Consider the following 56,474-nt stretch of genomic DNA (forward strand, 5'->3'; position numbering starts at 1 on the left):
CGCTTTTCAGGCGGACGCTCGTGCCAACTGAGCTACCTGCCCAAGATGGGCCTTGCGGTCCTGACGGGACTTGAACCCGCGACCTCCGCCTTGACAGGGCGGCGAGCACTCCAACTGCTCCACAGGACCTTGCTCTTTGTTGCTACCCGGGCGAACCCGGGTCGTGCCCCCAACGGGATTCGAACCCGTGCTACCGCCTTGAAAGGGCGGCGTCCTGGGCCGCTAGACGATGAGGGCGGCCCCGCCATCATCGCATACTCTGCGACTTCTGCGGTGTTGCTCCCATCCGGCCCCGCCGGAGGCTTTCAGAGCATACGTGACCCCTTCCGCGAAAACCAAATGGGTATCCGTCGTGGTGTGGCGGCGGCGCCGGGGAGGCGCCTAGACGGGTAGCGCGACCAGCGTGAACTGCTGCTTCAGCTCGGGCAGGAGGGTCTTGTAGGCGGCGAGGGTGGCGCTGCGGTCGCCGCCGCCGTCGTGGGAAAGGATGACCGCGCCGGGCTTCGTGTTGTTCCTCACGTTGCTGATGATGTGCTGGGTCATCTGGTTGCCGGACCACTTCTTGGTGTTCCAGTCGGAGGGGTCGACGGTCCAGCCGAGGGAGACCATGCCCAGCTCCGTGGCGATCTGCACCGCGGCGGGGGTGAAGTTGCCGCCGGGGTGGCGGAAGTACTTGATCTGCGCGCCGGGGACGGCCTTGCGGATCTCGTCGTTGGTGCGCTGGAGGTCGGCGCGGATGGTGTCGGCGGACTTCTTGCCGAGCTTCTCGTCGTGCTTCCACGTGTGGTTGCAGAGGGTGTGACCGTCCTTGACGATCTCCTGCAGGTACTGCGGGAACTCCTGGACGGCGACGCCGACGACGCAGAACGTGGCCTTGATGTTGTGCTGGCGCAGCATGGCGAGCAGCTTCGGGGTGTCGGCGGACGGGCCGTCGTCGAAGGTCAGGGCGACCCCGTCGGTGCCGGTCGTGCGCATGATGCCGTCGGAAGGGGCGGTGGCGGACGCGGAGGCGGACGGCCCGGCCGAGGCCGACGTCGACGCCGAGGGGGCGGCGGACGCGGACGCGGACGGTTTGCCCGCGCCCGTGGCGGCCTGCGCGGTCGAGTCGCTGATCGGGTGCGCCTGCGTGCCACCGCCCTCGCCGCCGTCGACGACACCGGAGGACGGCCCGTGCCACGACACCGAGGAGGCGTCGGACGCGGCGCAGCCGGTGAGGGCCAGAGCGGCGGCGCTGATCAGCGCTCCTAGGGCGAGGCGGGTGCGGGTCATCGTCAGCTCCGGGTGTCGGTGGTCAGCATGGTGGCGAACGCACACGCTAATGACAAGACGCACCCGAAGGCCTCCTGCGTTCAGTCCGTGGCACGAACCCGGGAGTACCTCGTCAAGGGAGATTTACACAGACGAACAAAGGTGAAGTCAGTTGACCACCGAGGTGAGCAGCGCCAATGCCTCGGTCAATGTGGACGGTGCCGAGACGCCGGCGGGAAGTGCCGCCACGTCCCATCCGGGGCCGGCGGCGGCGACGATCAGCGGTCGCCAGGCGGCATCGAGGACCGGCGAAAGCTGTGCCGGGTCGCCGGTCGTGCGCAGCTGCGACCAGACCAGCACGGCCGCCGGGCCGGTACGCCGCACGGCGGTGGCGAGGGCCGTCGGCGGGACGCGGGCGCCGAGCATGCGGGTCCCGACGCCGGCCGTGGCGAGCGCGGCGCCGAGCGCCTCGATGGGCAGGCTGTGCTGCTCCTCGTCGGCGCAGGCGAGCAGGATGCGGGACGGGACGGTCGGGTCGGGGCGCGGAATGGCGCCGAAGACGGCCGAGACGCAGCCCGACACCAGGTGCTCGACCTCGACCAGGGCACCGGTCGCGGCGTGCCGGTCGCCGATGGCGGCGAGCACCGGCCGGAGCACCTGGTCCCAGGCGGCGACGACGCCGAGCTCGTGCACGGCCGCCGCGACCCGCTGCCGCACGGCCGGCGCGTCCAGCCGCAGCGCGGCCCGGTACAGGCCGCGCGAGGAGGCGGCCGTATCGGCGACGAAGGAGCCCGACACGGCGGCAGGGGCGGCGGCCGACCGCAGGGCCCAGCGGGCCGCCTCGTGCGGGGCGACGCCCTGGACGATCAGGCGCTGCATCGTTTCGAGACGTTCGATGTCCTGTTCGGTGTACCGGCGGTGGTGGCCGGGCTCATGCAGCGACGGGCCCATCCCGTACCGCTGGTGCCAGGTCCGCAGGGTGGTCACGGCGACGCCGAGCCGCCGGGCCACCGCGCCCGCCGAATACGCCGCCGCGGCCGTCATGCCGTCGAGCCCCGCCAGACGGACACGACCCCGGCCAGCCACGGTGCGTACAGGTCCGGGGAGTGCGACAGCCGCGCCTCGAGATCCTCGACGGCGACCCATTCGAGGGCGGCAACTTCTTCGGGATCAACTGCACCTAAAGCCAACGAATCCGAAATGTCCGACGCGTCGCCGACGAGCACGTGGTCGTACTCGTGCTCCACCCGCCCGGACGACGGGTCGGAGGCCTGGTACACGTACACCCCGACCTCCCGCAGGGGAACGCCGCTCACGCCCAGTTCCTCGACGAGCCGCCGGGCCGCGGCGGACGTGACGGTCTCGCCGGGCGCGGGGTGGCCGCAGCACGCGTTGGCCCACCGCAGCGCGAACCGGGTCTTCACCGCCGCCCGCTGCTGCAGCAGGAGCCGCCTGTCGCCGTCGACGAGCAGGACCGAGAACGCGCGGTGCAGCAGCCCGGGCGCCCGATGCGCCTCGTCCACCGTCATCGAACCGACCGCCCCACCACCGTCGTCGACCAGCTCGACAAGGTGAGACTCACGAGAAGAAGACGACGAAGAATACGACGTGCTCAAGACACCACCCCCGTAATACGCTCCGCCGCCAGGCGGCCGGAGATCAGGACCATCGGCACGCCGACACCCGGCTGCGTCCCGGACCCCACGAAGACCACATTGGACAGTGTGGGGTGGAGGTTGCCCGGCCGGAAGGGCCCGGTCTGCCGCAGGGTGTGCGCCGCCGCGAACGGCGTCCCCGCCGCCATGCCCTGATCGGCCCAGTCCGCCGGGGTGATGAAGCGCGACACCTCGATGCCGTCGCCGAACCCGACGTAGCCGCGCCGCTCCAACGTGTCGATGAGTTCGCTGCGGTACGTGCCGCGCAAGGTCCCCCGCCAGTCCAGCAGCGGCGCGGTGAGGTTGGGCGTCGGTGCGAGCACGTAGTAGGTCTGCCGGCCGTCCGGGGCGAGCGACGGGTCGGTGCGCGTGGGGTTGGTGACAAGAATGGACGGGTCGCTCATCAGCCGGCCCTGGTTGATGACCTCGTCGAAGGTCTCCCGCCACGCCCGGCCGAAGTGGATGTTGTGGTGGGCGATCGCACCGTACGCCTGCCGCGACCCCACGTGCAGCACCACGCACGACGGCGAGTACCGCAGCCTGCCCAGCATCGGGTTGCGCCACCGGGCGGGCGGCAGCAGGTCCCGGTAGGCCACCGGCAGGTCCGGGTTCAGCACGACGGTGTCGGCGGCGAACCGGCGCCCGTCGGCGCACACCACGCCGGTCGCGCGCCCGCCGCCGACGGAGACCGACGCGACAGGACTGCCGTAGTGGATGGTCACGCCGTGCTTGGTGGCGACGTCGGCGAGCGCCCGCGAGACCGCGTGGATGCCGCCCTTCGGGAAGTAGACGCCGGCGACGGAGTCGAGATAGGCGATCACCGCGTAGAGCGCGAGCGCCTGGTGCGGCGCGACCCCGGCGTACATCGCCTGGAAGGAGAAGATCCGCCTGGTCCGTGGGTCCTTGAAGTAGCCGTCGACCTTCGACTGGAGCCGGCCGAAGCCGCCGCGGGCCACCAGCCGCCACAGGTTGGCGGTGACGAGGTCCCGCGGGCGGTCGAGGTTGCGGTCGATGAAGTCGTCGCGCTCCAGCCGCCACAGCTCCCGCGCGTCGTCGACGAAGCGCAGGTAGCCGTCGGCCTCGCGGGAGCCGCAGACCCGGGCGACCTCGCCGGCCATCCGCGCGGTGTCGGCGATGACGTCGAGCGTGGAGCCGTCGGGGAAGTGCGCGCGGTAGGCCGGGTCGAGCCGGGTCATCGGCAGCCAGCCGGCCAGGTCCTCCCCGACGGTGCCGAGCAGGTCCTCCAGCAGCGACGGCATCGTCAGCACGGTGGGACCGGTGTCGAACTCGTAGCCACCGAGGCTGAGTTTTCCCGCCCGGCCACCCGGGTAGTCGTCCCGCTCCAGGACGGTGACCTCGCGGCCCGCGGCGGCCAACCGGATCGCCGCGGCGAGCCCGCCCAGCCCCGCCCCGACGACGACCACCCGATCGGTCGGACCCGTCACCGACCGCATGACCGAAGACCTGTCACCAACCGCATGATCAAAGCCCTTTCACTACCCGCATCACCGAAGCGTAGCGTAGGCTCGACCTTGCGTCGATTAGTGCGTCGATTCAATCGGAGGCCACCATGGAGTCAGCGCCCCTGACCGCCGCCTACGAGCGGTGCCGTGCGCTGCACCGCCACCACGGCCGGACGTACTACCTGGCGACGCGGCTGCTGCCGGCCTGGAAGCGCCGCCACGTGCACGCGCTCTACGGGTTCACGCGCTACGCGGACGAGATCGTCGACCGCACCGAGCGGCTGACCCCGCAGGACCGGGCCCGCGAGCTCGACGCCTGGAGCGACGCGTTCGTGCGGGGGCTGCGCGGCGCGCCGACCGACGACCCGCTCCTGCCCGCGGTGCTGCACACGATCCAGGTGTTCGACATCGACCTGGAGGACTTCCGCAAGTTCCTGGCGAGCATGGCCATGGACCTCACCGTCACCGGCTATGCCACGTACGACGACCTGCTCGACTACATGGAGGGCTCGGCGGCGGTGATCGGCACGATGATGCTGCCGATCCTCGAGTCGAGCGACCGGGCCGCCGCCCGCGAGCCCGCCCGCCAGCTCGGCCTCGCGTTCCAGCTCACCAACTTCATCCGCGACGTCGCCGAGGACCTCGACCGCGGGCGGATCTACCTGCCGGAGGAGGACCTGCACCGGTTCGGGGTCAGCCGCGAGGACCTGCTGGCAGCGGCCCGCGAGCGGCGCAGCAGCCAGAAGATCAAGAGCCTGGTCCGGTACGAGGTGCAGCGCGCCCGGCAGCACTACATCGCGGCCGCGCCGGGGATCCGGATGCTGGCGCCCAGCTCCCAGGCGTGCATGCGGGCGGCGTTCCGGCTGTACGGCGGCATCCTCGACGCCGTCGAGGCGCAGGACCACGACGTCTTCGTCCGCCGCGCCACCGTGCCGAAGGCGCGCCGCATCGCGGTGGCGCTGCGCTGCCTGCTGACCCGCCCGGGCGCCCCGGTGCCGATCCCCGGCACCCCGGCCGGTGCGCTCGACCCGCAGCCGGAGATGCCGCCGGTCGTCGTGCCGCTGTCCCGCGAGCCCGCCACCGAGCTGCACCTGCCGGCCGTCCTCGACCTGCGCGGCACCGCGGCATGACCGCCGTCGTCACGCGGGGGACGAGCGTATGAAGACCGCGGTCGTCCTCTTCACCCGTGACCTGCGGGTGCATGACAACCCGGCGCTCGCCGCCGCCGCCCGCGCCGCGGAGCGGGTCGTGCCGCTCTTCGTGCACGACCCCACGCTGCGGGCCGGCGACAACCGCCGCCGGTTCCTCGACGAGAGTCTCACCGACCTGAAGGCGTCGCTGCGGCAGCGCGGCGCCGACCTCGTCGAGCTGCGCGGAGATCCGGCCGCGGAGTCGGTACGGGTGGCGAAGCGCACCGGCGCGGAAGGCATCGGCGTCGCCGCGGACGTGAGCGGGTACGCCCGCGAGCGGGAGCGCCGCCTGGCGGACGCCTGCGCCGCCGAGCGGATCGCGCTGAAGACCTTCGACGGCGTCACGGTCGTCCCGCCCGGCGCGCTGCGCCCCACCGGCGGCGCGGGCCATTACAAGGTCTTCACGCCGTTCTGGCGGGCGTGGCAGGCCGCCGGCTGGCGCGACGTCGAGGACGCGCCCCGCAAGCTCCGGCTCCCCGACGACCTCCCGGCGTCCTGGTTCCGGGACCGTCCCGCGAAGGCCGGCGGCGGCGAGTCCGCCGGGCGGCGCAGGCTCACCGCGTGGCTGCCGCACCTGGAGGGCTACGAGGACGGCCACGACGCCATGGCGGCCGACCGGACGTCCCGGCTCAGCCCGTTCCTGCACTTCGGCTGCCTGTCGCCGCGGGAGGTGGCGGCCCTGGTCCACGGCCGCGCCGGCGCCGAGCCGTTCCTGCGGCAGCTGTGCTGGCGCGACTTCTACCAGCAGGTGCTGTTCGCGTTCCCCGACCTGCGGCACAAGGCATACCGGGCGTCGGCGGAGGACCGCTGGCGCGACGAGTCCGACGCGCTGCAGGCCTGGCGGGAGGGGCACACCGGCGTCCCGGTCGTCGACGCCGGCATGCGGCAGCTGCTCGCCGAGGGCTGGATGCACAACCGGGCCCGCCTCATCACCGCCTCCTACCTGACCAAGCACCTGGGCGTGGACTGGCGGGCCGGCGGCGACCACTTCTTCGACCTGCTGCTGGACGGCGACGTCGCCAACAACTACGGCAACTGGCAGTGGGTCGCCGGCACGGGCAACGACACCAAGCCGTACCGGCGCTTCAACCCCGTCAGGCAGGCGCACCGCTTCGACCCGGACGGCGACTACGTGCGCCGCTACGTGCCCGAGCTGGCCGACGTCGAGGGCAAGGCCGTCCACGAGCCGTGGAACCTGCCCGAGCCCCCGCGCCGCTACCCGGCGCCGCTGAAACTCTAGGCGGGCTCTAGGCGGTGAGCGCGACGCGGAACGCGGTGGTCAGCGCCTCGTCGAGGTTGTCCAGCAGGTCCTGCGGGTCGGCGTAGACGGCGGCGGCGCCGTGGTCGAGCAGCTCCGCCGCGCACAGCCCGCCGCTGGTCAGGCCGATGCACGGGATCGACACCTGCCCGGCCGCCTGCACGTCCCAGACCGAGTCGCCGACGAACACGACCTCCCCGGGGTCGAGCCCCGCCCGCCGCAGCGCCACCTCCACGATGTCCGGCGCCGGCTTGCTCTCCCCGGCGTCGTCGGCGCTGGTCACCGTGTCGATGACCGCGTCGGCGTCCAGGCACCGCAGCAGCGCGCCCAGCTCCGGCTTCGACGCCGACGTGGCGAGCACGTTGCGCAGCCCGCGGCCGGCGCACGTCTCCAGCAGCTGCCGCGCGCCCGGCAGCCGGCGCAGCGCCGTCCAGTGCGCCGCGTACAGGCTGGCGTGCGCGGCCCGCAGCGCGTCGTCGTCGCCGGGGTCGTGGCCGGGACCCAGCAGGTGGTCCAGGATCTTGTCCGACCCCATCCCGATCGCCCGGTGGACGCGGGCCGACGGGACGTCGTGGCCGAACTGCCGAAACGCCTGCCACCAGGCCGTCGTATGCAGGTAGACACTGTCGATGAGGGTCCCGTCGACATCAAAAAGCACACCGGTCACTGGTTTGGTCATGAAACCGTTGTACCCACCGACGGGGGGTTTCACTGGAGGTATGACCGAGCAACAGGTGCGGATCCTGGAGCCGTTCCCCGGCTTCGACGTCGACGAACTCGGTGACTTCGCCGTCGAGCACTGCAGCGTGACCCTCGCCGATCAGCTGGCGGGCGGTCCGGAGCACGCCCGAGAGACGGAGAGCCCGAAGGGGCTGGCTGGCATGGACGATTAGGGCCGACGGCGTTTGGGCAAGCGTCACTGCATGGTTCGTGATGCCCTCGCAGACGTCGTGCGGTTCGTGCCGTCACTGCTGCTGTTCATCGTCATCCTTCTGCTCGGCTGGGCCGTCGCGGTCGCGCTGCGGGAGGTGGTGCGCAAGCTGCTGGCGAAGGTCGGTTTCGACCGGCTCGCCGACCGCGGCGGTGTCGGCCGGGCGTTGTCGCGTGCGCGCTTCGACGCCGGCGACCTGATCGCCAAGCTCGTCTACTACGCGGTGCTGCTCTTCACGCTGCAGATCGCGTTCGGCGTGTGGGGCCCCAACCCGGTGTCCGACCTGATCGACGACGTGGTGTCGTGGCTGCCGAAGGCGGCCGTCGCCGTCGTGATCGTGGTCGTCGCCGCGGCGCTCGCCGGCGGCCTGCGCGACGTCGTCACCGGCGCGCTGGGCGGCCTGCCGTACGGGCGGCTCCTGGCGAACCTGGGGTACTGCTTCGTGCTCGGGCTGGGCATCATCGCGGCGCTCAACCAGATCGGCATCGCCACGTCGGTGACCATGCCGGTGCTGATCGCGGTGCTCGCCACGGTCGCCGGCATCCTCATCGTCGGGGTCGGCGGCGGCCTGGTCCGGCCGATGCAGCAGCGCTGGGAGGGCTGGCTGAGCCGCGTCGAGCAGGAGGCGCCGGCCGTGTCCGAGCGGGTGAAGGCGCACGCGCAGTCCCGCCGCGAGGAGTCGGAGGCCCGCCGGGCCGCCGAGGAGGCCGCGCGGCTGGCGGAGGCCGAGCGCGAGGCCGAGGCGGCCAGGCAGGCCGAGGCGGTGCGCCAGGCAGAGGAGGCCCGGCAGGCCCGCCTGCTGCAGGCAGCGGCGAACGAGCCGTCCGCGGGGGCGGACGCCCCGACGATGGTGGTCCCGACCGTGCCGCCGACCGTGCCGCCGGCCGTGACCCCGCCGGCCGTGACCCCGCCGCCGGCGAACCCACCGGCCGGCGGGCAGATCCAGGTGCCGTCGCAGCGGCCGGTGGAGAACGCCGACCAGACGGTGGTCATCAATCCGCCGCCCCGCGACGACGCCTGAACGTTTCCAGCGAAACCCGCCCGAAAGGGCGGGTTTCGCCATTTCCGGACCTTTTCTCCGCCAATAGGTGCGATCGACATAGCAATACCTTGCTATGTGTTAATGCCATGCCCTCAGCAACCCTCGACGTTGCCCTACAACCTCTGTTCGGCGCGATTCTCGGGAGTGACGGCCTCTGTTCCGCGCTGCGGAAAACTGGCATGTTGTGACGGCGTATATCGAGCATTCGGGATATGCGGCGCCGGCGTGCGCGTAGGCCGAGGGTGGGCCACGTCGGAGCAGCACCACGGGGGAGTCAGTAACAACCCTTCGGACACAGCCCGTCCTGAGAGGGGGCATGATGAGCCGACGGACATGGGTGCGCGCCGCAATGGCGTCCGCACTCGTTCCGCCACTGCTCGTGATCGTCTCGGCAAGCCCGAGTCAGGCAGCACCGGTGCAGAGCGGCAGCTTGACATCGGTGCCGGGTGCGACGCTGGCCAAGCAGAGCTCGGCCGCGAAGTCACCCACGAGTCGCATGGCAAAGACCGACCAGTCCCTGCTCAACCGCACCGACAGCACCCGGCTGCCGATTGCGGTGAAGCTCGACTACGACTCGACCGCGACATATGCCGGCGGTATTGCCGGATATGAGGCGACGAGCCCGTCAGTCACCGGTAAGGCGCTTTCCGGAAGTACCGCGGAACAGCGTTACGAAAGCCGCATCAAGGCAATCGAGGACAAGTTCCTCGGGCAGCTGCAGAAGCAGGTTCCGGACGCCAAGGTCGGCCAGAAGCTGCGGACCGTCTACGGCGGTATCGCAATGTCGGTGCCGGCGAACAAGATCGGCGCGATCCTCACGCTCGACAACGTGGTGGCGGTCCAGTCCGACGCCGCACGCGCCCCGCAGACCGACTCCAGCACCAGCTTCATCGGTGCCGACCAGGTCTACCCGTCGCTCGGCGGCAAGCCGAACGCCGGCAAGGGCGTCATCTTCGGCTCGCTCGACAGTGGCGTGTGGCCGGAGCACCCATCGTTCGCGGACAACGGCAACCTCGGCGCCCCGCCCGCGAAGGCGGACGGCACGCCGCGTGCCTGCGACTTCGGCGACAACCCGCTCACCCCGGCGGCCGACCCGTTCGTCTGCCAGAACAAGCTCATCGGTGGCAAGGGCTTCCTCGACACCTACAACGCGCTGCAGCCGATGGAGATGTTCGGGTACACCGCCCGCGACTCCGACGGTCACGGCACCCACACCGCGTCGACCGCCGCCGGTAACCCGGTCGCGTCGGCGCAGGTCCTCGGGGTCGAGCGGGGGCCGGTCAACGGCGTCGCGCCCGGCGCCTGGGTCTCGGTGTACAAGGTCTGTGGCGCCACCGGCTGCTACAGCACCGACTCGGCCGCCGCGGTCGCCCAGGCGATCAAGGACGGCGTCAAGGTCATCAACTTCTCGATCTCGGGTGGCGCGAGCCCGTACACCGACATCGTGGAGCTGGCGTTCTTCGACGCCTACAAGGCCGGCGTCTTCGTGGCCGCCTCCGCCGGCAACTCCGGCCCGGGCGCGTCCACGACCGACCACCTGTCGGGCTGGGTCACCACCGTCGCGGCGTCGACCCAGAAGCGTTCCTTCGAGTCGACCCTGACCGTCGCATCCACCGACGGCACCTCGGCGACGTTCAAGGGCGTCTCGATCACCCAGGGGGTCAGCACCCCAACGCAGATCGTGATGGCGTCGGCTCCGCCGTACAGCAACGCGCAATGCACCGCGCCGGCACCGGCCGGTCTCTTCACCAACAAGATCGTCGCGTGTGAGCGCAGCCCCGGCCGCATCATCAAGGGCTTCAACGTGCGGCAGGGTGGTGCCGCCGGCATGATCCTGTACAACGCCACGCCCGCCGACGCGCTGAGCGACAACCACTGGCTCCCGACGGTGCACCTCGCCGACGGCACCAGCTTCCTGTCCTTCATGGCCGCCCACGCCGGCAACAAGGCGTCGTTCACGGCGGGCACGAAGGTCATCGGCACCGGTGACACGATGGCGAGCTTCTCGTCGCGTGGCCCCGGCGGCCAGTTCATCAAGCCCGACATCTCCGCCCCCGGCGTGCAGATCCTGGCCGGCCAGACGCCGGTCCTGGACGACGCGGCCGGTGGCCCGCCCGGCCAGTACTTCATGGCGATCGCGGGCACCTCGATGTCGTCGCCGCACATCGCCGGCTCCGCCATCCTGGAGAAGGCGGCCCACCCGGACTTCACCCCGGGTCAGATCAAGTCCTCGCTGATGACCACGGCGACGACCAACGTGAAGAAGGAGAACGGGACGACTCCGGCCGACCCGTTCGATCTCGGCGCCGGTCGGGTCCAGGTCAACCTCGCGGCCAACCCCGGTCTCACGTTCGACGAGACGGCCGACCGGATGTACGCGCTGGGCAACGACCCGGTCAACGCGGTGCAGATCAACCTTCCGTCGGTGAACGCCCCGGTCATGCCGGGCAAGCTCACCGCGGTCCGCACGGCGAAGAACGTCTCCGGCAAGACGCAGACCTACAGGACCGAGGCGACCTCGCCGGCCGGCTCCTCGATCACTGTGTCCCCGGCGATCTTCACCGTGAAGGCGGGGGAGACCGCGACCATCAACATCACCATCAAGTCCAACGCCCCCAAGGCGCAGTACTTCGGTGAGGTCCGGTTGAAGCCGGTCAGCTCGAGCGTGCCGGCGCTGCACCTGCCGGTGGCGTTCATCCCGCAGCAGGGTGACATCACGGTGACGCAGTCCTGCACGCCGCCGTCGCTGACGCTGCTGCAGAACAGCACCTGCACCGTGAAGGCCACGAACAACACCTTCAACGACACCACGGCGGACTTCACCACCACGTCCACGATCAACCTTCCGATCGTCGGCGCGAACGGTGCCACGGTGGTCAACCCGTTCAAGGCCGAGAAGAAGGGCGCGTCGCTCGCCGGCGCGATCCCGGGCACGCCGTCGATCGCCCCGGGCACCATCGCCGGGTACATCCCGCTCGACCTGTTCGGGGGCACGCTGGTGACCCCGATCGGCGATGAGGACCTGACGACGTTCAACGTGCCGTCGTTCAAGTACAACGGTGTCGAGTACTCCTCGCTCACCGTCGACTCGAACGGCTACCTGTACCCGGGCAGTGACGACAGCCGTGAGAACAACAACTGCTGCGACATCACCCCGATCCCGAACCCCGCGAGGCCGAACAACGTCCTCGCGCCGTTCTGGACCGACCTCGACGGCACGGGCGCGACTGGTCTGCTGATCAACGTGCTCACCGACGGCGTCGGCACCTGGACGGTCGTCGAGTGGCGGGTGAACGACTTCGGCACGCTCAACCAGCGCCGCTTCCAGGTCTGGCTGGGCTCGGGCGGTCCGCAGGACATCGCGATGTCCTACGACTTCGGGACGATGGGTGCGCCGCCCGCCGGGCAGAACCTCGTCGTCGGGGCCGAGAACGCGTACGGCAACGGTGGTCAGGGCCTGCCCGTGAACACCCTGCCGAGCACGGACCTCTACGTGACCAGCACCGACCCGGTGCCGGGCGCGTCGACGTCCTACACCGTCACGGTGAAGGGTCTGCTCCCCGGCACCGGCAGGGTCTCCACCTCGGTGGTCACCCCGGCCGTCCCGGGCACGACCGTCGTCAACACCGACATCGGCGTGACGCTGAAGCTCAACCGCATCGGCACGTAACAGCGCCCTTGCAAGGCACATCCTGGTGACGAAGACGGCCGGTCCCGAGCCACGGGGCCGGCCGTCCGTTGTTGACGAATGTTGCACTTGCTGTGCAGGATCAGGGGTATGCGAACGTTTGCGAACGGCGGCGAGTTGCTGGCTTCAGTCGGCGAGGTCCTCGGCCACAGCGACTGGCGGGAGATCACCCAGGAGCACATCAACCTGTTCGCCGAGGCCACCGGCGACTTCCAGTGGATTCACGTGGACGCGGAGCGGGCCGCGGCCGGACCGTTCGGCACCACCATCGCGCACGGCTTCATGAGCCTGTCGCTGCTGCCGGTCCTGGTCTCCGGCGTGTACCGGGTGGAAGGCTCCCGGATGGGCATCAACTACGGGCTGGACAAGGTGCGGTTCCCGTCGCCGCTGCCGGTGGGGTCCAAGGTGCGCGCCACGGTGCAGCTGCTGTCCGCCGAGGACATCGGCGAAGGCTGGCTGCAACTGAAGAACAAGGTGACCGTCGAGCGCGAGGGCCAGGAGAAGCCGGTCTGCGTCGCCGAGTCGCTGACCCGGCTCCTCCTGTAACGCGACGCCTCACGCAGCCCGGACTCAGCCCGGCAGCGACACCAGGTCGGCCAACGCCGTGCGATGAGCGGAGGCCGACCCGAACGTCGCCGCACTGGCGCGGGCCCGCTTCAGGTACAGGTGCGCCGGGTGCTCCCAGGTGAAGCCGATCCCGCCGTGCAGCTGCACGCACTCCTCGGCGGCCTTGACCGCCACCGGGGAGCAGAACGCCTGGGCGACGGCCGCCGCGACCGGCAGGTCCGGGTCGCCGGTCGCGAGGCAGCCCGCCGCGTAGCGGGCCACCGCGCGGGCCTGCGTGACGCTCACCCACAGGTCCGCGAGCCGGTGCTTGACCGCCTGGTACGAGCCGACCGGCCGGGCGAACTGCCGCCGGGTCTTCACGTATTCGACGGTCGTGGTCAAGCACCAGTCCGCGACGCCGAGCTGCTCGGAGGCGAGCAGCGCCGCCCCGGCCAGCAGCGCCCGGTCCACGGCGGCCGCGGCGTCGGCGGTGACCAGCCGCCCCGGCGCGCCCGCGAACGTGACGTCGGTGAGCGGACGGGTCAGGTCGAAGCTGACCACCGGCACCCGCCGCGCCGCGGCGGCGTCCACCGCGTAGAGCCCAGCGGCGGAAGGCACCAGCAGTACATCGGCCGCCGCGGCGTCGACGACGCTGGTGACGGTGCCGTCCAGCCGGTCACCCCCGGCGGTGACGGTCCACGGCTGCGAGGTCCGCCAGGACAGCGGCACCGCCAGCGTCGCCGTCCGGCTGCCGGCGGCGACCGCGTCGAGCAGCGGGTCGCCGGTGCCGGTCAGTGCGGCCACCGCCAGGACGGAGCTGCCGAGGAACGGCACCGGCGCGACGCTGCGACCGAGCTCCTCCATCACCACCGCGGTCTCCCGCCACGACGCGCCCGCGCCGCCGGCCGCCTCGGGCACCGGCAGCCCGGCCACCCCGAGGTCGACGGCCAGGGACCGCCACAGCTTCAGGTCGACGGGTTCGGCCGACTCGATCCTCGCCAGCACCGCCTCGAACCCGGCCCGGTCGCCCAGCAGCGCGCGCACGCTGGAGCGCAGCTCCTCCTCGACCTCGCTGTACAGCAGATCGGTCATGCCGCCACCTCCGCTTCGCTCCGGCGTCGGCCTGCCCCGAACCTGTCACATGATGAGCGGCCCCAGCCGCTCCGCTGTCCGCTCATTTCGGCAGGTCCTTCCACGCGACGTCCTTGTCGAGCCGGTGCTCCGGCGGCAGTCCCAGGACCCGCTCCGCGACGATGTTGCGCAGGATCTCCGACGTGCCGCCCTCGATCGAGTTGCCTTTCGCGCGGAGGTACCGGTAGCCGGCGGTCCGGCCGGAGAAGTCGACGATGGTCGGCCGCCGCATCGTCCACTCGTCGTGCCGCAGCCCTTCCTCGCCGAGCAGGTCCAGCTCCAGGCCGGAGATCTCCTGGTTGAGCCGGGCGAAGAGCAGCTTCGCCGCCGAACCCTCCGGGCCCGGCTGGCCGGCCGCGAGCTGCTGGCGCAGCCGCATTCCGGTGAGCCTGGCCGCCTCCGCCTCGACCCACAGCCGCAGCAGCGCGTCGTGCAGCGCCGGGGTCCGCAGCTCGGGCCGCTCCCGCCACAGGTCGGCGACGATGCCGATGCCGCCGCCCTCGCGGGGCGCCGCGCCGCCGCCGATCGCGACCCGCTCGTTCATCAGCGTGGTCTGCGCGACCGCCCAGCCCTCGCCGACCGCGCCGAGCCGGTCGGTGTCGGGGATCCGGACGCCGGTCAGGAACACCTCGTTGAACTCGGCCTCGCCGGTGGCCTGGCGCAGCGGCCGCACCTCCACCCCGGGCGCGGTCATGTCGAGCACGAAGTACGTGATGCCCTGGTGCTTCGGCACGGCCGGGTCGGTGCGGGCGATGAGGATCGCCCACCGCGCCTCGTGCGCCATCGACGTCCACACCTTCTGGCCGTCGACGACCCACCCGTCGCCGTCCCCGTCGCTCACCCTGACCGCGCGGGTGCCGAGGCCGGCGAGGTCGGATCCGGCGCCGGGCTCACTGAACAGCTGGCACCACACCTCCTCGCCCGTCCACAGCGGGCGCAGCCAGCGCCGCCGCTGCTCGTCGGTGCCGTGCCGCAGGATCGTCGGGGCCGCCATGCCGAGGCCGATGCCGATGCGCCGCGGGTTGTTGTCGGGGGCGCCCGCCGCGGCGAACACGTCCTCGACGGCCGCCTGCTCCTCCCGCGGCAGGCCGAGCCCGCCGAGACCTTCCGGGAACTGCACCCACGCGAGCCCGGCGTCGAACCGGGCCCGCAGGAAGTCCCGCGGGTCGAGCGCGTTGGGATCGTGCGCGGCGAGGAACTCCCTCGCCAGGTCCGCCGGCTTCAATTCAGCGGTCCTCCCGCCACGTAGATGACCTGCCCCGAGACGAAGCCCGCGCCCTCGCTCGCCAGGAACGAGATGGTGTGCGCGACGTCCGCCGGCACGCCCACCCGGCGGACCGGGATCCGCTCGGCCGCCGCCTGCTGGAACGCCTCGAAGTCGACCTTGACCCGGGCGGCGGTCGCGGCGGTCATGTCGGTCGCGATGAACCCGGGCGCGACGGCGTTGACGGTGACGCCGAACGGGCCCAGCTCGATCGCCAGGGTCTTCGTGAAGCCCTGCAGCCCGGCCTTCGCGGCGGAGTAGTTGGCCTGGCCCCGGTTGCCGAGCGCGGACGACGACGACAGGTTGACGATCCGGCCGAACTTCGCCGCCGTCATGTGCGTCTGCGCGGCCCGGCTCATCAGGAACGCACCCTTCAGGTGCACCCCCATCACCGTGTCCCAGTCGCTGTCGCTCATCTTGAACAGCAGGTTGTCCCGCAGCACCCCGGCGTTGTTGACCAGGACCAGCGGCGGCCCGAGCTCGCCGGCGACCCGGTCGACGGCGGCGGCCACGGCCTGTGCGTCGGCGACGTCCGCCCCGACGGCCAGGGCGCGCCCGCCGGCGGCCTGGATCTGTTCGACAGTGTCCTTGCAGGCGCCCTCGTCCAGGTCGAGCACCGCCACGGCGTGCCCGTCGGCGGCCAGTCGGAGGGCGGTCGCGGCGCCGATGCCGCGGGCCGCGCCGGTCACGATCGCCACGCGGGCCTGTGTGTCAGTCATGCCTCCGATCCTCACCCGTGAGACACGGTCCTGAAAAGGCACTGCAAGTGCAGATTGTTCACACCACCCGCGTCATATGTCCGATTGGCGGAATTTCCCGCAAGTTCCCGGCGGGGAACCGTTCAGGTGCGGCACGGTTGCGCCGATGGTCTCAGCGTCACACGGAAGAGACGGCACCACGGGGGGCACGGATGAACGGCAACACGATCAAGAAGGCAGTCACGCTGGCCGGTTTCGCCGCCCTGGCGGGTCTCGGGACGATGATCGGTTCGACCACCGCTTCCGCCGCTCCCGCCGGCGCCTCCGCTGCGGCCTTCGGTGGCAAGGCCGTCGCCTACGTGCGGGCCGGCGTCATCTACAGCAGCGACGGCTACAGCGAGGTCCGCCTCACCGAGGACGAGGTCAACGCCCGGCCGCGGTTCAACCCCGACGGCACGAAGCTCGCGTACCTGCACAACAACACGGTCTGGGTGATGAACGCCGACGGCAGCGGCAAGCGCCAGGTCAGCGACCGGGTCTCCGGCGGCGCCTCGTGGTCCCCGGACGGCAGGTGGATCGCCTACGCCGCGCTGTCGTGCACCGGCGGCCCCGGAGTCTTCCGCGTCGCGGCCGACGGCCCCGAGGGTCCTGAGGGCTCTGGGTCGCAGCCGCTCTTCCCCGCCTCCTGCCGCGACCAGGCCGTCCCCGAGGTCGCGTACATCACCGAGCAGGCAACCGAGCAGGCCGGCCCGGTGAAGCTGGTGGACCGGCTGCGCACCGACGACGCGGTCGCCTGGTCGCCCGACGGCACGAAGATCGCGTTCCGGGGCGGCGAGTGCGAGTCGATCGCCGACAACTGCCTGAGCGTCGGCACCGTCGAGACCGGCACCGAGCGCGCCATCGACTACTACGGCGGTGGCGGCAGCGGCACCAGCGGCTTCGGCGTCGTCCCCGCCTGGTCGCCCGACGGCCGGAAGGTCACCTGGACCACCTACACCGAGGACGGCACCGCGGTGCGGGTCACCGAGGCCGACGCCGACGGCGGCAACCGGCACCAGATCGGCGCCGCCGACGACCGCGAGATGGTCTACGCGGGCACCCGCACCGGCGTGCTCACCGCGTCGCACCAGGGCCACTCCTGGGTGACCGCGGTCGACCTGGCCACCGGCGCGCGGACCCCGCTGCACCAGGGCTCGCAGCCGACCGTTCAGGCCTGATGGCCAGACACCTGCTCGGCATCGCGCTGGCGCTCACGCTGGCGTCGTGTGGCTCCGGTCCGACACCTGTCGGGCCGGAGCCTTCGCGTTCGGCGACCGGCGGCGCGCTGCTCGCCGTCGAGGACCTGCCCGACGGCTACGTGACCAGCCCGCCGCAGGTGGAGCCCGAGGTCAGCGGGGACAGCACGGTCAGCGTCGCCGGCTGCGGCGCCCTGATCGACCGGTTCCGCGGGGGCGGCACCGGTGTCCGGTTCGAGGGCGGCTCCGCCGGACCGTTCCTCGCCGAGGAGGTCTCCGCGGATCCGGATGCGGTGGATGTACTGCGGGAGCTCGGCACCCGGTGCGCGGCCTTCACGGACACCGATCCCGGCGGCGGGACGACCAGCGTCACGGTGACCGACGCCGGTCTGCCGAGCCTCGGCGACGAGTCCGCGGCGGTCCGGATGGCGGCGTCCGGCGGCGCCGGCGACGACGCCTACACCCTCGGGGGCTACCTGCTCGTCGTCCGCGTCGGCGGCGCGACCTGCACCCTCGTGCACTTCGGCCAGCCGGAGGTGGACCGGGCCGAGACCGAGACGATCGCCAAGGCGGCGGTGCGGAAGCTGCGGCGGCCACAATGAGGCATGCGGCTGGGCACGTTCAACCTCATGCACGGGCGGTCACTCGCCGACGGGCAGGTCGACGCCGGCCGCGTCCACGCGACGATCGCCGCGCTGGACACCGACGTCCTCGGGCTGCAGGAGGTCGACCGGGGCCAGCACCGCAGCGGCCACGCCGACCTCGCCGCGATCGCGGCCGACGCGCTGGGTGCGGGGCACGTCATGTTCGTGCCGGCGGTGGTCGGCACCCCCGGCGAGGGCTTCCGGACGGCGACCGACGGCGACCAGGACGGGACCGACCCGCACTACGGCGTCGCGCTGGTGAGCCGGTATCCGGTGGTCGAGTGGCGGGTGACCCGCCTGCCGGCCGCCCCGCTGCGCTCACCGCTGCTGGCCGGGCCCCAGCTGCTGTTCCTCGACGACGAGCCGCGGGTCCTGATCGCCGCGGTGCTCGAAACCCCCGCGGGGCGTGTGACGGTCGCCACCACCCACCTGTCCTTCGTCCCCGGCTGGAACGTCCGGCAGCTCCAGCTGGTCCGCCGGGCGCTGCGGCCGCTGCCGGCACCGCGCGTGCTCCTCGGCGACCTCAACCTCCCCGGCGGGCTGCCCCGGCTCTTCTCCGGCTGGCACCGGCTCGCGCGCCTGCCGACCTTCCCGGCGCCGGCGCCACGCGTGCAGTTCGACCACGTGCTGGCCGACGGGCGCGGCATCGAGCGCCTCCCGCGGGTCCTTCGGGTGGCGGCCCCGCCGGTGCCGTTCTCCGACCACCGGCCGCTGGTTGTGACACTCCGTGACCGGCCGGGCACGCTGAAGATCGATTAGGGCAGATTTAAGTGCGAGCGGAATGCCTGCTTGCGGCGGTTTGTCCCGGCATGATTGCGAACCGTGTTCGGATAACTACGATTCTTCGGTGCCTTGTAGATTGGGCGTTCGTTTGTTGGGATGCGTACCGTCAGTGATTTCCAACCGAAGGTACAAGGCCGCAGAGGCCGCCGGTCCGGAGGATAAGAGCCGTGAAAGGTCGCCACCGCTCAGCGGGGTCGTCAGGCGCAGCGCTCAAGATGGGCGCCGCCGCCGTCGCCGTGCTCGTAGTCCTCGCCGGCAGCTGGTATGCGTTCCGGAAGTACTCCCAGCCGTCGTGCGGTGCGTCCACCAAGCTCACGGTCAGCGCACCCTCTGACATCGCACCCGCGCTGAAGCAGCAGGTCGCCGACTGGTCCGCGCAGGCCAAGACCGACGACGGCTGCGTCGACGTCGAGGTCATCGAGGCCGCGTCCGCCGACGTGGCCGCCGCGATCGCCGCGACCTCGAAGAAGTCCCTGACCGGCGTCGGCCAGGCCAACGGCAAGACCCGCATCCCCGACGTGTGGGTGCCCGACTCGTCCCTGTGGCTGCAGCGCCTCCGCGCCGTCAACCCCGCCGGCCTCCCCGCCGACGCCAAGTCGATCGCCCGCAGCCCCATCGTCGTCGCCGTCCCCGAGCCGATCGCGACCACCTCCTTCGGCTGGCCCCAGACGAAAATCAAGTACACCGACCTGATCGGAAAGGTCGCCGGCGACCAGAAGGTCAAGCTCGGCATCGTCGAGCCCAGCCGCGACTCGACCGGCCTCGCCGGCCTGATGACCCTCGCCGCCGCCGCGACCGCCTCCGCCGGCGGCAACCAGACCCAGGCCACGCAGACCGCGACCGCCGCCCTCCGCGCGCTCGCCGCCGGCCGGTCCTCACTGCGCGACGACCTCATGCAGAAGTTCCCGCGCGGCTCCGACCCGCAGGCACTCAGCGCCGGCCTGACCGTCGCGCCGCTGTCGGAGCAGGCCGTCATCCAGTACAACGCCCAGCAGCCGCCGGTCCGCCTCGCCGCCATCTACGCCGAGCCCGCGCCGCTCGCACTCGACTACCCGTTCGTCATCCTCAGCAAGGAACGCACCGCCGCCGCCGAACAGCTGCTCAAGGTGCTCGGCGGCGACCAGTTCCGGGACCGGCTCGGCGCGATCGGCCTCCGCGGCTCCGACGGCGTCGCCGGCAAGGGCTTCCAGACCCCGACCGGCGCACCCACCTCCCTGACCGCCGGCCAGGTCCCCGACGCCGCCGCCATCGAAGGCCTGCTCACCAAGTGGCAGGCGATCACCCTCCCGGCCCGCATGCTCGCCGTCATCGACGTGTCCGGCTCCATGCTCACGAAGGTCCCCACCGCCGGCGGCGCCGACCGCATGACGGTGACCCTCGAGGCGGCCCGCCGCGGCATGCAGCTCTTCGACGACTCCTGGGCCCTCGGCGTGTGGACCTTCTCCACCCAGCTCGACGGCGCCAAGGACTACAAGCAGCTCGTCCCCATCGGCCCGCTGGTCAGCCAGCGCAACCAGTGCCTCCAGGCGCTGCAGGGCATCCGCCCCAAGCAGAACGGCGACACCGCCCTCTACGACACCATCCTCGCCGGCTACAAGGCCGTGCAGAGCGGCTGGGACCAGGGCCGGATCAACTCCCTCATCGTCATGACCGACGGCGAGAACGACGACCCCGCCGGCGGCCTCTCCCTCGAGCAGCTGATCGCCGAGCTCAAGGCGACCGCCGACCCGGCCAAGCCCATCCAGGTCATCCTCATCGGCATCGGCGACAAGGTCGGCGAGGGCGCCATGCGCCAGATCACCGACGCCGTCGGCGGCGGCACCTTCGTCGCCCCCGACCCGGCCAAGATCGGCGACATCTTCCTGCAGGCCATCTCGCTGCGCGGCCAGGCCGCCCAACCCAAGTAGCCGTCACCCGCGTCCAGCTCACCGCCCCGCCACGATCCTGCACCGCACGGGATCACGGCGGGGCGGCGGCGCATACTGGGTGTGTGATCGCGGTGACCGGGGCGTCCGGGCAGGTCGGCAGGCGAGTCGCGGCGGGGATCCCCGAGGCGCGGCGACTGACCCGCAAGGACGCCGAATACGGCGACACCGACCGGATGCGGCAGGCGCTCGACGGGGTCGAGACGCTGTTGCTGGTCTCGGCGCGCGAGTCGGACGACCGGGTCGCCGAGCACCGCAGCGCCGTCGACGCGGCCGTCGCCGCCGGCGTCCAGCGGATCGTGTACCTGTCGTTCGCCGGCGCCGCACCCGACTGCACCTTCACGTTCGGCCGGGACCACTGGCACACCGAGCAGCACATCCGGCAGACCGGCCTGCGCTGGACCTTCCTGCGCGACAACCTCTACCAGGAGATGCTGCCGATGCTCGCCGGCCCCGACGACGTCATCCGCGGCCCCGCGGCCGACGGCCGGCTCGCCGCCGTCGCCTACGACGACATCGCCGCGAGCGCCGTCGCGGCACTCACCCAGGACGGGCACGACGGACGGACCTACGAGCTCACCGGGCCCGAGGCGCTGACCATGCACGAGGTCGCGGCCCGGCTCGGCCTCACCTACGTCCCCGAGACCGTCGAAGAGGCCTACGCGTCACGGGCGCACTACGGGGCGCCGGCGTTCGAGGTCGCCGGATGGGTCAGCTCCTACGAGGCGATCGCCGCCGGCGAGCTCGCGACCGTCAGCGACGACGTGCGGCACCTGACCGGACGGGACCCGAAACCGCTCAGTCCCAGGTGAGCAGCTGGTCGACCGGCGCGTAGTCGTCGGTCAGGACCCGCGCTCCGCCGACGAACGCGCGAAGCTCCTCGCCGGTCAGGGAGTCCGGCATCGCCCGTACCGGCGACGTGGAAGCGAACACGACGAAGTTGCTGCCGGTCTCGCCCCGCAACGCGGGCTGCGGCGCCACCAGGGTCACGAACGGGAACACGGCGGCGATGGTCGCGACCTCGGCACGGACGAAGCGGCGGGCCGGACCGTCGATGACGTTGAGCGCGTAGACACCACCCGGACGCAGCACCCGCCGGACGTCGGTGACCAGCTCACGGGTCGTGAGATGCCACGGGACCGCGAGATGGCCGAACGCGTCACCGATGACCAGGTCACGCGACGCGGACGGCTGGCGGCGCAGACCCGCGCGGGCGTCACCGGTCTCGACCCGCAGCAGCGGACCCGTCCGCAGACCGAGCCGCCGCCGGTCGAGCTCGACGAGCGCCGGATCCAGCTCCAGGACGAGATTGTCGCTGCCCGGACGGGTCGCGGCCACGTACCGCGGCAGCGTGAACCCACCACCACCCACATGCAGCACATCCAGCGGACCCGCCGGCAGACCGTCCACATAGGACCCGATCCACCGGGTGTACGCGTACTCCAGATGCTCCGGGTCGCCGAGATCCACATAGGAGTGCTGGGCACCGTTGAGGAACAGAACGCGGCCCTCACCCCCCTCCTCGCCGACCGAGGCACACGTGTAGGCGGTCTCCACATCGCACGGGGAAGGGGTGACGATGCCGAGCGGCACGCCGATCACGACGAACGCCGCGGCCGCCGACAGGTTGCCGGTGCGCCGCCAGTACCCGCCGAAGCCGAAGCCCGCAAGCGCCAGCACACCCGCCAGGACCAGCAGGATCACGCTCGTCGGCACAGTGGCCACCAACACGAACCCCGTCGCGAACGTCGCCGTGATCGCGCCGAGCGTGCCGACGCTGGACAGCCGGCCCACCACCCTGCCCGTGTGCGCGAGATCGGCCAGCTGCAGCTTCACCACCAGCGGGGTCACCGCCGACAGCAGCGCCGCCGGCACGAACAAGGCCATCGCCGCGAGCAGCAGCACACTCGACGGCCCGGCGTCGCGCAGCCACGCACCGGCCACCCGGACGATCGGCAGCGTCGCGGCCGTCGCGGCGGCGCCCAGCAGCAACAACGGCGACAACAGCCGGCGCGGGTCGCCCCGCCGGTCCGCGAGCCAGCCACCGGTCCACGCGCCATACGCGATCGCGGCCAGGGCCACACCGATGATCGCGGTGCTGCTCGACAGCGTCACACCGACGTACGGCCCGACGAGCCGCAGCCCGACGATCTCCAGGACGAGCACGGCACCGCTGGTCAGGAACACCAGACCGGCGGCGATGCGGTTATTGAGGGGTGTCGCGGCATCCACCGCTCTAGCATGGGGCACATGTCCGATTCGACGCGCATACCCGCCAAGCCGACCCTCGATGGCCTCGAGGCGCGCTGGGTAAAGGTATGGGACGCCGAAGGAACCTACCGATTCGACCGGACCGCCACCCGCGACAGCGTGTTCTCGATCGACACGCCACCGCCGACGGTGAGCGGGGCACTGCACATCGGCCACGTCTTCTCCTACACACAGACCGACGCGATCGCCCGCTACCAGCGCATGCGCGGCCGGGACGTGTTCTACCCGATGGGGTGGGACGACAACGGCCTGCCCACCGAGCGGCGGGTGCAGCTCACGTACGGGGTGCAGTGCGACCCCGCCCTGCCGTACGACGAACACCTCGTCATCACGAAGACCCCCGGCGGCCCGCCCCAGAAGATCAGCCGGCGGAACTTCATCGACCTCTGCAAACGCCAGACCGAGGTCGACGAGCAGGCCTACGAACAGCTGTGGCGCAACCTCGGCCTGTCCGTCGACTGGACCCTGCTCTACACGACGATCGGCGACCGGGCCCGGACCGCCGCCCAGCAGGGATTCCTCAACAGCCTCGCCCGCGGCGACGCGTACGCCGTCGACGGCCCGACCCTCTGGGACGTCACGTTCGGCACGGCGGTCGCGCAGGCCGAGCTCGAAGACCGCGAACGCCCCGGCGCCTACCACCGGATCCGCTTCGGCGACTTCACCGTCGACACGACCCGGCCCGAGCTGCTGCCCGCCTGCGTGGCCCTGGTCGCGCACCCCTCCGACGAGCGGTTCCAGCCGCACTTCGGCACGACCGTGCGCACCCCCCTGTTCCACGTCGACGTGCCGCTGCTCGCCCACCCCCTGGCCGACCCCGCGAAGGGCACCGGCCTCGTGATGGTGTGCACCTTCGGCGACCTCACCGACGTGACCTGGTGGCGCGAGCTCGACCTGCCGACCCGCACCGTCATCCAGCGCAACGGCCGGCTCGGCCTGCAACCCCCGCCCGGCGTCGACGAGGACCAGTACGCACTCGTCGCCGGCCTCACCGTCAACCAGGCCCGGGAGAAGATCGTCGCGGCACTGCGCGCCGACGGCATGCTCGAAGGCGAGCCACGGCCGATCACCCACGCGGTGAAGTTCTACGAGAAGGGCGAGAAACCCCTCGAGATCGTCGGCACCCGCCAGTGGTACATCCGCAACGGCGGCCGCTCGCCAGAACTCCGCGCCGCGCTGCTCGCCCGGGGCCGCGAGCTGCAGTGGACCCCGGCCCACATGCGCTCCCGCTACGAACACTGGGTCGAAGGCCTCACCGGCGACTGGGTGATCAGCCGGCAACGCTTCTTCGGCGTGCCGATCCCGCTCTGGTACCGCCTCGACGACGACGCTCACCCCGTCCACGACGACCCCATCGTGCCTTCGGCGCTGCCGATGGACCCGAGCAGCGACACGCCACCCGGCTACGACGAGTCGCAGCGCGGTCGGCCCGGCGGGTTCATCGGCGACCCCGACGTCATGGACACCTGGGCGACGTCCTCGCTGACCCCGCAGATCATCGGCGGCTGGCTCGACGACCCCGACCTCTTCACCCGGGTCTTCCCCATGGACCTGCGCCCCCAGGCCCACGAGATCATCCGGACCTGGCTCTTCTCGACCGTGCTGCGCGCCCACGTGGAGCACGACGTGCTGCCGTGGAAGCGGGCGTCGATCGCCGGCTGGATCGTCGACCCCGACCGCAAGAAGATCGGCAAGTCCAAGGACAACGCCGGCGACTCCCCGGAAGCCATGCTCGAACGGCACGGCGCCGACGCCCTGCGCTACTGGGCGACCAGCGCCCGCCCGGGCGTCGACACAGCCCTCGACGTGAACCAGATGAAGATCGGCCGTCGCCTGGCCACGAAGCTCCTCAACGCGAGCCGCTTCGTGCTCGGCTTCCCCGTGCCCACCAGCGGAGCCGTCACCGAGCCCGTGGACCAGGCCCTGCTGGCCGCCCTGTCCACCGTGGTGACCGAGGCGACGGCGGCCTTCGAGGTGTACGACTATGCGCGCGCCCTCGAACGCACCGAACAGTTCTTCTGGTCCTTCTGCGACGACTACCTGGAGCTGGTCAAGTCCCGCGCCTACGGCGAGCTTCCCGCCGCCGACTCCGCCCGGACCGCTCTGACCACGGCGCTGTCGACCCTGCTGCGGCTGTTCGCCCCGTTCCTGCCCTTCGTGACGGAGGAGATCTGGTCCTGGTGGCAGCCCGGCTCCATCCACCGCGCCGCTTGGCCGACCGGCATTTCCGCCACTGACGGCGGACCGTCCTCCGCCGCTGACGGCGGGCCTTCCTCTGTCGCTGACGGCGGACCGTCCTCCGCTGCTGATGGTGGCGCCTCCTCCGTCGCTGACGGCGGACCTTCCTCTGTCGCTGGTGGCGGCCCCTCCTCTTCTCGTCAAAATCCCTCATCCGCCGACATTTCCGACATTTCCCCTTTGTCGGTCGCGACGGCGGTGCTGGCGGCGGTGCGGAAGGCGAAGTCAGCGGCCCAGCAGTCCATGCGGGCCGAGGTGGCGCTGCTGGCGGTGGCCGGCCCCGCGGCCGTCCTGGAGCAGGTCAAGGCCGACCTGACCGCGGCCGGCAACATCCGGTCGTGGGCCATCACCGACGCTGAGGAACTGTCCGTTACCGTCACGTTGTGATGGAACTCCAGGCCATCGGGGTCCAGCACCCCGCCGTGCGGCAGGTGCAGCACATCCAGAACAACACCGCACCAAACCGCTACAAGCTCTTCGTCGCCGAGGGCCTCTGGGCGCACAACATGCTCCTGGAGGCCGGCGCGCCGATCGACACGTTCTTCTGGTGCCCCGAGGCGATCTACGCCGACGAGGCTCACCGCCGCGCCGAGGAGATCGCCGCACGGGCGGACCGGTCGTTCCGGATCTCGCTCCGGACCCTGGAGAAGATCTCCGAGCGCGACAAGCCCGACGGCCTGCTGTCCCTGGCCGCCCTGCCCCGCTGGGACGCCGACGATCTCCGGTTCGGCAAGACGTCGCTGGTACTGGTCGCCGACGGCCTCGAGATCCCCGGCAACCTCGGCACCCTGATCCGGTCCCTGGACGCCTGCGGGGCCGACTGCCTGGTGCTCACCAACCGCAAGACCCGCCTGACCCACCCGAAGGTCATCCGCGCCAGCCAGGGCGCGATCCTCACCGTGCCGACGATCGAGTTCGAGCAGACCGCCGACGCCGTCGCCTGGCTCCAGCGCCACCGGTTCACGGTCCTCCTCGCCGACACCGACGAGGCGGTCAACTACCGCCAGGCAAACTACTCGGGCCGCACCGCCCTCGTCGTCGGCAGCGAACGCTACGGCATCGGCAAAGAGTGGTACGGCCACGGCTACCAGCGCGTCGCGGTCCCCATGCTCGGCTCGGGCGACTCCCTCAACGTCTCCGTCTCCGCCTCAGTCCTCCTCTACGAGGCACGCGCCCGCAAGTCGTCCTGGTAACCCACGCCGCGGACCGCTGCGTGACGCACGCGCCCCTGGCTTCGAGCACCCGCCGGTAACCCCGCCAGCACCAGCACCAGCACCGGCGACGAAGACGCGATGATCGTGCGCGACGAACGTCCGCCAGTTACACGCGCTACCAACGTCCGCCGAGAACACGCGCTACCAACGCCCGTCGGTAACACGCGCGACGAACGCCCGTCGGTTACACGCGCTACGTACGTCCGCCGAGAACACGCGCTACCAACGCCCGTCGGTAACACGCGCTACGTACGTCCGCCGAGAACACGCGCTACGAGCGACTGCCGGTCATGCGCGTCCGCGGACGGGTGCCGGTAACGCGCGCCTGCGAGTTGGACGGGTCGGTGGGTCCGCTGGTCGATGGCTGGCAGCACCGTGTCGGTGGGCAGCCTGCGCTGAACGTTCGCGGGTCCGGAACGCTTCGGGCTGGTGCCGCACCGCCTACTTGGCAACCTACACCACGCCTGCAAATTGACCTTCAAACCCGTATCCAGGACAGTACGTACGGTAGTTCAGGCTGTTCAGGGTTACAGGGACTTGAGGTGGCGGGCGGCTTCGGGGAGGGGTTCGCCGACGGTGCGGTGCAGGGCGAGCCATAAGCCCGGGATCGCGCCGGCGGGTTCGCCCCGGGCGGCGAAGAGCGCCGTCAGCCAGTCGCTCGCCTCGCGGAGCAGCCGCGGGTCGTCGGTGAGCAGCGCCGCCGACAGGGCGTGCAGGGCGTGGTCGATCGCGTCGTCGAACAGGCCGCCGTCATGCGAGGCCGGGCCCTGCGAGGCCGGGTCCTGAGGTCCGGAGTGGGGGGACTCGAGCCAGCTCCGGCGGGCCGTGGCGCGGAACTCGGCGAAGCGGACGACCATCTCGGCGTGCTCGTCGGCGCCGGCGTGGCGGGCGCGGTCCGTGGCGGCGCTGTGCAGGTCCCCGCGGGCGACGAGGCCGTCGAGCACCGACGCGGCGGCGCGGGCGTCCTTCGCCCAGCCGGAGGCGCCCAGCGCCCGGGCCCGCGTGTCGTCCGGTCCGAAGGCGCCGCCGCCGACGAGGACCGGCAGGCCGGCCTCGCGGGCGGCGTCGATGAGGCGGCGGGCGGCGGGCAGGGAGGCGGCGACGGAGCAGCTGATCGCGACCGCGTCGGCGTCCACGTCGTCGAGGAATCGGGCGAACTGGCGGGCCGGCATCGACGCGCCGAGGAAGGTGGTGCGCCAGCCGGCCGCCTGCAGGCAGTACCCGACCAGGCGGGCCGGCAGGCCGTGCCACTCGCGCTCCGCGCAGGTGAGGATCACGTGGCCGAGCGGGTCGGTGGGGGCGGCGATGCGGGCGCCGACGGCGAGGGCGACGGACTCGCTGATCGCGGTCGCGGCGTGCTCGTGGGCGACGGTCCATGAGCCGGCCGCCCAGCGCAGGCCGACCTGCTCCTGCGCGCGGCCCACGACGTCGAGCAGGACGTCGACCGGGTCGGCGCCGCCGTCGACCAGCGCGAGCGCGTGTGCCACGGCGCCCGCCGCGTCCCGGCGCTCCAGGAACGAGAAGTACGGCCCGAAGGACAGCGCGGTCACGAGGCGGCCGCCCGCAGGGCCAGGACCGCCAGGTCGTCGCGTTGCGTGCCGTCGGAGCCTTCGAGGACGGCGATCTCGATCGCCTCCACCAGCGCGTCGACGCCCACCTGCGCGTACTGCGACAGCAGCTCGGTGAGGCGCCGCGTGCCGTCGCGGACGCTGTGGTGGCGGGCCTCGGTGACGCCGTCGGTGTAGAGGACGAGGGTGTCGCCGGGTGACAGGGTGACCTCCGCCGGCGTGTACTCGACCTCGGGGACCAGGCCGGCCGCGAGGCCGCGCACCGCGACGGGCTCCACCGAGCCGGAGGCGCGCACAGCCAGCGGCGGCGGGTGCCCGGCGGAGGCGACCTTCACGTGCAGGGCGCCGCAGGGCTGGCGGCGGACCCGGCCGTAGACGGCGGTCACGTACCGGCCGGAGGCGGTGCCGTCGAGCATCGTGTTGAGGGCGCGGAGCACCGCGGCGGGGTCGCGGTCGACGGCGGAGGCGCCGCGGACGGTGTGCCGGGCCTGGCCGGTGACCACGGCCGCCTCGACGCCCTTGCCGGAGACGTCGCCGAGGACGAACGACCAGTCGTCGGGGCTGCCCCACGCGTCGTAGAAGTCGCCGCCGATCTCGGCGTCGGCGGAGGCGGCACGGTAGCGGGCGGCGAGCGCGCTGCCCTCCAGCTTCGGCAGCTCCGGTGGCCGGAGGCTGGCCTGCAGGACGGTGGCCACGCCGGCGCGCTCGGCATACCGGCGGGCGGCGTCCAGCGCGAGCGCGATGCGGACCGCCAGCTCCTCGGCGATGGAGATGTCCTCGGCGACGAACCCGAAGCCGGTGCGGCGGGCGAGCGTCAGCGTGCCGAACGTCGTGCCGCGGGCGGTCAGCGGCAGGCCCAGCACGTCGGCCGGGCGCAGCGCCGCGACCTGCTCGCGCATCCGCTCGTCGGGCACGAGGGCGAGCAGGCCGTCGGGCTCCAGCGGGTCCTGCTCCAGCGAGACGTGCAGCAGCTCCGGCCGCCCAGTGACCAGTAGCCTCGACTGCCCGTCGACCCCGTCGGCGTCGGGATGGCGCCGGGCCGCGGAGGAGGTGCCCGTCTTGTTGACGACGAGGCTGGTGTACGACGCCCCGTCCCGACCGATGAGCATGATCTGCGCCCAGTCGGCGAGGTGCGGCACGCACGCGGTCAGCGAGCGCCGGACGGTGTGCGGCAGGTTGAGCGACCCGGAGACGGTGCGGCTGGCGTCGGCGAGGAACTGGGCCCGCCGCTGGGCGACGGCCAGCATGGCAGCGTCGTCCAGCGAGTCCGGGGCACGCCCCACGAAGCCCAGGTCACTGGTCATGGGTTCGAGTCTGCGTCGTACCCCGGACCGGGTCAAACGGTGTGAGCGTTTGAAGTCCGCCCGATGGGTACCACACACTGTTGACCAGCGATCAGTAGCCGATCCGTAGCTCGGTTCGCGAAAGGACACAGCGCAACGTGGTCAACGACGAGACAGTCTGGGAGCTGTCGGTGCGCCGCGAGGGACAGCGGGCACGACTCGACGCGGTGGGTGACCTGGATCTGGACACCGCACCGAAGTTGCTCACAGAGGTGGTCAAGCAGCTGGACGCAGGCGTGACGGAGCTGGTCATCGACCTGACCGAGCTCGCCTTCATCGACTCGAGCGGGCTGGGGACGCTGGTCGGCTGCTGGCGGCGGGCACAGCAGGCGGGCGCGACCTTCATCGTCGCCAACCCCAACGACGACGTGTCCATGACCCTGGAGATCACCGGTCTGGACCAGATCCTGCCGATCAGGGACGAGAAGCAGGCCGCCTGAACAACGAGCGGACGAGAAGCAGGCCGCCTGAACGACGAACGGGCGAGAAGCGGGCCGCCTGAACAACGGGCGGGCGAGAAGCGGGCCGCCTGAACGACGGGCATTGGCGCTGACAAACGAGAACGACGAGCGCCGGCGCTGATGAACGGGAAGGGCGCCGGCCTAGATCAGCTCGGCCCAGACGATCTTGCCGATCGGTTGCGGGCGGACGCCCCACGAGTGGGCCAGCCGCGACACGATGAACATGCCCCGCCCCGAGGTGCTGGTCTCGTTGTCGATCTCGGAGATCCGCGGCAGGGCGGGGCTCGCGTCGCCCACCTCGATGAGCACCGCGCCGTCGCGGCGCAGCAGGCGCAGCGCGGCCGGCGGGACGCCGTGCCGCAGCGCGTTGGCGACCAGCTCGTGCCCGACCATCACCGCGGCCCGGGTGAGGTGGGGCAGGTCCCACATGTGCAGCGCGCGCGTGATCACCCGGCGGGCCTGACGCGCCCCGCCGGCGGGCACCTCGACGCTGACCGCGTCCGCGCCGGGCGCGACGAGGTCGTCGGGGTCGACCGTGAACACGTTCCTCATGGTGCCCGCTCACGCCCCCGTTGAACAGTGACACGGCGCCGCGAGTCGGGCACGTGACAGGTTTGCGGCAGGTCTGCGATGGGCAAACCGAAACCCAATCGAACTCCAGGGGGGCCCGTAATGCTCGTCCAGCCAGAAATGACGGTCGCCGGTGGCGCGCAGCGCTCTTCGGACCTGCGTGCCGCGCTGTCGGCGCGTCATCAGGAGCTAGCCGACGAGTATGCCGAGGCGGTCGCCGAGATGACCCTCGCGGGTGTGGTCGACGCCGGTGACGACGTCGCCGACCTGGGCACCAAGGCGTTCAGCCGGGACCAGGAGCTCGCCCTCGCGCTGTCGATCCGCGGCCGGATGGACCAGGTGGAGCGGGCGCTGGAGCGGCTCGCGGAGGGCACGTACGGCCGGTGCGAGCGCTGCGCCGAGGACATCCCGGTCGCCCGCCTGACGGCCTTCCCGTCGGTGACCCTCTGCGTCCACTGCAAGAGCCTGACCGAGCGCCGGTAACGCGGAAGACACCGAGCCCAACGCAAGGGCGACGCGACAAGAAAAGATCGACAAGGCGGCGCTAGTGGCGGGCGCCGCTGGCGCTCAGCCGCTCGACGACCCCGAGGGCCCGGTGCGCCGCGCTCTGCAGGTGCGGCAGGTAGTCCGCGGCGGCGGAGTCGGCGGCGAGGTCCTCGGACAGAAACGCCACATAGTTGAGGATGGCGCCCAGCGCGTTGGAAAGGTCGTGGGCCCCGTCGGCGATCTCGGCCCGCAACAGGGCGAGCTCGTCGGCCGGTTCCGTCGCGCCCATCCGTCCCCCTGACTAGAGTGAGTCCCGTTCTACTGTTACGGGGCGTAGTCGAATGGTAACTCTAGTCACAGCACTGCTGGTAGTAGCGGTGTTCTTGCGTGCACTTGTGGGGTACGCCGCCACCCGGGATCCGATCCAGCGGGACATCACGCTGATCTTCCTGCCCCCGGTGGTGGTGTGCGCCACCGCGGTGGCCCGCCAGGTCCTGGTGAGCCCGCTGCCGCTCGCGGCGAGCGCCGCCTCGACAGCGCTGCTGATGCTGCAGCCGTACCTGACGCTGCGGCTCACCGCAAAGCTGCGGCACGTGCCGGCCTGGCTCAGCCGCGCCCTGCTGGTCGCGCTGCTCGCCAGCATCGCCGCCGTCGCGGTCGCGCCCCGGCCGCTCAACCTCGGCTACCTGCTGCTGGCCTCCGGCGCGTTCACCGTCACCGAGGTGATCGCGGGCACGTACCTGCTGCTCGGCGCCCAGCGGCGCTGCGGCGCGGCCCGGGCCAGGCTGCGGCTCGCCGGGGCCGCCACCTATCTGTTCGTGCTGATGATGCTGATGCTGTTCACCGGCGCCGTGCTGTACCCGGGCACGACCAGCTGGCTGGCGCCCGCCGGCCGGGTCGTGGCGCTGGTGTCCGCGGTCGGCTACCTGGTCGCGTTCATGCCGCCCGCGTGGCTGCGCCGGATGATGTCGGCCACCGTCTGGTACGAGGCGACCGAGGACCTCCAGCGGCTGCCGGCCGCGGTCAGCACCGGCCAGGTGTGGCGCCGCTACGTCCAGGTGGTGCACGAGACGACCGGCGCCGACGCCGTCGTGCTGGTCCGCACCGCCCCCGACGACCGCCTGGAGCAGGTCGCCGCCGTCTGCCGCTCCGGCGCCAGCCTGCCGCACGAGCCGATGCCCGAGCTGACCGCCGCCGACCTGCAGGCGCTCCTGACCGCCAGGCAGCCGGCCAGGGGAGACAAGAGCGAGCTGGCCGCCTGGTACGCGCAGACCACCGGCGCCCAGTACGTCACCGCGCTCGAGCTGCCGCTGGCGCAGGGCGAGTGCGGCGCCGTGCTGCTGCTCGACCACTACCGCGCCCTGTTCACCGGCGACGACCTGCGCCTCGCGGCGGTGCTCGGCGGTCAGGCCCAGGTCCTGGCGGAGCGCAGCACCATCGTCGCCGAGCAGCGCCGCCTCGCCGAGCAGCTGGCCGAGTCCGTGGACGCGCTCACGTACGCCAGCCAGGCCAAGAGCGACTTCCTCGCCGGCATGAGCCACGAGCTGCGCACCCCGCTGAACGCGATCATCGGCTTCAGCGACCTGATGCGCGCCGAGCACCCCGACGGCGACCGGCGTGCCGTGCCCGCCGAGTGGGTCGACCACATCCACAACAGCGGCCGGCACCTGCTCTGCCTCATCAACGACATCCTCGACCTGGCGAAGGTCGAGGCCGGGCGGATGGAGCTGCACCCGGAGCCGCTCGCCCTCGACGCCGCGGTCAACGACGTGATCACCGGCCTGCGGCCGCTCACCGACCGCAAGCGCCTCGAGGTGACGATCGACGTGCCGCGGGTCGGGGTCCTCGCCGACCCGCTCCGGTTCCGGCAGATCCTGGACAACCTGCTGTCCAACGCGATCAAGTTCACGCCCGAGGGCGGCCGGATCTCGCTGACCGCCGCGCAGGGCGCCGGCGAGGTCGCGCTGACCGTCGCCGACAGCGGGGTCGGCATCGCCGCGGCGGACCACGGCCGCGTCTTCGAGGAGTTCCAGCAGGTCGGCGACGCCGCCCAGCGGAAGGCCGGCACCGGGCTCGGCCTCGCGCTGACCCGGCGGCTGGTCGAGGCGCACGGCGGCTCGATCGCGCTGCAGTCCGCGCTCGGCGAGGGCAGCCGCTTCACCGTACGGCTCCCGGACGCCACCGCCGAGATCCCCGACGCCGCGACCGCCGAGCCGCTCGCGGACCGGAGCGTCAGCGCGAGCAGCGCGCGCGGCCGGGTGCTGATCATCGACGACGACGCCCGTGCGGCCGAGCTGCTGCGCACCTACCTCGGCGCCGCCGGATACCGGGTGCGGGTCGCGCCCGGCGGCAGCGAGGGCCTGGCCGCGGCGCGGAGCTGGACGCCCGACGCGATCCTGCTCGACGTGATCATGCCGGACATCGACGGCTGGGACGTCATCCGGGAGCTCAAGCAGGAGGACACGCTGCGCGACATCCCCGTCTTCTTCGCCACGATCGTCGACGACCGCAGGGCCGGGCTGTCGCTCGGCGCCACCGACTTCTTCGTCAAGCCCGTCGATCACGACCTGCTGCTCGCCCAGCTCGCCCGGCACGTCGTGCCGGCGAAGGGGGCCGGCGCCGAGGGCGCCTCGGTGCTGGTGGTCGACCGCGACGACCAGACCCGGCACGTCGTCGAGCAGCACCTCCGTGACGGCGGCATCGACGTCGTCACCTGCGACGACGGCCCGGAAGGGCTGCGCCTGTCCCGGGACCGGCGCTTCGATCTGATCATCTGCGACCTGCAGATGGCCGACGTCGACGGCTTCGCGCTCCTCGCCGGGCTCGAGGGCGACCCGGCGACCAGGGGGATCCCGGTCCTGGCGCTGACCGAGCCGGATCTGTCCGACGCCGACCGGGTCCGCCTGACCGGCAAGGTCATCGGCACCATGCCCCGCAGCGCCGCCGCCTCCGACGGCGTCCGCGAGTGGGTCGACCTGGCCGCCGTGGCCAGCACACTGTCCGACGCACGCGGAAACGGAGCGATCTGACATGAGCAGGCCGAGCGCAGCGGAGGTGACGGCATGAGCAAGGTCCTGCTGGTCGAGGACGAGGAGCTGAACCGGGTCCTGGTCAGGGCGATCCTCGCCCGTGCCACCGACGACACGATCCGCCGGGTCGAGCTGGTGGAGGCGGGCAGCCTGCAGGTGGCCCGCGACGCGCTCGCGGAGCACGCCGTCGACCTGATCCTCCTGGACGTCAACCTGCCCGACGGCAACGGGCTCAGCCTCGCCGCCGACCTCAGCGCCCAGCCGGACCGCCCGCAGGTGATCGCCCTGACCGCGAGCGTGCTGCCGCACGAGCGGGCCGCCGCGATGAGCGCCGGCTGCGACGCGTTCCTCGACAAGCCCTACGGCGCGCAGGACCTATTGAAAATCATCGGTGAGCATCTCCCCTGATGACCGGGTTTGAGCGTCACCTACCCGTGGGTAGGTGAATTGACGCTCACTCATCGTCGCCGGGGAGGAACGGGTGCGAACACTCGCCGATGGTCTCCGCCTACAGATGGACGCTCTGGACTACGTCCTGCTGTCGCTCTACTTCATCACCGTCCTGGGCGTGGGCCTCGCCGCCCGCCGCTCCATCAAGAACAGCGCCGACTTCTTCCTGTCAGGGCGTTCGCTGCCCGCCTGGGTGACCGGCCTCGCGTTCGTCTCCGCCAACCTGGGTGCCCTGGAGATCCTGGGCATGGCCGCCAACGGCGCCAAGTACGGCATGATGACCGTCCACTACTACTGGGTCGGCGCCGTTCCGGCGATGGTGTTCCTCGGCATCGTCATGATGCCCTTCTACTACGGCTCCAAGGTGCGCAGCGTCCCCGAGTACATGCGGCGCCGCTTCAACCGCCCCGCCCACCTGCTCAACGCGCTGTCGTTCGCGCTCGCCCAGGTCCTCATCGCCGGCGTCAACCTGTACGCGCTCGCGCTGATCATGCAGGCGCTGCTCGGCTGGCCGCTGTGGACCGCGATCGTCGTCGGGGCCGCGATCGTCCTGGCCTACATCACCCTCGGCGGTCTCTCCAGCGCGATCTACAACGAGGTCCTGCAGTTCTTCGTGATCATCGCCGGGCTGTTGCCGATCGCGATCATCGGCCTGGTGAAGGTCGGCGGGATCAACGGGCTGTTCGACGCGGTCCGCGACACGAAGCTCGGCGAGGCCGGCCTGCACACCTGGGCCGGCACCGGCGGCAGCGACAACCCGCTCGGCGCGCCCTGGTGGGGCATCGTCTTCGGGCTCGGGTTCGTGCTGTCGTTCGGCTACTGGACGACGAACTTCGCCGAGGTCCAGCGTGGCCTGTCGGCGCGGAACATGAGCGCCGCCCGCCGGACGCCGATCATCGCGGCCTACCCGAAGGTCCTCATCCCGTTCGTCACCGTCATCCCGGGCCTGGTCGCGCTCGTCACGGTCAAGGGGCTCGGCGCCGACACGGGCGACCTGCAGTACAACAACGCCATCCCCCTGCTGATGCGCGAGTTCCTCCCGAACGGTGTGCTCGGCATCGCGGTCACCGGTCTGCTCGCGTCGTTCATGGCGGGCATGGCGGCCAACGTCTCCGGGTTCAACACCGTCTTCACGTACGACATCTGGCAGGAGTACGTGAAACGGGACAAGCCCGACGGCTACTACCTGCGCATCGGCCGCTGGATCACGGTCGTCGGCGTCATCATCGGCATCGGCACCGCGTTCATCGCCTCCGGCTACAGCAACATCATGGACTACATCCAGGCCCTGTTCTCGCTGTTCAACGCCCCGCTGTTCGGTGCGTTCATCATCGGCATGTTCTGGAAGCGGATGACCGCGTGGGCGGGCTTCTGGGGGCTGCTCACCGGCACGGTCGCGGCGTTCATCGTCTACGCCGGCTACAAGTGGTGGGGCTGGTTCACGTTCGGCTCCGACCTCGACGAGTCGTTCTGGGGCGCCGGCATCGCGTTCGTGACCGTCGCGATCGTCTCCGTCGTCGTCACCCTCTTCACCACCCGCAAGACCGACGAGGAGCTCAGCGGCCTCGTGTACGGCGTCGGCGACCACGACCTGACCGCCGGCGAGCTCGCCGGTGACCGGGCCTGGTACCGCTCCCCGGTCCTGCTCGGCGCCGGCGCGCTGATCCTGGCCTTCGCGTTCTACCTGCCGTTCCTGTAGGGGGTGCTGCACATGTCCGACCAGCCGACGAAAGCGGAGACCGCCAGGGCGGCCCGGTTGTTCGACGTCCGCCGCGTCATCGGCGGCCTGTTCACCGTGTACGGCGTGATCGTCACCATCGTCGGCCTGTTCGACTCGCAGGCCGAGATCGACAAGGCCGCCGGCGTGCGGATCAACCTGTGGATCGGGCTCGGCATGCTCGCCCTCGGCCTGCTGTTCCTGCTGTGGCAGTGGTGGCGGCCCGCCGAGCCGCCGCCGGCGAGCGACATCCCACCGGCGGACCAGATTCGGGAGTAACAGCCAGTTCCGGGCTCCGGCGCGACAGGGGACACTGCGCGGCATGGACATCGTGCTCGCTGACATCGCGCCGGACCCGGAGCCGTCCGCGGCCGGAGTGGCGGTCGTGGTCGTGATCGGCGGGATCGTGGTGGTGACCGCCGTCATCGTGCTCGTCGTGTGGCTCCTACGCCGGTCCCGGTCCTAGCGCGGCCTCAGAGCAGCCTCAGAACACCAGCCCGATGAGCACCGACGCGGCGTTCGCCCCGAGACTCGTCACCAGCAGCAGCGCCGGGTCGCGGCGGCACGCCAGCCACAGCGCCGCCGCCTCGACCACCACGACCGCCGCCTCCGCGCCCCACAGCGCACCCGCGGACGGGCGCGGCGCCAGCGACCACCACAGCACCGGGTGCGTCAGCAGGTTCACCGCGACCCCGAGCAGCGCCGCCTTCCGCCAGGCCGCCAGGCGGAGCGCCGTCAGCGTCAGCACGTACAGCGGAACCTCCACGGCGAGGGTCAGCAGCAGCGCCGGGATCACCCAATGAAGGTAACGCTGAAGGTAACGCTGCAGTTCCTGGTCGCCGCCGGTGCCGCCCTCACCGTCGCCCTCGGCGCGCCGCTCGCCACGACCGTGCTCGGCCTCATCGCGTTCGGCGTGCTGCACAACGTCCTGGAGCTGCGCTACGTCACCGGGCGGTTCGCGCCGGTGCTCAACGGCCGGTTCCTGGCCGTGCTGCTCGGGCTGATCACCGCGATCGTGCTCTGCCGGCTCGCCGCGATCGTCGTCGGCCAGCCGGCCCGCACCGCGGAGATCCTCATCGGCTACGCCGTCCTCGCCGCCGGGTGCGCGCACGCGCTGCGCGGCTGGCTGCTCGGCCTGTCCGGCGCCGTCCTCGCGGTCGCCGGCGCGGTGTCGCTGACCTGGCCGGCGTACCACTTCGTGGTCCTCGCGCACCTGCACAACGTCGTGCCGCTGTTCTTCCTGTGGGAGTGGGCCGCGACCCTGCCGCCCGCGACCCGCCGCTGGTTCCGGGGCGTCCAGGTGGGTTGGGTGCTCGTGCTGCCGTCGCTGCTGCTGTACGGCGTCGCCGACGCAGCACTGCGGGACGTCTCCGCCTCGGCGGTGGCCTCGTTCGCCGGCGACCCCGCGAAGATCGTCGCGCTCAGCGCCCCACCCGGCGCCGACACGGTCATCGGCGCGCGGTTCCTCGTCGTGTTCGCGTTCCTGCAGACCATGCACTACTTCGTCTGGGTCTGGTTCCTGCCGCGGCACGCGCCGGACGCGGCCAGGGCCTTCGAGCGGCGGGTGCCGTGGCTGCGCGGCCCGCGCGCCTGGGCCCTCGGCGCGGGCCTCGGCGGCGTCCTCGCCATGCTCTTCGCCGTCGACTACGCCTCCGGCCGGGCGATGTACGCGGCATTCGCCTCCTACCACGCCTACCTGGAGTTCCCGGTGTTGCTGGCGTTGCTCCTCGGTGCCGATGCAGCGCGTTCACAGCTGGTTTTCAGGGAAACCGGACCCGGCAGCCAGGAAGCGGCGGCAATGTCGACGGTGACAAGGGAACACTGACGCAACTGGGAGCGAATCATGACGCGGCTGCTTGTGGTCGACGACGAGCCGGACATCGTCGAGCTGCTGTCCGCGAGCCTGAAGTATCACGGCTACGACGTCGCCAGCGCCACCAGCGGCCGGCAGGCGATGGAGGAGGCCCGCCGCTTCCGCCCCGACATGATCCTGCTCGACGTCATGATGCCCGAGCTCGACGGCTTCGAGGTGCTGCGCAAGCTGCGCGGCGAGGGCACCCGCGTGCCGGTCCTCTTCCTCACCGCCCGCGACGCCACCGAGGACAAGATCAAGGGCCTGACCCTCGGCGGCGACGACTACGTCACCAAGCCCTTCAGCCTGTCGGAGATCCTCGCCCGCATCCAGGCCGTCCTGCGCCGCGTCGCCGACCCGGCCGGTGGCGCCGCGGCCGCGTCGTCCCGGCTGACCTTCGCCGACATCGAGCTCGACGAGGACACCCACGAGGTGTTCAAGGCGGGCCAGGAGGTCCAGCTGTCGCCGACCGAGTTCAAGCTGCTGCGCTACTTCATGACCAACCCCGGCCGCGTCCTGTCCAAGGCCCAGATCCTCGACCACGTCTGGCAGTACGACTTCGGCGGCGACGCCGGCGTCGTCGAGTCCTACGTGTCGTACCTGCGCAAGAAGATCGACACCTCGGAGCCCCGCCTGCTCCAGACCCTGCGCGGCGTCGGCTACTCCCTCCGGCTGCCCCGGACATGAACGCCTGGCCGCTCCGCGTCAAGCTCGTCGCCCTGATGCTGTCGCTCCTCACGGTCGCACTGGCGATCACCGGCGGCGTCAGCCTCTACAGCACCCGCTCGTTCGCCTACCAGCGGGTCGAGGACCAGCTCCGCGGCAGCGCCCACAAGCCGGGCGACCCCTGCAGGGTCCGGCAGGATCCGTTCGACGGCCCGGCGCAACGCAGCGCCTACTGGGTCGGCTGCCTGAACAGCGCCGGCGAGATCGCGCAGGTGTACTTCATCAAGAGCGCGAGCAACGACGCGCAGGGCGCGCCAGACCTGCCCACCAGCATCGTCGCGCTCCTCGCAGATACCGACCCGACCCCGCAGGGCGACTACCTGCTCACCATCCCGCCCAAGGGCGGCGTGGGTCACGACTGGCGAATTCTGGTCACGCGCGACCCGATCCGTGGCCCGGTGGTGATCGGCCTGAGCCTGGACGAGGTCGACGAGACGGTCAACCGGCAGCTGTGGGTCACGATCGGCGTCGGTGCGGGGGTCCTCGTGGCGCTCGCGGTGGTCGCGTATCTGCTCGTGCGGTCCAGCCTGCGGCCCCTCGTCGAGGTCGAGCAGACCGCGGAGGCGATCGCGGCCGGTGACCTGACGCGACGCGTACCAGAGGCGCATCCGCGGACGGAGGTCGGCGGGCTGTCGACGGCGTTGAACACGATGCTCGGCCAGATCGAGACCGCGTTCGAGGAGCGGCGGGCCAGCGAGGAGGCGGCCCTCGCGTCGGAGGAGCGCATGCGCCGCTTCGTCGCCGACGCCAGCCACGAGCTGCGCACCCCGCTGACGTCGATCCGCGGCTTCGCCGAGCTGCACCGCCAGTCGGGCGCCACCGACGAGACCGTCGGCCGGATCGAGCACCACGCCACCCGTATGGGCCTGCTCGTCGACGACCTGCTGCTGCTCGCCCGGATGGACCAGCAGCGCCCGCTGGAGAAGAAACCGGTCGACCTGCTGGCCCTGGCCACCGACGCGATGATCGACGCCCGGGTCACCGCCCACCACCACAAGCTGCGCCTGCGCACCCTCGGCGGTGGCGACGACGACGTGGACCTGGAGGAGCCGGTCGTCCTCGGCGACGAGACCAGGCTGCGCCAGGTGCTCCAGAACCTCATCACCAACGCGTTGACGCACACCCCCGCCGGCACCGAGGTGACCGTGTTCGTCGGGACGGAAGGCCGCGACGCGGTCCTCGAGGTCGCCGACAACGGCCCCGGCATGACCCAGGAGGACGCCGACCGCGTCTTCGAACGCTTCTACCGCACCGACCCGAGCCGCACCCGCGCGCTCGGCGGCTCCGGCCTGGGCCTGTCGATCGTCAGCGCCCTGGTGACCGCCCACGGCGGCAAGGTCACCCTGCGCACCGCCCCCGGCGAGGGCGCCGCCTTCCGCGTCACCCTCCCCCTGTACACCCTCTGACCCACCACCCGGCCGCGCTCTGACAGACGTTGGTCAATGCCACGATCTAACCCATTTGTGCCATAGATGCTGCGCGATCTACCCCCGTTTGAAGATCAAACTGCGCGTAGATCGCGCACCCTCGATGGAGCAAAGGGTGCGAAAGCTGGCATTGATCAACGTCTGTGGGTTGAGGTGGATGCGGGGATGGAGGGCGGGTGGAGATGGGGGCGGGTGGGGACAGGGGTGGCGCCCCCGCCGGTCGATCCGCCGGTCTGGCTGCCCGGTCTGGTTGCCGGACTCACGATAAGACGTTGGTCAATTCCATGATTGACCGCTTATGCGGTTTCTATACGGGTTCCACCAGTGGGTGTGGTGCGGTGGCCGGGAAAAGCCGTGATCCGGAAGACCTCGTGTACCCAGGGGTGCACGAGGTCTTCCGGATCATGGAGAGTGGGCGGTTACGGGTGGGTCCAGGTCTGGGCGCCCGTGCCGTTGCAGTCGTAGATCTGCAGCTGGGTGCCGTTGGTGGTGGTCGAGCCGGGGATGTCCAGGCACTTGTTCGCCTGCGGGTTGCGGATCGCGTTGTTGGACTCGATCACCCACTGCTGGGCCGCCGTGCCGTTGCAGGTGTACAGCTGCACCAGCGTCCCGTTGGTCGTCCCGCTGGCCTTCACGTCGAGGCACTTTCCGGCCAGGCCGGTGATCGTGCCGTTGGCGTTGATCGTCCAGGTCTGGGCGCCGGTGCCGTTGCAGTCGTAGATCTGGACCTTGGTCCCGTCGGCGGTCTGGCTGGCGTTGATGTCGGCGCACTTGCCGAGCGCCTTCAGCGTGCCGGTCCGGGCGCCGCCCGGGGTGCCGATGCCGGGGCCGGTGAACGTGTAGCTGTCCAGGTCGAGGATCGCCCCCGAGCCGCCGGTGAACACGATGTACAGGTCGTGCGTCCCGTCGTCCGGCTTCGTCACCGGTCCGCTGACCTCGGCGTAGGTCTCCCAGCCGCCGGTGTTGGGCACGGTGAGGCGGGCGACCTCGGTGCCGGTGGGGGAGTCGTAGCGGAAGGAGACCGTGCCGCCGCCACCGCCGGAGGAGACGCGCGCCTTGACGCCCGTGATGTTCTTCAGCGACACCGCGTGGTGCCGGACGCTCTCCCCGGACTGGATGTCGCCGAGCCGCTTGCCGCCGTCGGCCGCGGCCGCCGTGATGACCTGCGGGCCGGATAGCGACACGTAGTGCTCGGCCTGCCAGTACTTGGGCCAGAGCGTGAACTCCGAGGAGCCGGTCAGCGGGACCGAGCCGGCCGCGCCGTTGTCGGTGTAGGTGGCGCGGACGACGAAGAACAGCACCGAGTCGGGCCCGGCGTGCACCGGCCCGGTGTTGAAGGTGGCGGAGCAGCCGGTGCCGGAGCCCTCGTCGTGGGCGTGCTCCTGGTGGCCGAGCGCGACCGCGATCACGATCTTGGAGCAGTCGATCGGGCCGTCCTGCGGGTCGGTGGCCGAGGCCGTGACCGTGAAGTTGTCGTTCCAGTCGAACATGCCGCCCGCCGGGACGCCGGAGATCGTGACGGTCGGCCGGTTGTTGCCGACGGTGATCGGCACGAGCGTCGTGCCGGTGTGGCCCGCCGGGTCGCGCACCGTCAGCCGTGCCTGCTTCGCGCCGTTCGTCGTGTACGTGTACGACGGGTTCGCCGCGGTGGAGTCCGTCGTGCCGTTGTTGTCGAAGTCCCAGGCGTACGTGATGGCGTCGCCGTCAGGGTCGCTGGAGCCGGCGCTGGAGAAGGTCACCGCGAGCGGCGCGAGCCCGTTGTCCTTGTTGACCGTGGCCTTGGCGACCGGCGACCGTCCACCCTGGACATAGTTGATTTTGTACAGGCCGGCGTCGGCGGCTCCGGAGAAGTAGCCGCTGCCGTACTCCAGCATGTACATCGAGCCGTCGGGGCCGAACTGCCAGTCGATCGGGTGCACGAAGGGCGCGCCCGCGTTGACCGGCTCGATCCCGCCGGAGACCGGGTTGCCGGTGGCCGGGTTGCCGTTGTCGAAGTTGACCATCTTGACCCAGTTGCGGCAGTACTCCGAGATGATCCACTTGTTGTCGTAGTACTGCGGCCACTTCACCGACGAGTTGAGGTTGGGGTCGTAGTGGTACACCTCGGTGTGGTTCGGCGAGCCGCACCCGCCGGGGCTGTCCAGCTGCGGCCACTGCACGCTGCCGCCGTGCTGCTCCCAGACCAGCGCCGGCTTGGTCGCCGGCAGCTGCTGCAGGCCCGTGTTGCGGGGCGAGTTGTTGACCGGCCCGGTGCTGCCGCCGCACGGGAACCAGCCGCGGGGCGCGTTGGCCGCGAAGTCCCAGTCGTTGTAGGCCACGTTCGGGCCGCCGCAGTAGGGCCAGCCGTAGTTGCCGGGGCCGCTCGCCCGGTTGAACTCGTCGAACGCCGCCGGCCCGCGGTTGGCGACCGTGGCACCCGCGTCGGGGCCGACCTCGCCCCAGTAGAGGGTGTTGTTGGCCTTGGTGTCGACCCAGATCCGGTACGGGTTGCGCGTGCCCATGATGTAGATCTCGCCCCGGGTCTGCGCGCTCTGCGCGAAGAGGTTCCCGGCCGGGATCGTGTAGGTGCCGTTGCTCTCCGGGTGGATCCGGTTGATCTTCCCGCGCAGGTCGTTGGTGTTGCCCGAGGTGCGCTGGGCGTCGTACTGCGGGTCGCGGTTGGTCCGCTCGTCGATCGGCGCCATGCCGGCCGAGTCGCCGCCGGAGTTGGTGTTGTCACCGACCGCGAAGTAGAGGTTGTTGTTGCTGTCCCAGGTCATCGACCCGGCCGAGTGGCAGCACAGGTTCCGCTCGGTCGGCCACTCGATGATCATGTCCTCGCTGGCGGGGTCGAGGACGTTGGTCGAGGGGTTGAAGGTGAACCGGGAGATCCGGTTGACCAACGGCGTCACCTTCGGCGAGTAGAAGATGAACACCCACCGGTTGGTGGCGAACTGCGGGTGCAGCGTGATGCCGATCAGCCCGTCCTCGAAGCGCGCGTCCAGCTGGAGCGTCAGCGCCACGGTCGTGGACTGGGTGGTGGGGTTGTAGAGCCGGACCTGGCCGCCGGCGGCGGTGGTGCCCCGGTTGATGTACATGACCTTGCCGTCGGGCAGGACGGCCAGCTCGATCGGCTCGCCCATGGTCAGCCCGCCGTCGAGCTTGACCTTCTCGAAGTCGCTGGCGGGCGGCGGTGCCGCGGCGGCGGGAGCGGGGGCGGCGGCCTCGACGGTCGCGAACGTCGCGAGACTCACGAGACTCGACGCGATCAGGGCCAAGGCCGAGGTGCCGACGGTCCATCGTCGGCGGTGGGGGTGTTTCACCGGACCTCCTGTGAGCGGGTTGCCCGATGGCCTCCCGCCGACTGGAGGACATCGATGTGCGCCAGACAGTAACCTCTTTCGTTCGAAAGCAACAGACTTTCCTCGATATTGACGAAAGTTGCATTACCTCTTCCGTGGTCGGCCCTACCGGAGGCCCGCGACAGTTGGGTATGAAATGAGGGTGTTCGATGAATGGGTCGACCTCTGGGACGTGACCCTTCGGATCCGGCGCGAAGGCTCGGGCCCGCCGGTGCTGCTCCTGCACGGGCACGCGGGCACCCTGGAGGTCTGGGACGAGCTCGCCCCGCTCCTCGCCGCGCACCACACCGTGGTCCGGCCGGACCTGCGCGGCCACGGTGCGTCGGCCCGGACGACCGACGAGGACTGGCCGGCGCTCGTCCACGAGATGGTCCTGGACAACCTGGCGCTCATGCACTCGCTCGGCCACGACAGCTTCGCCGTCGTCGGCAGGGACCTCGGCGGCCACGTCGCGGCGGCGCTGGCGGCGGAGCACCCGACGAAGATCGACCGGCTGGTCGCCGTCGACGCCGTCCCGCTGCCCCCGCCGGCCTGCCCCACGCTCGTCCTGTGGTCGGACGGGCCGCCGTTCACCGAGTCCCTGCTCGACTTCCTCAGGCCCGGTAGAACATGACCGCCGCCGGGTCGTGCGCCGGCAGCGGGTATGTGTGCGTGACCTTCAACGCCTGGTCGAGCACCTTGACCTCGGTCGCGGTCACCACGACCAGGCCGCCGTCCGGGCGGAACCAGACGTGCTCGAACGCGCCCAGCTGCAGGCGCATCCGCTTGACCGTGTTGTAGACCACCACCGTGCGGTACACGTGGCTCGGGTCGCTGTTGACGTTGCCCAGCGCCACCAGCAGGCCGCTGTCGGAGACCGCCTGCACCGAGGTCGGGCAGCCCGCCGTGCGCTCGCACTCGTCCAGCCCGGTGACCGGCACCGTCCGCGTCGCGCCCGCGCCCTCGGTCGAGACCTGGAGGTCGTTGCCCTGGAACAGGTAGGCGGTCGTCACGCCGCTCGGCGAGTACGCCAGGTACTGCGGCCGGTCCGGGAGAGGGTGGGCCGCACCGGTCGCCACGTCGTACCGGACGCCGCCCGCGACCAGCGCCGAGCCGTCGGGCGTCCAGACGACGGTGTTGCCGCCGTCCCACCGGACGTCCTTCGCCACCACGTGACGGGCGCCGCCGCTGGTGGCGACCACCAGGTCGCCCGGGGCGATCCGGTCGCGGTCCGGGGACGTGTTGATCGCCAGCCGGGTCCCGTCGGGCGACGGCGTCGCGTACATGTCCTCGCCGGTCGCGGTGCCGAAGTTCACCGTCCGCAGGGTTCCGCCGGCGTACCGGTGAAGCTCGATCGCCTTGCCCGCCTTCAGGGTGAGGAAGGACAGCGCGCCCGGGATCGCGGCAGCGGGCGACGGCGGCGCCGAGGAGGGCGGCGCGGACGGCGATCGCGACGGCGTGGCCGAGACGGCCGGCACCACGTCCGGCAGAGTGTCCTCGTGCCGGACCTCCAGCAGGGCCGCGCCGCCGGTTAGGGCCACCGCCACCGCCACCCCGGCGGCCGAGGCGTCCGGCGCATCCGCAGCCGCCGCGACGTGCGGTCCACCCGCTGCCGCAGGCCGGCCAGGTCGGTGCCGGCCATCTCGCCGGCGAGGTCGTCCAGGCGATCGTGCAGGTTCATCGGAACATCCCCTCCGTCGCCGTGCCGGCGTGGTCGTCCGGCAGTGCCCTGCGCAGCGCCGCCAGCCCGCGGGCGAGGTGGCTCTTGAGGGTGCCGACCCGGCACCCCAGCAGCTCGGCGGCCTCCGCCTCGACGGGCCACCGACGGGTTACACAGCCGGGTGCCCGGGATCCGCGAGGGATCCCGGGCACCCGACCCTGTGGGAGTTATGCCTTGGCGATGGAGTCGCCGTCGACCTTGATGGCGACGGCCTTGAGCGGCTTGCCGGCCGGCCCGTTGGCGACCGAACCGTCGGCGACCTTGAACTTGCTGCCGTGGCACGGGCAGTTGATGGTGCCGCCGGACACGTCTCCCACGACGCAGCCGGCGTGCGTGCACACCGCGGTGAAGCACTTGAACTGGCCGGCGGTCGGCTGGGTCACCACGATCTTCTGGTCCTCGAAGATCTTGCCGCCGCCGACGGGGATGTCGGAGGTCTTCGCGAAGCCACCGCCCCCACCGCCCCCACCGGTCGTGCCGCCGCCGGTGGCCGCCGCCGCTGTGTCCGCGCCGCCGGTCGCGGCGGGCGCCGCCCCGTCCGAGGAGGTGCCCGTGTCGCCGTAGGCCGCGCAGCCCGCGAGGGCCGCGGTGAGGCCGGCCGCACCGGCGCCGGCGATCAGGGTCCGTCGAGTCGTGTTGCTCATGGTGCTTCGATCCCCTTTCAGATCTTGACGCCGAACGTGGTGAAGAACCACAGCGCGGAGGTGACGAACAGGCCGGAGAGCGCGGTGAAGACCAGCCCGCCGAAGAGCGGCAGTGCCCAGTTCGGCACGCCCTTCTTGGCGAGGAGCAGCATCTTCGCGGCGAAGACGCCGTAGAAGAAGCAGCCGAACAGCGAGTGCATGAGCGTGCGGGTGTCGAAGTCGGCGAAGCCCAGCGCGTACAGGCAGTGCAGGGCGACCGGGATCGACGCGATGAACGCCAGGCGGCCGGACCAGCGGTGCAGGCCGCCGAGCCAGCTCGCGTTCGGCAGCGGGATCTTGCCGTACATGACGAGCGCGGTGAAGAGCTGCACGACCGCGAGCGCGAAGGCGAGCGTCGCGAGCCACACCTTGACCGTCTGCGGGCTGGAGAAGCCCGCGACGTTCACCGCGATGCCGGTCGGCTCGTGCACCTTGCCGTAGACGCCGAGGGCGCCGGCGACGAAACAGGCGACCAGCACCGGCACGATGAGGGTCGCGGCCGTCTTCGGGTTGGTGGGCTGGACGACCGGAGCGGTCTGGGTGTCATCCGGGGACATGGTGACGGCTCTCCTCTCAGTAACCGGAGCTGGCGTTGGGGTTGCCCGCCTCGATCGGGACCTTGGTCCCGTCGACCGTGACGGTCTTGCTGTTCATGTCGAACGGCGGCGCCTCGCTGGTCTCGCCGTTCTTCGTCTGCACGCCGACCTGGCGGCCGTCCGGCAGGACGACCCAGCTGGCGTCGAGCTTGCCGCGCAGCGACGCGGCCGAGCGGTACAGGCCCGAGGGCGGCGCGGCCACCTTGACGGTGAAGCCCCACGACTTCGTGCCGGCGGTGACGTCGCCCTTGACCTGGCCGCCGCCGTACGTGCCCTTCAGGCTGCCCTTGGCGCCGGTGAGCTCGACCTGACCGTTGGCCATGGTGCCGTTGAGCCACGCCTCGACCTTCTTGCCGTCGCAGACGTAGGCGATCGCCTTGCCGTTGTTGACGACGATCGCGAGCGAGGCGGCCCCGCCGTCGACCGCGCCGGCGTACGTGACCGTGCCCTGCTGGCCGGCGTTGCCGCTGCCGTCGCCGACCGGCGCGCTGGACGCCGGTTGCGAAGGAGGCGGGTCGGCGGCCGGTTGCGAAGAGGCCGGCGCGGCGACGGTCCCGGTCTCCTTGGCCGAGGCCGCGGCCTGGTTCTTCTCGACATCGTTGCTGAGGTCGACGTTGAGCGTGTACAGAACGCCGGCGACAACAAGTCCGGCGCCGAGCGTGACGAGCGGTGCCTTGAACCTCATCGGTGACTCCCACAGTTGATCGCACCCGTCAGGTGCTTCGATGAATATGAGACCGAGGTTGGCGTACCGTGTCTGCGTCCAAAGACGCACAACGCAACTGCTGCAATGTCGCCAAAGTGACCAGCTAGAGAATGGGTGCGTTCGATGCCTCGTGTCGTGGTCTGGGCGAGTCACCTGGCATTGCCCCTCGCGGGCCTGTGGCTGCTGCTGACCCGTCCGGGGGCGGACCTGATCTGGCAGCACCACGACACGCACTTCTGGCTGGTCCTCGTGGTCGCCGCGGTCAACGTCGCGGTGGGCGCCGCGATGAGCGTCGCCGCGCACCGCCGGCAGGACGGGCGGCTGTTCCTCGTCTCGCTGGTGTTCCTGGCCGGCGCCGGCTTCCTGTTCGCGCACGCGCTCGCCACCCCGAAGGTCCTCATCGCGCACCCCAACGCCGGCTTCGACACGGCGATGGCGGTCGGCCTGATCATCGGTGCGCTGCTGGCGGTGGTGTCGTCGGTACGGCTCCCGCCCGGCATCACCCGGTGGCAGCTGGCCCTGCGCCCGCTCCTGGCGGCCGTCCTGTTCGCCTGGATCGTCGTGTCGGTGCTGGACCTGCCGCCGCTGAACCGGCAGACCCAGGTGCGCGACGTCGAAGGGCCGATGGTCGTCGCCTCGTACGCCGCGGTCGCGCTGTACCTGGTCGCCGCGGTCCGCTTCTACCTGCGGTACCGGCGCGCGCCCGGCGTGGTGCTGCTGTCGGTGGTGACCGCGTTCGTGCTGCTGGCCGAGGCGATGCTGGCGGTGACCCTGGCCGACAAGTGGCGGCTGTCGTGGTGGGAGTGGCACCTGATCCTCACCGTGGCGTTCCTGTTCGTCGGCTACTCCGCCTACGTGCAGTACCGGCGCGAAGGCAGCACCGCGGGACTCTTCGACGGGATCGCGGCCGCCGAGACCACCCGCCGGATCCGGGCGCAGTACACCGAGGCGCTCGAGGAGCTCGTCACCGCCCTGCAGGAGTCCGAGGCGGGCGGCCGGCCGGAGCGGCTCGCGGCCCGGATGGCGGAGCGCTTCGGGCTCACCGAGAAGCAGGCGGAGGTACTCGACCGGGCCGCCGCCGCGCTGCTCGCCGAGCGCGACCTGACGGGCCGGCTCGGCGCCCTCGTCACCGTCGGCGAGCAGGCCCGCGTCGGCGCCGGCGAGGACGAGTTCCTGCGCTCGGCGCTCGACGCGGTCCGCCCGTCCTTCGGCGCCGTCGAGGTCGGCCTCGTCTCCGGCGGCGTCACCGCCGTGACCGGCGCCGACGTGCTGCCGCTGACGGTCAAGGGCAAGGTCGCCGGCGGGGTGCGGATCCCCGCCACCGGGCGCCCCGAGCTGCGCGCCACCCTCGCCAACCAGCTGTCCATCGGGCTGGAGAACGCGCGACTGTACGGGGAGCTGTCGACGCTCTTCCGGCAGTACATGTCGCCGGACGTCGCGGCCGCGCTGCTCGCCGACCCCGGCCAGGCCGCGCTGGGCGGCCAGCTGGTCGACGTCACGGCGCTCTTCGCCGACCTGCGCGGCTTCACGACCTTCTCCGAGGCGGTCGAGCCGGGCGAGATCGTCGAGATGCTCAACCGGTACCACGGGGTCGCCGTCCCCTGCATCCTCGACAACGGCGGCACGATCGTGCAGTTCGTCGGCGACGCGCTGCTGGCGCTGTTCAACGCGCCCGCCCGGCAGGACGACCACGAGACGCGGGCGGTCCGCGCGGCCCTGCAGATGCAGGACGCGGTGGGGGTGATCGCCGCCGGGCACCCCGGCTGGCCGCGCTTCCGGGTCGGCGCCAACACCGGCCCGGCGCTCGTCGGCAACATCGGCAGCGAGCTGCTGCGCGGCTTCAACGCGATGGGCGACGCCGTCAACGTCGCGGCGCGCCTGCAGACGATCGCCGAGCCCGGTCAGGTCGTCATCGGCGGCGCCACCCACGACGCGCTGCGCGGCGTGGTCGCGACCCCCCTCGGCGACCTCGAAGTGAAAGGACGCCGACAGACAGTCCGGGCATATGTGGTGGAGAGTATGCAGCCGTGACCGAGTTCTTCGACCTGCTGAACTCGAGTTGGTGACGAGCGGAGCGAGGAGGCAGCTTGACCGAGTTCTTCGATCTGCTGAATTCTGACGAGCAGGCCGCGCTGGAGGCGGCCGGGCACCGGCGGCAGTGGAAGCGCGGCGCGGTCATCTACCGCGAGGCGAGCCGCTCCGAGTCGGTGATCGTGCTCAAGGCCGGCCGCGTGAAGGTCTCCTCCGACACCGCCTCAGGCACCGAGGTGGTCCTCGCCGTGCGCGGCCCAGGCGCGCTGCTCGGCGAGCTGTCCGCGGTCGACGGCGGCCCGATGTCGGCGACCGTCACCGCCCTCGAACCGGTCGTCGCGCTCGCCGTGCCGTCGCCGGACTTCGAGCGCTACCTGCTGGGCCACGCGCGCGTCTCGATGCTGCTCACGCGCGAGCTGATCGGCCGGCTCCGCGACGCGGACCGCAAGCGGATCGAGTTCGGCGCCTACGACACCACCGGGCGGGTCGCGGCCCGCCTCGTCGAGCTCGCCGAGCGCTTCGGCGAGCAGACGGGCGAGGGGCTGCGGATCGGCCTGCCGCTGTCGCAGGACGAGCTCGCCGGCTGGACGGGGTCGTCGCGTGAGGCGGTCACGAAGGCGTTGCGCACGCTGCGTGAGGAGGGCTTGATCCAGACCGGTCGCCTGCACGTGATCGTCCGGGACCTCGCCGCATTGAGAGATCGCGCTCAATAGCCGGGTTCACCCTTGCTTTGACCCTCGCACCACCACCCTTACCCCGATGTGGATCTTTACACCCTGCAAGGACCACTTAGTCTCTCGCGACAGGTGCATCGAGGCATCGACATCATGCCTTGGTGCTTAGCCCCACCAGGGAGGTACCTGTGCGTAAGTTGACCGTGGGACTTCTGAGTCTCACGCTTGCGTCGGGTATGGGGGTGTTCGCCGGGGGTGGTGCCGCGTATGCGGTGCCGGCAGCCGGGGATACGTCCGTAGCCGACGCCGCGTCACCCTCCGACGAGTTGCCGAACCCGTTGGAGGACAAGCGGCGCGAATCCCGTGAGGTCGCGATCTCGCAGATCCTGAGCGGCCAGGCGACGCCGGAGAAGCGTGGATCGAGCACGGTCGTCAAGATCGGCAAGAAGGGCCAGGTCGGGAAGGGTGGCGACACCAAGACCAAGAAGGCCCGCGTCGACCAGTACGTCGAGCTGAGCCGCGAGAAGACCGACAAGATCTTCGTCGTCCTCGCGGAGTTCGGTAACACGCGGCACCCGAGCTACCCGGACCAGGACACGTCGGCGGCCACACCCGGCCCGACGACGTTCGAAGGACCGCTGCACAACGCGATCCCGGAGCCGGACCGGTCGGTCGACAACTCGACCCTCTGGGAGCAGGACTTCAGCCAGCAGTACTTCTACAACAAGTACTTCGCGACCGGTAACGGCGCGGAGTCCCTGAAGACGTACTACGAGAAGCAGTCGTCGGGGCGCTACAGCGTCGACGGTCTGGTGACCGACTGGGTCAAGGTCCCGTACAACGAGGCCCGGTACGGCCGCAGCAACGGCTACCCGTGTGCCAGCAACGTCTGCAGCAACACCTGGTACCTGATCCGTGACGCGGTCGACGCGTGGGTCGCGGGCCAGAAGGCGCAGGGCAAGACCGACGCCGACATCGCCGCCACGCTCGCCTCCTACGACCAGTGGGACCGCTTCGACTACGACGGCGACGGCGACTTCAACGAGCCCGACGGCTACATCGACCACTTCCAGATCGTCCACTCCGGTGGCGACCAGGCCGATGGCGACCCGTACCAGGGCGAGGACGCGATCTGGAGCCACCGCTGGGCGGCGTTCCAGAACTTCACCAGCGGCCCGACGTTCAACCAGATGGGTGGCACGCAGATCGGCAACACCGGTCTGTGGATCCGTGACTACACGATCCAGCCCGAGAACGGCGGCCTGAGCGTGTTCGCGCACGAGTACGGCCACGACCTCGGCCTGCCGGACCACTACGACACCTCGGGCGCCGGCGGCAACGCCGAGAACCCGGTCAACTGGTGGACCATCATGGCGCAGAGCCGGGTCAGCAAGGCCGGCGACAACAACATCGGCGACCGGGCCGCCGACCTCGGCGCCTGGGACAAGCTGCAGCTCGGCTGGCTCGACTACGAGATCGTCGTGGCGGGGCAGAACAAGACGCTCGACCTCGGGCCTCACGAGTACAACAGCAACAAGGCCCAGGCCGTCGTCGTGGTCCTGCCGAAGAAGCAGATCGTCACCCAGCTGCCGACCCCGCCGGAAGGCACCAAGTCCTGGTGGAGCGGCTCCGGCGACAACCTCAACAACTCGCTGACCCGCAGCGTGGCGATCCCCGCCGGGACCACGACGCTGAGCTTCAAGGCGGCGTGGGACATCGAGGACTGCGGCCCCGACGCGTGTGACTACGCCTACGTCGAGGTGGACGACGGCACCGGCTTCAAGTCGATCCCGGGCACGATCACCACCGCCGCCGAGGGCAACGGCATCGACGGTGCCAGCAACGGCTTCGTGCCGGCGTCGTTCGACCTGTCCGCCTACGCGGGCAAGACGGTCGGCCTGCGGTTCCACTACTTCACCGACGGTGCCGCCGGCGGCCTGGGCTTCTTCGCCGACGACATCAAGGTGACCAACGGCGCGACCACGGTCTTCGCCGACGGTGCCGAGGCCGGTGCCAACGGCTGGACCGCGGTCGGGTTCACCGCCGTGGGCAGCACGCTGACCACCGCCTACGACAACTTCTACATCGCCTCGAACCGCCAGTACGTGTCCTGGGACCAGTACCTCCAGGCCGGGCCGTACAACTTCGGGTTCGCGAGCAAGCCCGACCTCGTCGAGCACTTCGCGTACGAGCAGGGTCTGCTGGTCACGTACTGGGACACCTCGTTCTCGGACAACAACACCAGCCAGCACCACGGCGGCGGCCTGATCCTGCCGATCGACGCGCACCCGGACCTGGTCTACAAGCTGGACGGCACCCCGTGGCGTCCGCGCATCCAGGGCTACGACGCGACGTTCGGCCTGACCAAGGCCGGCTCGTTCACGCTGCACTACGGCCCGAACAGCACCGCGAGCTACATCCGCGGCCAGAACGGTGTCGCCACGTTCGACGACAGCAAGAGCTACTACCGTGAGGACCCCGCCACCAGCACGTACTACGGTGTCAAGGTCCCCAACAACGGTGTGAAGATCAAGGTGCTGTCGACCAACGGCACCAGCGTGAAGGTCCGCATCACCGGCTGACGTCCTAGCCGCTGATTCGACATCGCGCGGAACCGCGCGCGGCCGGAGGAGGTCCAAGTGCCATGAACCGAGCACTGGGCCTCCTCCTCGCCGTTTCCACGCTGTCCCTGCCGGTCGTGCTGACCGGGTGCGCCGCGAAGTCCGCCGACACGGCCGCCGCGCCCGCACCCTCCGTCTCGCCCGCGCCCTCGACGCCCGCGTCCTCCCCGTCGAAGGGCGCGCCCAGCCCGGACACCTCGGTGCTCACCACGCTGCCGTCCGGGGTGCCGAAGACCACCGCGCCGCACGAGCCGACCGACGACTTCTCCGTCCTCACCACCACCGGTCAGGTCCGGGTCGCCGGCGCCTGCGTCGAGCTGGTCACGGACAAGATGGTGTGGGTCCTGATCGGCCCGCCCGCCGCCGGGCTGCGCGCCGGCCAGCGGGTCAAGGTCACCGGCCTGCCCGACCCTGGCTTCGAGTCGCAGTGCACCGGCAGCCCGCTGAAGGTCACCACGGTCACCCCGTCGGAGTGACCCGCCCCGCCGCAGCCCGGCGAACCGTTGAGGAATGAGCGGTTCTGTATCCCCGGCGCTGCACGCAGGACAGCGTGCACCCGACTTCGAGTTGCCCGTCGCACCGGATCATCGGGTCGGCACGGCCCAGTACCGTGGCCGCCCGGCGGTGCTCGCCTTCTACCCGGCCGACTGGAGCCCTGTCTGCGGCGACCAGATGGCGCTGTACCAGGCGGTCATGCCCGAGTTCGAGCGCTACAACGCCGGCGTGCTGGGCATCTCCGTGGACAACGTCTGGTCGCATCGGGCGTTCGCGCAAGACCGGGGGATCACCTTTCCGCTGCTGGCCGACTTCGAGCCGAAGGGGGAGGTGGCCCGGCGGTACGGCGTCTACGACGATCGCGCGGGGGTCTGCGAGCGGGCCCTGTTCGTGCTCGACGGCGACGGCATGGTGGCCTGGAGCCAGGTCACGGCCGCCGGCGTCAACCCCGGCGCCGACGGCATCCTCAACGCGCTCGAAGGCCTCGACAGCGGACGGCGGCCGGTGCTGTGACCACGACCCCCTTCCAGGTGACGGTGGCCCGGCTGGTGGTGCCGGTCGGGCCCGACGAGCACGCGCAGGGCGAGGGCACAGTGTCGCTGGTCGAGTACGGCGACTACCAGTGCCCCTACTGCGGCATGGCGCACGCGATCGTGCGGGACCTGCTGCGGCTGCGGCACGAGACGGTCCGCTACACGTACCGGCACTTCCCCCTCACCAACGTGCACCCCTACGCTGAGCTGGCCGCCGAGGTGGCGGAGGCGGCCGCGGCCAGAGGGCGGTTCTGGCCCGCGCACGACTGGCTCTTCGAGCACCAGCGCAGCATCAACCCGCGCCAGCTCATGGTCGGCGTCGAGCGGCTGGGCCTGCCGTCGGAGGAGATCGCCGACGAGGTCGGCGCGCACGTCCACCTCGACCGGGTCCGCCGCGACTTCGTCGGTGGGGTCCGCAGCGGGGTCAACGGCACGCCGACGTTCTTCATCAACGGGGTCCGCCACGACGGCGGGTACGCCCTGGAGGAGCTGCTCGAGGCGGTCGACGAGGCCGCCGAGGCCACCTGACGCTTCCGCAACGTGAGGCCGGCTCTCATTACGCACTGTGTGGGAGTCGGCCGTCTGGCGTGTCGGCGCCGACTACCCAGTGCGATATCGATCATTGACTTCTGTACCGCAATCAGCAGCGGACAAAGCTCAACAATGCCTCGACCGTACGGATCTGAATGTTACCCACGGTGTGAATGGGCGCCGTTTGGACCCGAATTACGAACCCTCACGCTCGGTAGCCTCCGCTGGCTGTGCCCGGCGTCAATATCACTTGTCCGAAGACAATCATTCAAAATCCTCATTACATAAGTTGCGGTGGCACTGTCCCGCAGTGCATGCTTTCGCGTTGGGTCCGTGAGATCTTTCGGATCCAAACTGAGCTGAAGACGGATGTGCGGTGACGGTTCGCGCCAGGCTGGGGTTCGTGGCGCGCTGCACCCTGCCCTCTTCGAGGAGTGCGGGCGGATGCTGCTTGCAGATGACTTCTTCCTGATCGCGCACGACGACAGGGACGGCCGGTCCCGTCTGTCGCAGAGGGCGGTCGAGCTCGGCCTCGCGGGAGCGATGCTCGGCGAGCTCGTCCTGGAGCAGCGGATCGTCTGCGAGGGCGCCCGGCTGCGAGTGATCAACCGGGAGCCCCCGTCGGATCCGCTCGCCCACACCAACCTCGCCACCATGGTCGCGGAGACGCAGCACCGCGAGATCCGCACCTGGCTGCTCTTCCTCGGCCAGACCGCGGTCGACGCGGTCGGCCAGCGGCTCGCCCGCGTCGGCCTGGTCGAGCAGACCCAGGTGCGGCGGCTGCTGCGCACCACGACCCGATGGGTGGCCACCGACATCAACCTGCCGGCCGGGCGGGTGGTGCGGCTGCGCCGCCTGCTCACCGGGCAGGAGCCGATGCGGGTCGCCGACACCACCCTCGCCGGCCTGGCCGACGCGACCGGGCTCACCGGTCACGTCCTGTGGGACACCGACCAGGCCAGCATCAGAAGACTTCAACAAGCGGTGGGCGCACTGCCGCCACCGCTGCGCGACCTGATCCTGCAGGTCGAGGCGGCGGTCGGCGACTCGGTGCTGTCGCAGCGCGGCTAGCGGACTTTCCTCTCCCCTTCCCCCCTCAAAACCCCTGGAGGACCGATGTCCGCAACGTCGCCTGCGCGACCGAGCGTGGTATCCCAGGCACTGGCCCGAGACCGTCTCGGCGTGCCGTCCGTCATCATGTTCGCCCTCACGGCTGCCGCCCCCCTCATGGTGGTCGGCGCCCTGGTCTCGTCGGCCTGGGGCTGGGTCGGCGTGACCGGCTTCCCGCTCGCGTTCGTCATCATCGCCGTGGTGCTGGCCGTGTTCAGCTTCGGCTACGTCGCCATGTCCCGGCACATCACCAACGCCGGCGCGTTCTACAGCTACATCTCCCAGGGCCTCGGCCGGCCGCTCGGCGTCGGCGGGTCCCTGGTCGCGCTGCTCGCCTACAACCTGCTGCAGATCGGCCTCTACGGCGCGTTCGGCTTCTACGCCTCGCTGATCCTCGCGGACAAGGCCGACCTGAACGTCGACTGGTGGATCCTGGCGCTCGCGCTGTGGCTGGTCATCGCCGTGCTCGGCCTGCTGCGGGTCGACGTCAACAGCAAGGTCCTCATGGTCCTGCTCGGCGCCGAGCTGATCGCCGTGACGATCTTCGACTTCATCTTCCTCAGCAACCCGGCCGAGGGCGGCGTCAGCCTCGAGCCGTGGAACTGGAGCTCGCTGAAGGACGCGGCCGGTCCGGCCTTCGCCGTCTGCGTCACCGCGTTCGTCGGCTTCGAGGCCGCCCCGGTCTTCGCCGAGGAGGCCAAGGGCAAGAACCGGACCGTCGCCGTCGCCACGTTCCTCGGCCTGGCCGTCATGGTCGTCTCGTACGCCGTCACCAGCTGGGCCGCCGCGGTCAGCATCGGCGTCGACGCCACCGTGCCGGCCGCGCAGGAGATGGCCGAGTCCGGTGGCCCGTTCTTCCCGACCCTCGCGGAGAAGGGCGGCGCCTGGGCCGCCGACCTCGGCCTCGTCCTGCTGACCACCAGCATCGCGGCCGCCGCCCTGAGCTACCACAACACGACCGCGCGCTACGCGTTCGCGCTCGGCCGCGAGCGGGTGCTCCCGGCGTTCTTCGGCCGCACCCGGGCCCGCTCCGGCGCCCCGTCGTCCGGCTCGATCTTCCAGACCGTGATCGCGCTCGTCGTGCTCGTGGTCTTCGCGGTCCAGGGCTGGGACCCGATGCTCAACCTGTTCTTCTGGCTGGGCACCTCCGGCGGCGTCGGCGTGCTGTTCCTGGTCTTCGCGACCTCGCTGTCGGTCATCGGGTTCTTCCTGAAGGACGCCCGCGGCGAAGGCGCCTGGTCCCGGCTGATCGCGCCGATCCTGTCGTCGGTGGCGCTCGGGTACATCATCTGGCTCGTCGTCGACAACTTCGGCGGCCTGCTCGGCTTCGCCCCCGGCACCGAGAACGCGGCCGTCTGGGCGTTCCCGGCGGCGTACGGTGCGGTCGCGGTCATCGGCGTC

At 71.1% G+C, this 56,474-nt stretch carries 51 protein-coding genes, 2 tRNA genes and 1 pseudogene (1 of these 54 cut by a window edge); 32 read left to right on the plus strand and 22 right to left on the minus strand.

What is annotated here, in order from left to right; genetic code table 11:
* Positions 1–55 precede the first annotated feature (55 nt).
* The 6 genes from AB0I21_RS05575 to crtI form a co-directional block, all read right to left on the minus strand.
* Positions 56–129, minus strand: a tRNA-Asp gene (locus AB0I21_RS05575).
* A 35-nt stretch (positions 130–164) separates the two neighbouring features.
* Positions 165–237: transfer RNA gene (locus tag AB0I21_RS05580), tRNA-Glu, on the minus strand.
* A gap of 144 nt (positions 238–381) precedes the next feature.
* Positions 382–1,269, minus strand: a complete 888-nt coding sequence (locus AB0I21_RS05585; RefSeq protein WP_360559230.1) for a polysaccharide deacetylase family protein — start codon at positions 1,267–1,269, stop codon at positions 382–384.
* Between the two features lie 147 nt (positions 1,270–1,416).
* The gene (locus AB0I21_RS05590; RefSeq protein WP_360559231.1) at positions 1,417–2,292 is read right to left on the minus strand and encodes a MerR family transcriptional regulator; all 876 of its coding nucleotides are present in this window, start codon (positions 2,290–2,292) and stop codon (positions 1,417–1,419) included.
* Positions 2,289–2,864 (minus strand): isopentenyl-diphosphate Delta-isomerase, encoded by a 576-nt coding sequence (gene idi, locus AB0I21_RS05595; protein ID WP_360559232.1) that lies wholly within the window; start codon positions 2,862–2,864, stop codon positions 2,289–2,291. Before idi ends, AB0I21_RS05590 begins: the two co-directional genes overlap by 4 nt.
* Positions 2,861–4,357 (minus strand): phytoene desaturase family protein, encoded by a 1,497-nt coding sequence (gene crtI / locus AB0I21_RS05600; protein ID WP_360559233.1) that lies wholly within the window; start codon positions 4,355–4,357, stop codon positions 2,861–2,863. Before crtI ends, idi begins: the two co-directional genes overlap by 4 nt.
* A gap of 116 nt (positions 4,358–4,473) precedes the next feature.
* On the opposite strand from crtI, the pseudogene AB0I21_RS05605 reads away from it, so the two are divergent.
* Both AB0I21_RS05605 and AB0I21_RS05610 read left to right on the plus strand, forming a co-directional pair.
* A pseudogene (locus AB0I21_RS05605) lies at positions 4,474–5,382 on the plus strand (phytoene/squalene synthase family protein); the annotation flags it as partial.
* Between the two features lie 142 nt (positions 5,383–5,524).
* Positions 5,525–6,796: a deoxyribodipyrimidine photo-lyase gene (locus AB0I21_RS05610; RefSeq protein WP_360559234.1), complete on the plus strand. Its 1,272-nt coding sequence runs from the start codon at positions 5,525–5,527 to the stop codon at positions 6,794–6,796.
* A gap of 7 nt (positions 6,797–6,803) precedes the next feature.
* On the opposite strand, the gene AB0I21_RS05615 is transcribed toward AB0I21_RS05610, so the two are convergent.
* Positions 6,804–7,493: an HAD family hydrolase gene (locus tag AB0I21_RS05615; protein WP_360559235.1), complete on the minus strand. Its 690-nt coding sequence runs from the start codon at positions 7,491–7,493 to the stop codon at positions 6,804–6,806.
* Between the two features lie 40 nt (positions 7,494–7,533).
* Here AB0I21_RS05615 and AB0I21_RS05620 point away from each other — a divergent pair, with 40 nt between their 5' ends.
* The 4 genes from AB0I21_RS05620 to AB0I21_RS05635 all read left to right on the plus strand — a co-directional run bounded on the left by AB0I21_RS05620 (position 7,534) and on the right by AB0I21_RS05635 (position 13,021).
* Entirely contained in the window at positions 7,534–7,707 is a 174-nt protein-coding gene (locus tag AB0I21_RS05620) for a hypothetical protein (RefSeq protein ID WP_344500988.1), read from the plus strand.
* Between the two features lie 30 nt (positions 7,708–7,737).
* On the plus strand, positions 7,738–8,766 hold the full coding sequence (locus AB0I21_RS05625; RefSeq protein WP_360559236.1) for a hypothetical protein: 1,029 nt from the start codon (positions 7,738–7,740) through the stop codon (positions 8,764–8,766).
* 517 nt (positions 8,767–9,283) lie between these two features.
* The gene (locus tag AB0I21_RS05630; RefSeq protein ID WP_360559237.1) at positions 9,284–12,457 is read left to right on the plus strand and encodes a S8 family serine peptidase; all 3,174 of its coding nucleotides are present in this window, start codon (positions 9,284–9,286) and stop codon (positions 12,455–12,457) included.
* 108 nt (positions 12,458–12,565) lie between these two features.
* Positions 12,566–13,021, plus strand: coding sequence for a MaoC family dehydratase (locus AB0I21_RS05635; protein WP_344500994.1), 456 nt, complete (start codon positions 12,566–12,568; stop codon positions 13,019–13,021).
* A 24-nt stretch (positions 13,022–13,045) separates the two neighbouring features.
* Here AB0I21_RS05635 and AB0I21_RS05640 read toward each other — a convergent pair whose 3' ends face one another.
* The 3 genes from AB0I21_RS05640 to fabG form a co-directional block, all read right to left on the minus strand.
* Positions 13,046–14,113: an acyl-CoA dehydrogenase family protein gene (locus tag AB0I21_RS05640; RefSeq protein WP_360559238.1), complete on the minus strand. Its 1,068-nt coding sequence runs from the start codon at positions 14,111–14,113 to the stop codon at positions 13,046–13,048.
* Between the two features lie 82 nt (positions 14,114–14,195).
* Positions 14,196–15,377, minus strand: coding sequence for an acyl-CoA dehydrogenase family protein (locus AB0I21_RS05645; protein WP_360559239.1), 1,182 nt, complete (start codon positions 15,375–15,377; stop codon positions 14,196–14,198).
* Complete coding sequence (gene fabG, locus AB0I21_RS05650) at positions 15,374–16,135, minus strand: 3-oxoacyl-ACP reductase FabG (RefSeq protein WP_344501000.1); 762 nt, start codon at positions 16,133–16,135, stop codon at positions 15,374–15,376. The genes AB0I21_RS05645 and fabG overlap by 4 nt, the downstream gene beginning before the upstream one ends.
* A gap of 191 nt (positions 16,136–16,326) precedes the next feature.
* On the opposite strand from fabG, the gene AB0I21_RS05655 reads away from it, so the two are divergent.
* The 5 genes from AB0I21_RS05655 to AB0I21_RS05675 all read left to right on the plus strand — a co-directional run bounded on the left by AB0I21_RS05655 (position 16,327) and on the right by AB0I21_RS05675 (position 21,513).
* A complete protein-coding gene (locus AB0I21_RS05655) occupies positions 16,327–17,331 on the plus strand; it encodes a hypothetical protein (protein WP_360559240.1) in 1,005 nt (334 codons plus the stop codon).
* Positions 17,331–17,951, plus strand: coding sequence for a hypothetical protein (locus AB0I21_RS05660; protein ID WP_360559241.1), 621 nt, complete (start codon positions 17,331–17,333; stop codon positions 17,949–17,951). Before AB0I21_RS05655 ends, AB0I21_RS05660 begins: the two co-directional genes overlap by 1 nt.
* 3 nt (positions 17,952–17,954) lie before the next feature.
* A complete protein-coding gene (locus AB0I21_RS05665; protein WP_360559242.1) occupies positions 17,955–18,752 on the plus strand; it encodes an endonuclease/exonuclease/phosphatase family protein in 798 nt (265 codons plus the stop codon).
* Between the two features lie 239 nt (positions 18,753–18,991).
* Entirely contained in the window at positions 18,992–20,683 is a 1,692-nt protein-coding gene (locus AB0I21_RS05670; RefSeq protein ID WP_360559243.1) for a substrate-binding domain-containing protein, read from the plus strand.
* An 83-nt stretch (positions 20,684–20,766) separates the two neighbouring features.
* Positions 20,767–21,513: an NAD(P)H-binding protein gene (locus tag AB0I21_RS05675; RefSeq protein ID WP_360559244.1), complete on the plus strand. Its 747-nt coding sequence runs from the start codon at positions 20,767–20,769 to the stop codon at positions 21,511–21,513.
* Here the strand turns inward: AB0I21_RS05675 and AB0I21_RS05680 are convergent.
* Positions 21,500–22,960, minus strand: coding sequence for a fused MFS/spermidine synthase (locus AB0I21_RS05680; RefSeq protein WP_360559285.1), 1,461 nt, complete (start codon positions 22,958–22,960; stop codon positions 21,500–21,502). The two genes, AB0I21_RS05675 and AB0I21_RS05680, sit on opposite strands and share 14 nt — an antisense overlap.
* A 9-nt stretch (positions 22,961–22,969) precedes the next feature.
* On the opposite strand from AB0I21_RS05680, the gene valS reads away from it, so the two are divergent.
* Both valS and AB0I21_RS05690 read left to right on the plus strand, forming a co-directional pair.
* Positions 22,970–25,597, plus strand: coding sequence for a valine--tRNA ligase (gene valS / locus AB0I21_RS05685; protein ID WP_360559286.1), 2,628 nt, complete (start codon positions 22,970–22,972; stop codon positions 25,595–25,597).
* Positions 25,597–26,403, plus strand: a complete 807-nt coding sequence (locus tag AB0I21_RS05690) for a TrmH family RNA methyltransferase (RefSeq protein WP_360559287.1) — start codon at positions 25,597–25,599, stop codon at positions 26,401–26,403. Before valS ends, AB0I21_RS05690 begins: the two co-directional genes overlap by 1 nt.
* A gap of 548 nt (positions 26,404–26,951) precedes the next feature.
* Here the strand turns inward: AB0I21_RS05690 and AB0I21_RS05695 are convergent.
* Together AB0I21_RS05695 and AB0I21_RS05700 are read right to left on the minus strand one after the other, a co-directional pair.
* On the minus strand, positions 26,952–27,974 hold the full coding sequence (locus AB0I21_RS05695) for a cobalamin-dependent protein (protein WP_360559245.1): 1,023 nt from the start codon (positions 27,972–27,974) through the stop codon (positions 26,952–26,954).
* Complete coding sequence (locus tag AB0I21_RS05700) at positions 27,971–29,296, minus strand: GAF domain-containing SpoIIE family protein phosphatase (RefSeq protein WP_360559246.1); 1,326 nt, start codon at positions 29,294–29,296, stop codon at positions 27,971–27,973. Before AB0I21_RS05700 ends, AB0I21_RS05695 begins: the two co-directional genes overlap by 4 nt.
* Positions 29,297–29,433: 137 nt before the next feature.
* On the opposite strand from AB0I21_RS05700, the gene AB0I21_RS05705 reads away from it, so the two are divergent.
* Positions 29,434–29,775: an STAS domain-containing protein gene (locus AB0I21_RS05705; RefSeq protein ID WP_360559247.1), complete on the plus strand. Its 342-nt coding sequence runs from the start codon at positions 29,434–29,436 to the stop codon at positions 29,773–29,775.
* Between the two features lie 162 nt (positions 29,776–29,937).
* On the opposite strand, the gene AB0I21_RS05710 is transcribed toward AB0I21_RS05705, so the two are convergent.
* Positions 29,938–30,339, minus strand: a complete 402-nt coding sequence (locus AB0I21_RS05710; RefSeq protein WP_360559248.1) for an ATP-binding protein — start codon at positions 30,337–30,339, stop codon at positions 29,938–29,940.
* Between the two features lie 147 nt (positions 30,340–30,486).
* Here AB0I21_RS05710 and AB0I21_RS05715 point away from each other — a divergent pair, with 147 nt between their 5' ends.
* Positions 30,487–30,849: a TraR/DksA family transcriptional regulator gene (locus AB0I21_RS05715; protein WP_360559249.1), complete on the plus strand. Its 363-nt coding sequence runs from the start codon at positions 30,487–30,489 to the stop codon at positions 30,847–30,849.
* A 61-nt stretch (positions 30,850–30,910) separates the two neighbouring features.
* Here AB0I21_RS05715 and AB0I21_RS05720 read toward each other — a convergent pair whose 3' ends face one another.
* A complete protein-coding gene (locus AB0I21_RS05720) occupies positions 30,911–31,141 on the minus strand; it encodes a hypothetical protein (protein WP_344501026.1) in 231 nt (76 codons plus the stop codon).
* Between the two features lie 94 nt (positions 31,142–31,235).
* Here AB0I21_RS05720 and AB0I21_RS05725 point away from each other — a divergent pair, with 94 nt between their 5' ends.
* The 5 genes from AB0I21_RS05725 (at position 31,236) to AB0I21_RS05745 (ending at position 36,514) form a co-directional block, all read left to right on the plus strand.
* A complete protein-coding gene (locus AB0I21_RS05725; RefSeq protein ID WP_360559250.1) occupies positions 31,236–33,881 on the plus strand; it encodes a response regulator in 2,646 nt (881 codons plus the stop codon).
* Positions 33,882–33,914: 33 nt separating this feature from the next.
* Positions 33,915–34,289 (plus strand): response regulator, encoded by a 375-nt coding sequence (locus AB0I21_RS05730; protein WP_360559251.1) that lies wholly within the window; start codon positions 33,915–33,917, stop codon positions 34,287–34,289.
* Positions 34,290–34,395: 106 nt separating this feature from the next.
* Positions 34,396–36,030, plus strand: coding sequence for a sodium:solute symporter family protein (locus tag AB0I21_RS05735; protein WP_360559252.1), 1,635 nt, complete (start codon positions 34,396–34,398; stop codon positions 36,028–36,030).
* A gap of 12 nt (positions 36,031–36,042) precedes the next feature.
* Positions 36,043–36,327, plus strand: a complete 285-nt coding sequence (locus AB0I21_RS05740) for a hypothetical protein (protein ID WP_354890025.1) — start codon at positions 36,043–36,045, stop codon at positions 36,325–36,327.
* 43 nt (positions 36,328–36,370) lie between these two features.
* Entirely contained in the window at positions 36,371–36,514 is a 144-nt protein-coding gene (locus AB0I21_RS05745; protein ID WP_360559253.1) for a hypothetical protein, read from the plus strand.
* Between the two features lie 18 nt (positions 36,515–36,532).
* On the opposite strand, the gene AB0I21_RS05750 is transcribed toward AB0I21_RS05745, so the two are convergent.
* On the minus strand, positions 36,533–36,844 hold the full coding sequence (locus AB0I21_RS05750; protein ID WP_360559254.1) for a hypothetical protein: 312 nt from the start codon (positions 36,842–36,844) through the stop codon (positions 36,533–36,535).
* Between the two features lie 3 nt (positions 36,845–36,847).
* Between AB0I21_RS05750 and AB0I21_RS05755 the strand changes: the two genes are divergently transcribed.
* The 3 genes from AB0I21_RS05755 to AB0I21_RS05765 are packed head-to-tail and all read left to right on the plus strand — an operon-like array spanning position 36,848 to position 40,032.
* Complete coding sequence (locus AB0I21_RS05755; RefSeq protein ID WP_360559255.1) at positions 36,848–37,873, plus strand: hypothetical protein; 1,026 nt, start codon at positions 36,848–36,850, stop codon at positions 37,871–37,873.
* An 18-nt stretch (positions 37,874–37,891) separates the two neighbouring features.
* Complete coding sequence (locus AB0I21_RS05760; RefSeq protein ID WP_344501042.1) at positions 37,892–38,587, plus strand: response regulator transcription factor; 696 nt, start codon at positions 37,892–37,894, stop codon at positions 38,585–38,587.
* Positions 38,584–40,032, plus strand: coding sequence for a HAMP domain-containing sensor histidine kinase (locus AB0I21_RS05765; protein WP_360559256.1), 1,449 nt, complete (start codon positions 38,584–38,586; stop codon positions 40,030–40,032). The genes AB0I21_RS05760 and AB0I21_RS05765 overlap by 4 nt, the downstream gene beginning before the upstream one ends.
* Positions 40,033–40,472: 440 nt before the next feature.
* Here the strand turns inward: AB0I21_RS05765 and AB0I21_RS05770 are convergent, their stop codons facing one another.
* Positions 40,473–43,355 carry a carbohydrate-binding protein gene (locus AB0I21_RS05770; RefSeq protein WP_360559257.1) on the minus strand — a complete coding sequence of 961 codons (2,883 nt, stop codon included), beginning with the start codon at positions 43,353–43,355 and terminating at the stop codon, positions 40,473–40,475.
* Between the two features lie 181 nt (positions 43,356–43,536).
* Between AB0I21_RS05770 and AB0I21_RS05775 the strand changes: the two genes are divergently transcribed.
* Entirely contained in the window at positions 43,537–44,007 is a 471-nt protein-coding gene (locus tag AB0I21_RS05775) for an alpha/beta fold hydrolase (RefSeq protein WP_360559258.1), read from the plus strand.
* Here the strand turns inward: AB0I21_RS05775 and AB0I21_RS05780 are convergent.
* The 5 genes from AB0I21_RS05780 to AB0I21_RS05800 form a co-directional block, all read right to left on the minus strand.
* Positions 43,988–44,920 carry a hypothetical protein gene (locus AB0I21_RS05780; protein WP_360559259.1) on the minus strand — a complete coding sequence of 311 codons (933 nt, stop codon included), beginning with the start codon at positions 44,918–44,920 and terminating at the stop codon, positions 43,988–43,990. The genes AB0I21_RS05775 and AB0I21_RS05780 overlap by 20 nt on opposite strands.
* Complete coding sequence (locus AB0I21_RS05785) at positions 44,905–45,054, minus strand: hypothetical protein (RefSeq protein ID WP_360559260.1); 150 nt, start codon at positions 45,052–45,054, stop codon at positions 44,905–44,907. Before AB0I21_RS05785 ends, AB0I21_RS05780 begins: the two co-directional genes overlap by 16 nt.
* A 206-nt stretch (positions 45,055–45,260) precedes the next feature.
* The gene (locus tag AB0I21_RS05790) at positions 45,261–45,737 is read right to left on the minus strand and encodes a Rieske (2Fe-2S) protein (RefSeq protein WP_360559261.1); all 477 of its coding nucleotides are present in this window, start codon (positions 45,735–45,737) and stop codon (positions 45,261–45,263) included.
* A gap of 17 nt (positions 45,738–45,754) precedes the next feature.
* On the minus strand, positions 45,755–46,333 hold the full coding sequence (locus AB0I21_RS05795; RefSeq protein WP_360559262.1) for a DUF6529 family protein: 579 nt from the start codon (positions 46,331–46,333) through the stop codon (positions 45,755–45,757).
* 16 nt (positions 46,334–46,349) lie between these two features.
* Complete coding sequence (locus AB0I21_RS05800) at positions 46,350–47,057, minus strand: hypothetical protein (protein ID WP_360559263.1); 708 nt, start codon at positions 47,055–47,057, stop codon at positions 46,350–46,352.
* A 144-nt stretch (positions 47,058–47,201) separates the two neighbouring features.
* On the opposite strand from AB0I21_RS05800, the gene AB0I21_RS05805 reads away from it, so the two are divergent.
* The 8 genes from AB0I21_RS05805 to AB0I21_RS05840 form a co-directional block, all read left to right on the plus strand.
* Positions 47,202–49,109, plus strand: coding sequence for an adenylate/guanylate cyclase domain-containing protein (locus tag AB0I21_RS05805; RefSeq protein WP_360559264.1), 1,908 nt, complete (start codon positions 47,202–47,204; stop codon positions 49,107–49,109).
* Between the two features lie 56 nt (positions 49,110–49,165).
* The gene (locus AB0I21_RS05810; RefSeq protein ID WP_360559265.1) at positions 49,166–49,822 is read left to right on the plus strand and encodes a Crp/Fnr family transcriptional regulator; all 657 of its coding nucleotides are present in this window, start codon (positions 49,166–49,168) and stop codon (positions 49,820–49,822) included.
* Between the two features lie 149 nt (positions 49,823–49,971).
* Positions 49,972–52,365 carry an immune inhibitor A domain-containing protein gene (locus AB0I21_RS05815; RefSeq protein ID WP_360559266.1) on the plus strand — a complete coding sequence of 798 codons (2,394 nt, stop codon included), beginning with the start codon at positions 49,972–49,974 and terminating at the stop codon, positions 52,363–52,365.
* A 62-nt stretch (positions 52,366–52,427) separates the two neighbouring features.
* Entirely contained in the window at positions 52,428–52,880 is a 453-nt protein-coding gene (locus AB0I21_RS05820) for a hypothetical protein (protein WP_360559267.1), read from the plus strand.
* A 34-nt stretch (positions 52,881–52,914) separates the two neighbouring features.
* Complete coding sequence (locus AB0I21_RS05825; protein ID WP_360559268.1) at positions 52,915–53,412, plus strand: redoxin domain-containing protein; 498 nt, start codon at positions 52,915–52,917, stop codon at positions 53,410–53,412.
* A complete protein-coding gene (locus AB0I21_RS05830; protein ID WP_360559269.1) occupies positions 53,409–53,960 on the plus strand; it encodes a thioredoxin domain-containing protein in 552 nt (183 codons plus the stop codon). The genes AB0I21_RS05825 and AB0I21_RS05830 overlap by 4 nt, the downstream gene beginning before the upstream one ends.
* A 447-nt stretch (positions 53,961–54,407) precedes the next feature.
* Entirely contained in the window at positions 54,408–55,034 is a 627-nt protein-coding gene (locus AB0I21_RS05835; protein WP_360559270.1) for a GPP34 family phosphoprotein, read from the plus strand.
* 45 nt (positions 55,035–55,079) lie between these two features.
* Positions 55,080–56,474, plus strand: the 5' portion of a protein-coding gene (locus tag AB0I21_RS05840) for an APC family permease (protein ID WP_360559271.1). 111 nt of this gene lie beyond the right edge of the window; the window shows 1,395 of its 1,506 coding nt (coding positions 1–1,395); it begins with the start codon at positions 55,080–55,082; the stop codon falls past the right edge of the window.

Source organism: Dactylosporangium sp. NPDC050588, assembly GCF_040654975.1.
Taxonomy (GTDB): domain Bacteria; phylum Actinomycetota; class Actinomycetes; order Mycobacteriales; family Micromonosporaceae; genus Dactylosporangium; species Dactylosporangium maewongense.

Excerpts from the sequence above, each read along its gene's own strand:
- AB0I21_RS05585 (WP_360559230.1), bottom strand. The coding sequence starts at position 1,269 with ATGACCCGCACCCGCCTCGCCCTAGGAGCGCTGATCAGCGCCGCCGCT.
- AB0I21_RS05590 (WP_360559231.1), bottom strand. The coding sequence starts at position 2,292 with ATGACGGCCGCGGCGGCGTATTCGGCGGGCGCGGTGGCCCGGCGGCTC.
- crtI (WP_360559233.1), bottom strand. The coding sequence starts at position 4,357 with ATGCGGTCGGTGACGGGTCCGACCGATCGGGTGGTCGTCGTCGGGGCG.
- AB0I21_RS05610 (WP_360559234.1), top strand. The coding sequence starts at position 5,525 with ATGAAGACCGCGGTCGTCCTCTTCACCCGTGACCTGCGGGTGCATGAC.
- AB0I21_RS05615 (WP_360559235.1), bottom strand. The coding sequence starts at position 7,493 with ATGACCAAACCAGTGACCGGTGTGCTTTTTGATGTCGACGGGACCCTC.
- AB0I21_RS05620 (WP_344500988.1), top strand. The coding sequence starts at position 7,534 with ATGACCGAGCAACAGGTGCGGATCCTGGAGCCGTTCCCCGGCTTCGAC.
- AB0I21_RS05625 (WP_360559236.1), top strand. The coding sequence starts at position 7,738 with ATGGTTCGTGATGCCCTCGCAGACGTCGTGCGGTTCGTGCCGTCACTG.
- AB0I21_RS05630 (WP_360559237.1), top strand. The coding sequence starts at position 9,284 with ATGGCAAAGACCGACCAGTCCCTGCTCAACCGCACCGACAGCACCCGG.
- AB0I21_RS05635 (WP_344500994.1), top strand. The coding sequence starts at position 12,566 with ATGCGAACGTTTGCGAACGGCGGCGAGTTGCTGGCTTCAGTCGGCGAG.
- AB0I21_RS05640 (WP_360559238.1), bottom strand. The coding sequence starts at position 14,113 with ATGACCGATCTGCTGTACAGCGAGGTCGAGGAGGAGCTGCGCTCCAGC.
- fabG (WP_344501000.1), bottom strand. The coding sequence starts at position 16,135 with ATGACTGACACACAGGCCCGCGTGGCGATCGTGACCGGCGCGGCCCGC.
- AB0I21_RS05655 (WP_360559240.1), top strand. The coding sequence starts at position 16,327 with ATGAACGGCAACACGATCAAGAAGGCAGTCACGCTGGCCGGTTTCGCC.
- AB0I21_RS05660 (WP_360559241.1), top strand. The coding sequence starts at position 17,331 with ATGGCCAGACACCTGCTCGGCATCGCGCTGGCGCTCACGCTGGCGTCG.
- AB0I21_RS05665 (WP_360559242.1), top strand. The coding sequence starts at position 17,955 with ATGCGGCTGGGCACGTTCAACCTCATGCACGGGCGGTCACTCGCCGAC.
- AB0I21_RS05670 (WP_360559243.1), top strand. The coding sequence starts at position 18,992 with ATGGGCGCCGCCGCCGTCGCCGTGCTCGTAGTCCTCGCCGGCAGCTGG.
- AB0I21_RS05690 (WP_360559287.1), top strand. The coding sequence starts at position 25,597 with ATGGAACTCCAGGCCATCGGGGTCCAGCACCCCGCCGTGCGGCAGGTG.
- AB0I21_RS05700 (WP_360559246.1), bottom strand. The coding sequence starts at position 29,296 with ATGACCAGTGACCTGGGCTTCGTGGGGCGTGCCCCGGACTCGCTGGAC.
- AB0I21_RS05715 (WP_360559249.1), top strand. The coding sequence starts at position 30,487 with ATGACGGTCGCCGGTGGCGCGCAGCGCTCTTCGGACCTGCGTGCCGCG.
- AB0I21_RS05720 (WP_344501026.1), bottom strand. The coding sequence starts at position 31,141 with ATGGGCGCGACGGAACCGGCCGACGAGCTCGCCCTGTTGCGGGCCGAG.
- AB0I21_RS05730 (WP_360559251.1), top strand. The coding sequence starts at position 33,915 with ATGAGCAAGGTCCTGCTGGTCGAGGACGAGGAGCTGAACCGGGTCCTG.
- AB0I21_RS05735 (WP_360559252.1), top strand. The coding sequence starts at position 34,396 with ATGGACGCTCTGGACTACGTCCTGCTGTCGCTCTACTTCATCACCGTC.
- AB0I21_RS05740 (WP_354890025.1), top strand. The coding sequence starts at position 36,043 with ATGTCCGACCAGCCGACGAAAGCGGAGACCGCCAGGGCGGCCCGGTTG.
- AB0I21_RS05745 (WP_360559253.1), top strand. The coding sequence starts at position 36,371 with ATGGACATCGTGCTCGCTGACATCGCGCCGGACCCGGAGCCGTCCGCG.
- AB0I21_RS05755 (WP_360559255.1), top strand. The coding sequence starts at position 36,848 with ATGAAGGTAACGCTGAAGGTAACGCTGCAGTTCCTGGTCGCCGCCGGT.
- AB0I21_RS05760 (WP_344501042.1), top strand. The coding sequence starts at position 37,892 with ATGACGCGGCTGCTTGTGGTCGACGACGAGCCGGACATCGTCGAGCTG.
- AB0I21_RS05765 (WP_360559256.1), top strand. The coding sequence starts at position 38,584 with ATGAACGCCTGGCCGCTCCGCGTCAAGCTCGTCGCCCTGATGCTGTCG.
- AB0I21_RS05785 (WP_360559260.1), bottom strand. The coding sequence starts at position 45,054 with ATGAACCTGCACGATCGCCTGGACGACCTCGCCGGCGAGATGGCCGGC.
- AB0I21_RS05790 (WP_360559261.1), bottom strand. The coding sequence starts at position 45,737 with ATGAGCAACACGACTCGACGGACCCTGATCGCCGGCGCCGGTGCGGCC.
- AB0I21_RS05795 (WP_360559262.1), bottom strand. The coding sequence starts at position 46,333 with ATGTCCCCGGATGACACCCAGACCGCTCCGGTCGTCCAGCCCACCAAC.
- AB0I21_RS05800 (WP_360559263.1), bottom strand. The coding sequence starts at position 47,057 with ATGAGGTTCAAGGCACCGCTCGTCACGCTCGGCGCCGGACTTGTTGTC.
- AB0I21_RS05805 (WP_360559264.1), top strand. The coding sequence starts at position 47,202 with ATGCCTCGTGTCGTGGTCTGGGCGAGTCACCTGGCATTGCCCCTCGCG.
- AB0I21_RS05820 (WP_360559267.1), top strand. The coding sequence starts at position 52,428 with ATGAACCGAGCACTGGGCCTCCTCCTCGCCGTTTCCACGCTGTCCCTG.
- AB0I21_RS05825 (WP_360559268.1), top strand. The coding sequence starts at position 52,915 with ATGAGCGGTTCTGTATCCCCGGCGCTGCACGCAGGACAGCGTGCACCC.
- AB0I21_RS05835 (WP_360559270.1), top strand. The coding sequence starts at position 54,408 with ATGCTGCTTGCAGATGACTTCTTCCTGATCGCGCACGACGACAGGGAC.